The 57,671-nt window shown below is 41.9% G+C and carries 51 protein-coding genes (2 of these 51 cut by a window edge); 37 read left to right on the forward strand and 14 right to left on the reverse strand.

Annotation, left to right across the window (positions count from 1 at the left end):
• The 4 genes from porK to porN all read left to right on the forward strand — a co-directional run.
• Positions 1-601, forward strand: the 3' portion of a protein-coding gene (gene porK / locus OCK74_RS05315; protein ID WP_279295970.1) for a T9SS ring complex lipoprotein PorK/GldK. It extends 695 nt beyond the left edge of the window; 601 of the gene's 1,296 nt are visible here — the last part of the coding sequence; the start codon falls outside the window, past its left edge; its stop codon occupies positions 599-601.
• Positions 602-707: 106 nt separating this feature from the next.
• The gene (porL, locus tag OCK74_RS05320) at positions 708-1,484 is read left to right on the forward strand and encodes a type IX secretion system motor protein PorL/GldL (protein ID WP_279295971.1); all 777 of its coding nucleotides are present in this window, start codon (positions 708-710) and stop codon (positions 1,482-1,484) included.
• 37 nt (positions 1,485-1,521) lie between these two features.
• Entirely contained in the window at positions 1,522-3,054 is a 1,533-nt protein-coding gene (gene porM, locus OCK74_RS05325; protein ID WP_279295972.1) for a type IX secretion system motor protein PorM/GldM, read from the forward strand.
• A gap of 48 nt (positions 3,055-3,102) precedes the next feature.
• Positions 3,103-4,092, forward strand: coding sequence for a type IX secretion system ring subunit PorN/GldN (gene porN / locus OCK74_RS05330; protein ID WP_279295973.1), 990 nt, complete (start codon positions 3,103-3,105; stop codon positions 4,090-4,092).
• A 317-nt stretch (positions 4,093-4,409) separates the two neighbouring features.
• Here the strand turns inward: porN and uvrC are convergent, their stop codons facing one another.
• The 5 genes from uvrC to gpmI form a co-directional block, all read right to left on the reverse strand.
• Complete coding sequence (gene uvrC / locus OCK74_RS05335) at positions 4,410-6,275, reverse strand: excinuclease ABC subunit UvrC (RefSeq protein ID WP_279295974.1); 1,866 nt, start codon at positions 6,273-6,275, stop codon at positions 4,410-4,412.
• Positions 6,248-6,829 (reverse strand): hypothetical protein, encoded by a 582-nt coding sequence (locus tag OCK74_RS05340; protein WP_279295975.1) that lies wholly within the window; start codon positions 6,827-6,829, stop codon positions 6,248-6,250. The genes uvrC and OCK74_RS05340 overlap by 28 nt, the downstream gene beginning before the upstream one ends.
• Positions 6,830-6,951: 122 nt before the next feature.
• Positions 6,952-8,301, reverse strand: a complete 1,350-nt coding sequence (locus OCK74_RS05345) for a hypothetical protein (protein WP_279295976.1) — start codon at positions 8,299-8,301, stop codon at positions 6,952-6,954.
• Between the two features lie 25 nt (positions 8,302-8,326).
• Entirely contained in the window at positions 8,327-8,902 is a 576-nt protein-coding gene (locus OCK74_RS05350) for an RNA polymerase sigma factor (protein WP_279295977.1), read from the reverse strand.
• A gap of 252 nt (positions 8,903-9,154) precedes the next feature.
• Positions 9,155-10,684, reverse strand: a complete 1,530-nt coding sequence (gpmI, locus tag OCK74_RS05355) for a 2,3-bisphosphoglycerate-independent phosphoglycerate mutase (RefSeq protein ID WP_279295978.1) — start codon at positions 10,682-10,684, stop codon at positions 9,155-9,157.
• A 147-nt stretch (positions 10,685-10,831) separates the two neighbouring features.
• On the opposite strand from gpmI, the gene OCK74_RS05360 reads away from it, so the two are divergent.
• From OCK74_RS05360 to OCK74_RS05370, 3 genes are all read left to right on the forward strand, one after another.
• Entirely contained in the window at positions 10,832-11,212 is a 381-nt protein-coding gene (locus tag OCK74_RS05360) for a DUF4783 domain-containing protein (RefSeq protein WP_279295979.1), read from the forward strand.
• 697 nt (positions 11,213-11,909) lie between these two features.
• Complete coding sequence (gene nadC / locus OCK74_RS05365) at positions 11,910-12,770, forward strand: carboxylating nicotinate-nucleotide diphosphorylase (protein WP_279295980.1); 861 nt, start codon at positions 11,910-11,912, stop codon at positions 12,768-12,770.
• A 62-nt stretch (positions 12,771-12,832) separates the two neighbouring features.
• On the forward strand, positions 12,833-13,177 hold the full coding sequence (locus OCK74_RS05370; protein WP_279295981.1) for a translation initiation factor: 345 nt from the start codon (positions 12,833-12,835) through the stop codon (positions 13,175-13,177).
• A gap of 333 nt (positions 13,178-13,510) precedes the next feature.
• Here OCK74_RS05370 and OCK74_RS05375 read toward each other — a convergent pair whose 3' ends face one another.
• Positions 13,511-14,962 carry an isocitrate/isopropylmalate family dehydrogenase gene (locus tag OCK74_RS05375; RefSeq protein ID WP_279295982.1) on the reverse strand — a complete coding sequence of 484 codons (1,452 nt, stop codon included), beginning with the start codon at positions 14,960-14,962 and terminating at the stop codon, positions 13,511-13,513.
• A gap of 99 nt (positions 14,963-15,061) precedes the next feature.
• Between OCK74_RS05375 and apaG the strand changes: the two genes are divergently transcribed.
• Positions 15,062-15,448 carry a Co2+/Mg2+ efflux protein ApaG gene (gene apaG / locus OCK74_RS05380; protein ID WP_279295983.1) on the forward strand — a complete coding sequence of 129 codons (387 nt, stop codon included), beginning with the start codon at positions 15,062-15,064 and terminating at the stop codon, positions 15,446-15,448.
• A 490-nt stretch (positions 15,449-15,938) separates the two neighbouring features.
• A complete protein-coding gene (gene pfkA, locus OCK74_RS05385; RefSeq protein ID WP_279295984.1) occupies positions 15,939-17,030 on the forward strand; it encodes a 6-phosphofructokinase in 1,092 nt (363 codons plus the stop codon).
• A gap of 145 nt (positions 17,031-17,175) precedes the next feature.
• On the opposite strand, the gene gldB is transcribed toward pfkA, so the two are convergent.
• On the reverse strand, positions 17,176-18,180 hold the full coding sequence (gene gldB / locus OCK74_RS05390; protein ID WP_279295985.1) for a gliding motility lipoprotein GldB: 1,005 nt from the start codon (positions 18,178-18,180) through the stop codon (positions 17,176-17,178).
• An 81-nt stretch (positions 18,181-18,261) separates the two neighbouring features.
• Between gldB and OCK74_RS05395 the strand changes: the two genes are divergently transcribed.
• The 6 genes from OCK74_RS05395 (at position 18,262) to rsgA (ending at position 25,235) form a co-directional block, all read left to right on the forward strand.
• On the forward strand, positions 18,262-20,151 hold the full coding sequence (locus OCK74_RS05395) for an NAD+ synthase (protein WP_279295986.1): 1,890 nt from the start codon (positions 18,262-18,264) through the stop codon (positions 20,149-20,151).
• A gap of 255 nt (positions 20,152-20,406) precedes the next feature.
• Positions 20,407-21,414: an AAA family ATPase gene (locus OCK74_RS05400; protein WP_279295987.1), complete on the forward strand. Its 1,008-nt coding sequence runs from the start codon at positions 20,407-20,409 to the stop codon at positions 21,412-21,414.
• A gap of 61 nt (positions 21,415-21,475) precedes the next feature.
• Positions 21,476-22,366 (forward strand): DUF58 domain-containing protein, encoded by an 891-nt coding sequence (locus tag OCK74_RS05405; protein WP_279295988.1) that lies wholly within the window; start codon positions 21,476-21,478, stop codon positions 22,364-22,366.
• Positions 22,367-22,373: 7 nt separating this feature from the next.
• Entirely contained in the window at positions 22,374-23,261 is an 888-nt protein-coding gene (locus tag OCK74_RS05410) for a BatD family protein (protein ID WP_279295989.1), read from the forward strand.
• 4 nt (positions 23,262-23,265) lie between these two features.
• Positions 23,266-24,267, forward strand: coding sequence for a vWA domain-containing protein (locus OCK74_RS05415; protein ID WP_279295990.1), 1,002 nt, complete (start codon positions 23,266-23,268; stop codon positions 24,265-24,267).
• 41 nt (positions 24,268-24,308) lie between these two features.
• Positions 24,309-25,235 carry a ribosome small subunit-dependent GTPase A gene (rsgA, locus tag OCK74_RS05420; RefSeq protein ID WP_279295991.1) on the forward strand — a complete coding sequence of 309 codons (927 nt, stop codon included), beginning with the start codon at positions 24,309-24,311 and terminating at the stop codon, positions 25,233-25,235.
• A gap of 95 nt (positions 25,236-25,330) precedes the next feature.
• Here rsgA and OCK74_RS05425 read toward each other — a convergent pair whose 3' ends face one another.
• The 3 genes from OCK74_RS05425 to OCK74_RS05435 form a co-directional block, all read right to left on the reverse strand.
• The gene (locus tag OCK74_RS05425; RefSeq protein ID WP_279295992.1) at positions 25,331-25,672 is read right to left on the reverse strand and encodes a hypothetical protein; all 342 of its coding nucleotides are present in this window, start codon (positions 25,670-25,672) and stop codon (positions 25,331-25,333) included.
• A 59-nt stretch (positions 25,673-25,731) separates the two neighbouring features.
• Positions 25,732-25,899: a hypothetical protein gene (locus tag OCK74_RS05430; protein WP_279295993.1), complete on the reverse strand. Its 168-nt coding sequence runs from the start codon at positions 25,897-25,899 to the stop codon at positions 25,732-25,734.
• A gap of 74 nt (positions 25,900-25,973) precedes the next feature.
• Positions 25,974-26,504, reverse strand: a complete 531-nt coding sequence (locus OCK74_RS05435) for a gamma carbonic anhydrase family protein (protein ID WP_279295994.1) — start codon at positions 26,502-26,504, stop codon at positions 25,974-25,976.
• A 215-nt stretch (positions 26,505-26,719) separates the two neighbouring features.
• Between OCK74_RS05435 and OCK74_RS05440 the strand changes: the two genes are divergently transcribed.
• Positions 26,720-27,901: an aspartate aminotransferase family protein gene (locus OCK74_RS05440; RefSeq protein ID WP_279295995.1), complete on the forward strand. Its 1,182-nt coding sequence runs from the start codon at positions 26,720-26,722 to the stop codon at positions 27,899-27,901.
• 274 nt (positions 27,902-28,175) lie between these two features.
• Positions 28,176-29,327 carry a histidine decarboxylase gene (locus OCK74_RS05445; RefSeq protein WP_279295996.1) on the forward strand — a complete coding sequence of 384 codons (1,152 nt, stop codon included), beginning with the start codon at positions 28,176-28,178 and terminating at the stop codon, positions 29,325-29,327.
• A gap of 26 nt (positions 29,328-29,353) precedes the next feature.
• Here OCK74_RS05445 and OCK74_RS05450 read toward each other — a convergent pair whose 3' ends face one another.
• Positions 29,354-29,851 (reverse strand): cupin domain-containing protein, encoded by a 498-nt coding sequence (locus OCK74_RS05450; RefSeq protein WP_279295997.1) that lies wholly within the window; start codon positions 29,849-29,851, stop codon positions 29,354-29,356.
• Positions 29,852-29,980: 129 nt separating this feature from the next.
• Here OCK74_RS05450 and parS point away from each other — a divergent pair, with 129 nt between their 5' ends.
• The 3 genes from parS to OCK74_RS05465 all read left to right on the forward strand — a co-directional run bounded on the left by parS (position 29,981) and on the right by OCK74_RS05465 (position 33,189).
• The gene (gene parS, locus OCK74_RS05455; RefSeq protein ID WP_279295998.1) at positions 29,981-30,496 is read left to right on the forward strand and encodes a type II RES/Xre toxin-antitoxin system antitoxin; all 516 of its coding nucleotides are present in this window, start codon (positions 29,981-29,983) and stop codon (positions 30,494-30,496) included.
• Between the two features lie 6 nt (positions 30,497-30,502).
• On the forward strand, positions 30,503-30,961 hold the full coding sequence (locus OCK74_RS05460; RefSeq protein ID WP_279295999.1) for an RES family NAD+ phosphorylase: 459 nt from the start codon (positions 30,503-30,505) through the stop codon (positions 30,959-30,961).
• Between the two features lie 122 nt (positions 30,962-31,083).
• Entirely contained in the window at positions 31,084-33,189 is a 2,106-nt protein-coding gene (locus OCK74_RS05465) for a PQQ-dependent dehydrogenase, methanol/ethanol family (protein ID WP_279296000.1), read from the forward strand.
• 4 nt (positions 33,190-33,193) lie between these two features.
• Here the strand turns inward: OCK74_RS05465 and xth are convergent, their stop codons facing one another.
• Positions 33,194-33,970 (reverse strand): exodeoxyribonuclease III, encoded by a 777-nt coding sequence (gene xth, locus OCK74_RS05470; RefSeq protein ID WP_279296001.1) that lies wholly within the window; start codon positions 33,968-33,970, stop codon positions 33,194-33,196.
• A 77-nt stretch (positions 33,971-34,047) separates the two neighbouring features.
• Between xth and OCK74_RS05475 the strand changes: the two genes are divergently transcribed.
• From OCK74_RS05475 to OCK74_RS05535, 13 genes are all read left to right on the forward strand, one after another.
• On the forward strand, positions 34,048-37,218 hold the full coding sequence (locus OCK74_RS05475; RefSeq protein WP_279296002.1) for a VIT domain-containing protein: 3,171 nt from the start codon (positions 34,048-34,050) through the stop codon (positions 37,216-37,218).
• A gap of 110 nt (positions 37,219-37,328) precedes the next feature.
• On the forward strand, positions 37,329-37,883 hold the full coding sequence (locus tag OCK74_RS05480) for an RNA polymerase sigma factor (protein WP_279296003.1): 555 nt from the start codon (positions 37,329-37,331) through the stop codon (positions 37,881-37,883).
• A complete protein-coding gene (locus tag OCK74_RS05485) occupies positions 37,861-38,568 on the forward strand; it encodes a hypothetical protein (RefSeq protein ID WP_279296004.1) in 708 nt (235 codons plus the stop codon). Before OCK74_RS05480 ends, OCK74_RS05485 begins: the two co-directional genes overlap by 23 nt.
• A 6-nt stretch (positions 38,569-38,574) precedes the next feature.
• Positions 38,575-39,687: a hypothetical protein gene (locus OCK74_RS05490; protein ID WP_279296005.1), complete on the forward strand. Its 1,113-nt coding sequence runs from the start codon at positions 38,575-38,577 to the stop codon at positions 39,685-39,687.
• Positions 39,688-40,004: 317 nt separating this feature from the next.
• Positions 40,005-42,668 (forward strand): MGH1-like glycoside hydrolase domain-containing protein, encoded by a 2,664-nt coding sequence (locus OCK74_RS05495; protein ID WP_279296006.1) that lies wholly within the window; start codon positions 40,005-40,007, stop codon positions 42,666-42,668.
• A 1-nt stretch (position 42,669) separates the two neighbouring features.
• Positions 42,670-42,912, forward strand: a complete 243-nt coding sequence (locus OCK74_RS05500) for a S1 family serine peptidase (protein WP_279296007.1) — start codon at positions 42,670-42,672, stop codon at positions 42,910-42,912.
• A gap of 131 nt (positions 42,913-43,043) precedes the next feature.
• Entirely contained in the window at positions 43,044-43,688 is a 645-nt protein-coding gene (locus OCK74_RS05505; RefSeq protein WP_279296008.1) for a hypothetical protein, read from the forward strand.
• Between the two features lie 35 nt (positions 43,689-43,723).
• Positions 43,724-44,032, forward strand: coding sequence for a winged helix-turn-helix domain-containing protein (locus OCK74_RS05510; protein WP_279296009.1), 309 nt, complete (start codon positions 43,724-43,726; stop codon positions 44,030-44,032).
• A gap of 61 nt (positions 44,033-44,093) precedes the next feature.
• A complete protein-coding gene (gene creD, locus OCK74_RS05515) occupies positions 44,094-45,461 on the forward strand; it encodes a cell envelope integrity protein CreD (protein WP_279296010.1) in 1,368 nt (455 codons plus the stop codon).
• Between the two features lie 10 nt (positions 45,462-45,471).
• Entirely contained in the window at positions 45,472-46,872 is a 1,401-nt protein-coding gene (locus OCK74_RS05520; protein ID WP_279296011.1) for a B12-binding domain-containing radical SAM protein, read from the forward strand.
• 19 nt (positions 46,873-46,891) lie between these two features.
• Positions 46,892-47,110, forward strand: coding sequence for a hypothetical protein (locus OCK74_RS05525; RefSeq protein ID WP_279296012.1), 219 nt, complete (start codon positions 46,892-46,894; stop codon positions 47,108-47,110).
• Between the two features lie 69 nt (positions 47,111-47,179).
• Positions 47,180-47,548 carry a diacylglycerol kinase family protein gene (locus tag OCK74_RS05530; RefSeq protein WP_279296013.1) on the forward strand — a complete coding sequence of 123 codons (369 nt, stop codon included), beginning with the start codon at positions 47,180-47,182 and terminating at the stop codon, positions 47,546-47,548.
• A 3-nt stretch (positions 47,549-47,551) separates the two neighbouring features.
• The gene (locus OCK74_RS05535) at positions 47,552-48,238 is read left to right on the forward strand and encodes a DUF1361 domain-containing protein (protein WP_279296014.1); all 687 of its coding nucleotides are present in this window, start codon (positions 47,552-47,554) and stop codon (positions 48,236-48,238) included.
• A 57-nt stretch (positions 48,239-48,295) separates the two neighbouring features.
• On the opposite strand, the gene OCK74_RS05540 is transcribed toward OCK74_RS05535, so the two are convergent.
• Positions 48,296-49,642 carry a sensor histidine kinase gene (locus OCK74_RS05540; protein WP_279296015.1) on the reverse strand — a complete coding sequence of 449 codons (1,347 nt, stop codon included), beginning with the start codon at positions 49,640-49,642 and terminating at the stop codon, positions 48,296-48,298.
• Positions 49,632-50,987: a sigma-54-dependent transcriptional regulator gene (locus tag OCK74_RS05545; protein ID WP_279296016.1), complete on the reverse strand. Its 1,356-nt coding sequence runs from the start codon at positions 50,985-50,987 to the stop codon at positions 49,632-49,634. Before OCK74_RS05545 ends, OCK74_RS05540 begins: the two co-directional genes overlap by 11 nt.
• A 298-nt stretch (positions 50,988-51,285) precedes the next feature.
• On the opposite strand from OCK74_RS05545, the gene OCK74_RS05550 reads away from it, so the two are divergent.
• From OCK74_RS05550 to OCK74_RS05565, 4 genes are all read left to right on the forward strand, one after another.
• Complete coding sequence (locus OCK74_RS05550) at positions 51,286-52,539, forward strand: efflux RND transporter periplasmic adaptor subunit (RefSeq protein ID WP_279296017.1); 1,254 nt, start codon at positions 51,286-51,288, stop codon at positions 52,537-52,539.
• Positions 52,540-52,795: 256 nt separating this feature from the next.
• On the forward strand, positions 52,796-53,473 hold the full coding sequence (locus OCK74_RS05555) for an ABC transporter ATP-binding protein (protein ID WP_279296018.1): 678 nt from the start codon (positions 52,796-52,798) through the stop codon (positions 53,471-53,473).
• 80 nt (positions 53,474-53,553) lie between these two features.
• Positions 53,554-56,001 carry an ABC transporter permease gene (locus tag OCK74_RS05560; RefSeq protein ID WP_279296019.1) on the forward strand — a complete coding sequence of 816 codons (2,448 nt, stop codon included), beginning with the start codon at positions 53,554-53,556 and terminating at the stop codon, positions 55,999-56,001.
• A gap of 9 nt (positions 56,002-56,010) precedes the next feature.
• A protein-coding gene (locus OCK74_RS05565) for an ABC transporter permease (RefSeq protein WP_279296020.1) crosses the window boundary here: on the forward strand, positions 56,011-57,671 show its 5' portion. 766 nt of this gene lie beyond the right edge of the window; the window shows 1,661 of its 2,427 coding nt (coding positions 1-1,661); it begins with the start codon at positions 56,011-56,013; the stop codon falls past the right edge of the window.

The raw sequence follows: 57,671 nt of genomic DNA on the forward strand, positions 1-57,671 counted from the left end.
CGCTTTCGGAAACTACCCTGTTGTAGGTGTGAACTGGAAACAAGCTACAGCTTTCTGCGAGTGGAGAACACACTATTTAAACTCATGGCTTGAAAGCAAAGGCCGCGTTCAGGAGTCCGACTTTCGTCTGCCTACTGAAGCTCAATGGGAATACGCTGCACGTGGAGGCCGTTCACAATCTATGTTTCCTTGGGGTAATTATTACCTGAGAAATAAAAAAGGATGCTTGCTGGCTAACTTTAAACCTGGCCGTGGTAATTATCCTGAAGATGGTGGTTTCTACACTGTGCGTGCTGATGCTTATTGGCCAAACGACTTTGGTTTGTATTGCATGTCCGGTAATGTAGCAGAATGGACTTCATCCATTTATTATGAAGGATCTTATACTTTCCAGCATGATATGAACCCAGATGTTCGTTGGAATGCCAAGGATACTGATCCTCCAAAAATGAAGCGTAAGGTTCTGCGTGGCGGAAGTTGGAAAGATGTAGGTTATTATCTTCAAACTGGAACTCGTACTTATGAGTACCAGGATTCTACAAAATCCTATATAGGTTTCCGTTCAGTAATTGATTTACCAGCACAGGCTACAAGAAAATAAGTTTTTAATTCTTTCGTTATAACTGCAAGAGACAATCTGCATATGGTTGTCTCCTGCCTATACTTTAAAATTTTTAACCGACAATCCTTTTAAAATCTCGTTTTTTATGGCAGCAGCTATTCCTCCTAAAGTAAGTAAGTATGTTGATGTAGCCGTTTCGTTTGGTGCATCATTAGTAATTTGGGGCGCTTTAAGAAAAATTACCCACGCTCCTGATGCAGAGCTCTGGCTTTGGATCGGTTTATCAACAGAAGCAATAATATTTGCATTGTATGGTGTTCTGTATATTATTTATCCTGCCGTTAAAGATTCATCTCACAGTGAAGAGGTTCTTGTAGATGCTACACCCGGAGGCCGTGTATTGGGAAGTATGGAAAAAGCTATGCTGGAAGCTGATATCACTCCTGCCAACCTGAATAGGCTGGGTGAAGGTTTCAAAAAGCTGAACACTACAATTAGCAACATGACTGATATTTCAGATGTTGTTGCTGCTACTGGTGATTATACAAAAAGAACCAGGGAAGTGACCACGGCTTTGTCTCAGGTTAAAGATGCATACATCAATGCTGCAAACTCTGTTGGTGCTTTCAATGCAGCTTCCGATGGCGCTCGTCTTTTCCACGACCAGATCCAAGTATTAACTAAGAATCTTTCTTCCTTGAATACGATCTACGAACTGGAATTGCAGGAAAGCAATAACCACCTGAAAACCCTGAACCAGTTTTATGGCAAGCTGGCTGAAACATCTTCTGTTATGAATGGTACAGCTCAGGATGCTAAACGCGTACAGGAGCAGGTATCTTCTTTAGCAAACAACCTCAGCCGCCTGAACAATATTTATGGCAATATGCTGACTGCAATGCAGGGAAGTAATGGTAAGTAAAGTATAAAATCTAAAATCCTAAATCGTAAAATAGATTATGGCACTACCTAAAGAGCCACGACAGAAGATGATCAACCTGATGTATCTGGTGTTAACAGCCTTGTTAGCATTGAATGTATCAGCGGAGATCTTGAATGCCTTTAAAACTGTTGATAATAGCTTAACCTCGACTAACAAAACTATTAATGCTTCTACCGGCGCCATAATGAAATCATTACTGGCTAAAACATCGGAAGCCGAAACAGCAGAGAAAGCAAAAATTTGGTATAGCAAAGCTGACCAGGCTCAGAAGCTGACAACCCAAATGTTTAGTGATATTCAGGTTTTGAAAGACAGGATATTAAAGGAGGCAGATTTTGATCCAGCAAGAAAAGGTGATTCAACTTTCAAACAAGATAACCTGGATATTGCGACACGCATTATGGTTGAGCAAGGTGAGGGAAAGAAACTCTACCAAAAACTAGCAGAATATCGTAAAAACTTGTTGGCAATTGATCCGCTTATTGGTAAACAGCTCGCAAATGATTTGCAAATCAATCTTGGAATGCCTGCAGTTCAGGATAAAAGCAATAGAACCTGGGAAGGCGCTTACTTCCGTATGGTTCCAACTGTAGCAGCAATTACAATTTTGAGCAAATTCCAAAACGATGTAAAAACTTCAGAAAATAAAGTTGTTGCATTCTGTCATCAGCAAGTTGGACAGGTTGAAGTTCGCTTTGACCAGTTTGCTCCAATTGTTGGCCAAAGTTCAAATTATCTGATGCCTGGTCAGGAAATAGAAATAACTGCAGGTGTTGGTGCTTTCAACTCACAAGCTCAGCCCGCCATTTCAATTGGTGGTAGTGCTGCGCAAGTTCAAGGTGGTGTTGCAAAAATGAAACTTGCCGCAGGCGGTATAGGTAACCATTCCATTCCTGTAAGGATTTCTTACATTGATCAAGATGGCCAGAGAAAGACAATTGAAGAGTCTGTTGAATACACAGTAGGACAAGCAAATGCTTCGATTGCCTTGGATAAAATGAACGTACTGTATATTAATGTGGACAACCCTTTAACAATCGCAGCCAGTGGTGGTGGTGATGATAAAGTACAGGTATCTATTAGTGGCGGTGGTGGTTCTATAACAAAAATTGGCCCTGGTAAATACAATGCACGAGTAACTTCTGTAAGTGACGATTGCCGCATTACAGTTTCTGTTGACGGAAAAGTAGCTGGCGCATCCCAGTTCCGTGTTCGCACAATTCCAGATCCTGTTGCTACAGTTGGGGGGCTTCCCAGCGGTGATAACGTTTCCGCCGGTGCCTTTAAAGCGCAATCTGGTGTGGCTGCCTGGATCAAGGACTTTCCCTTCGATTTAAAATACACTGTTACTAGTTTTACACTTACTGCAGATACTGATGATGGTGATATCGTTGAGGCCCCATGTACTGGAAATACCTGGAGCCCAAGTGCCCAGAATGTCATTAAAGGTTTGAAAGCGGGTAGGTTGGTTACTATTGATAATATCCGCGCAGTAGGTCAGGATGGTAGAAGCAGAAAATTACCTTCATTAGTATATTATATTAAATAAGCAATGATGAGAAGTCGTGTTATAAAATGTAGCTTGTTGGTTTTAAGTATGAGTTTGCTTTTTGCAAATGCTGATGCACAACGTACAAGCCGTAAAAGGGCTGCAGCGGCAAATACTCAGCAGCAACCTGGCCAGCAGGTTCAACAACAAAACAACAATACAGGACAGCCTTCCGGATACAATCCTTATGGTAACATTCCTATCAGGGTTGATTCATCTTCTATGGGTTATAATGATTCTGTCATTAAGAAATCCATGCGTCCTGATGCGGCTTTCGATAAAAGCTTCATTAACGAAAGAACGCCTTTACCTTATGAGCACCTGCGTTGGGATGACGCCTTGTTTGCTGAAAAGGTATGGAGAGAAGTCGATCTTAGGGAAAAGATGAATATGCCGTTCCGTTACCAGGCTGAAGATGATAATGGTGACCAACGCTTCATTTCTATCCTGTTAAGAGCTGTTAGAAGTGGTGAAGTCACTACCTTCTCTGATGATCGCTTCACAACTCCTTTGGATTCAGCAGGCGTTAGTGGTATCACTGCAGGCGGACCAGCGGATACTGTTGCTGTAAGAGATGTTAATGATCCTAATAAGATTGTTGAATACCGGGTAACTCAATCCAGTTTTGATCCTAATTCTGTAATGAAATTCAGAATCAAGGAAGAATGGGTATTTGACCGTGAAGCGAGCCGTATGTTCGTTCGTATCCTGGGTATTGCGCCTTTGAAAACTTCTTATCTGCCTAATGGACAGGAGAGGGGAAGTTCGGTTATGTTTTGGGTTTACTACCCTGACTTGAGACCCATTCTGGCTAAGTATGAGGTATACAATCCGAAGAATATGGGTATGGGTCGTATGACATGGGAAGAATTATTTGAAAGCCGCATGTTCAGCAGCTATATCATTAAATCAACTCTGGATAATCCATTTAACAGGACTGTTCGCCAGGCAATTAAAGATCCTATCCTTGCATTGCTGGAAGGTGATAATATCAAGGAACGTATCTTCAATTATGAGCAAGACCTTTGGTCTTACTAATGTTGGTTACATAAAAAACTTAAATCCCGCTTCGGCGGGATTTTTTTATTTCATATGAAGAAATATTTCTAAAAAGGTTAAACACATCTGTAAAAGTTCAACAAATTTCCCCTATTTTTACCTTGGTTTTTCATAGGATATTGGATTTTAAAAACGGGGCTGGATTTTAATCCTGGCCCCTTATTTTTTTTAGAGCTTTCATTTATTCTACCTGTTACACAATTACCTTACTTATAACCGTTTGCCTCACTTACCATATTCGTATGATCATCTAATTTCTTTTGGCTCTTTTATTCATGTTCTTTATGGTAAATGCTTTATTGCTCTTTATCATTAGAAAAGTAATCCTTCACAACCTTGGCTTTTGCTTGCCCGATGATACTTGCAATTTCTTCCAAAGGCTTTTCCCTGATGTTCTTGACAGACCGGAAGGCCTTTAACAGCTGATTAGCTGTACTTTTTCCTATGCCTTTGATATCTTCCAATTCATTCCTGAAAGTTCCTTTGCTTCGCTTGTTTTGGTGGAATGTCAACCCATAGCGGTGTACTTCGTCGCGGATGCGCCTGATCATTTTATGACTTTCTGCATCATATGGAAGCTTGAGCGATTCTTTGTCACCCACGAAAAAAATCTCTTCTTCATTTTTAGCAAGACCAATTAATGTCATGGTGCCAGATAAGCCCAGTTCTTCAATGGCTTCCTGTGCAGCTCCTAATTGCCCTTTACCGCCATCGATGATCACCAGTTGAGGGAAAGGTGATTTTTCTTCATACAGGCGCTTATAACGTCTGTAAACGGCCTCCTTCATGGATGCAAAGTCATTGATGCCCTGTACGGTTTTGATATTAAAACATCGGTAATCCTTTTTACTGGGTTCGCCGTTCTTAAAACAAACCATAGCAGAAACAGGGTAACTCCCCTGGAAGTTAGAGTTGTCAAAGCACTCTATGTGCACAGGGAGCTCAGATAATTGCAGGTCGTCTTGTATTTGCTGTAATACGAACGTCTTATCAGTTCCTTTAGCGGTAAGTCTTAATCGTTCTTTATTCTTGATCTCATTGATGAAGTAATTGACATTTGTTTCTGAAAGTTCAAGTAGTTTTTTCTTGTCACCACCCTTTGGAACAGTCACTGTTACGTCGGGCTCATTATACTCAATTTCAAAGGGAACAACAATCTCTTTGGCCTCACTATCATAAGTGCTTCGGATCTGTGCTATCGCATGCGCTAATATTTCTTCGTCCGTCTCGTCTAGTTGCGCTTCAATCTTTACTGTTTTTGTTTGGATAATGGCTCCATTTACAACCATTAAAAAGTTGAGGTAGGCAGTATCATCATCTTTCTGGAAAGCAAAAACATCCAGGTTTCTCAGAGTCGTACTTACTACAACAGAACGTGCCTGGTAGTTCTCCAGATAATTGATCTTCTTTAGTACCTGTTCGGCTTTTTCAAACTCCAATCCCTCGGCATGATGTTTCATTTCTTGTTTAAAATGCTGAATAACAGGTCCGAGATTTCCTTTGAGGAAGTTTTTAACCTGGCTGATATTTTCATTGTAGTCATCCAGTGACTGGTGCGCTTCACAAGGGCCTTTACAATTGCCCAGATGGTATTCAAGGCAAACCTTGAACTTACCTTTTTCAATATTCTTTTCAGTCAGGTTCAGGGGGCAAGTACGAAGTGGGATGGTCTGTTTGATGAAATTCAGAAGGTCCCTTACCTTACCCACTGAGGTATATGGCCCAAAATACTGAGATCCATCTTCAATTTTTTGACGAGTCAAGAAAACACGGGGGAAGGGCTCATTTTTGATGACAATATATGGATAGGTCTTGTCGTCTTTTAAATTGATATTAAAAAGGGGCTGGAACTGCTTTATTAAAGAGTTTTCCAGAAGGAAAGCATCCTGTTCTGAATGCACTATGGTAAATTCAATCCTATGTATTCTCTTTACCAGCTCATGTGTTTTATAGCTGGAGAGGTTTTTCAGAAAATAAGAGCTAACTCTTTTGCGAATATTTTTTGCTTTACCAACATACAACAAATTATTACCGGTATCGAAATATTTATAAATGCCCGGCAGGTTTGGTAATGTAGGTGCAATAATTTGAAATTCAGATTGGGTCATGATTAGCAATAAGATGAATGGAGCAATTATTCTGCCGGAGCGAATTGGCGCCATGAAACCTGTAGTGTTTTCAGACGCTCTGGTTGTTCTGGTTTTGAGATGCTGGTAATTATCTGGAAACTCTTATCCATTTGCCAGAACATTTTTTTATGAACGACGCTGTCTCCTTTATCATCCACCCAGTCTATGTAAATGGTTTCTACCTTACTGCTATCGCCGCTAGGCGATATGGTAATGTCCTGGCGTTGTATTCCACCATCTACTTTTTTAGGAGAGTAGCTTAACACTACCCGGTTTATGGCATCATCATATAATTTAGTTTCTGTGTATTCATCCTTTAAATCATCTGATGATAAATCCGGTATTGAAAAAAAGTCTCTGGCATAGGTCTTAAATTCTTCTCTCTTGATATAGGCTGTATCAGAGTGGCCATTTTCATTTTGTACCTTAATGATCTGGTAGAAAGAAGTATCTATATGGGCAACCTGGCTTTTTAAAAAGGAAAGAACAGGGAAAAATTCGTTGGGCTCTTCTCCTTCTTTTTGTTTTGATTTACATGAATATAAAAGGGCACAGCATAGCAAAGAGGTAAAAATCAATTTATTCATGCGCTAAAATTAGCACAGACGAGAGAAATGATGAATAATTTGACTGATGAATGATTCAAATGGCGAAGAAGCATGAAAAAGCCCCGCAGCAAGCGGGGACTGTAAAGCAATTAGCCAGGATGTTAGTGGTTATTGAGTGTGACGCCAACTTTTAAACCGAAGTCAAAAAGATTTTCTTTAACCGGATACTTGCTGACAAAGCTGGAAAGTAGTTGGTAGCGCACCTGCGGCCCCACCTGCCAACTTGTTTTGCCAGATGAATAAGATACAAAAGTTTCCAGGTTAGTGTTTATATTCCAGCGGCGGATGAGCCAGGGCAGCTCTGCATAATTTTTATAGTCATTGGTGATTAAATATGCCCTGTCGCCAATGATGTAAGTAGGTTGCAGGCTTGAAGCAACCCCAACATGCATCTTGTTGGTACCTGTCAGCTTCACTTCAACTCCTAAAGGAACTGATGCCTGGAAGTAGTAGTTCTTTAGCCAGTTGGTTTTGCCACCGTTAAAGTTGCGGTAATTGGAAATGGTATTGATCAAATCAACCCGATAGCCATTATTGAGTGCGATCGTGGCAACTTCTGGTGTGTAATTAAATGCTTTGATGTCATAGCGGCTGACATTGAATTGAAAACCTGCCCTAAGTTTTGCGATTGGCGAAATTGTGTATTTAGACATAACGCCTAGTTCAAAGCCTATATTCGGCTTATGTGTAACTGCATTATTCACGTCATATAGCCCAAGGTAGTTGAAGGCTAAAGAAGGTGGCGTCGATGCCTGTACAAATGATTTATTCTCAGAAAGCTTGCGATAACTAATATTAGGGCTGAAAAAGATTTGCCACTGTAATTTTTCTTCTCTCGTGTTGATTTTTGCAATTGCTTCTTCTGCTTTTGCAGAATCTAATTGAACAGGAATATCCTTAATATTTTTACTATACTCATTCAATGGAAAATTATTGGTTAATCCTTTGCTGCTCTGCAAAGCAATCAATTCGTTCATGGCCCCGGTCATCCTGTTGAATGGTACCAGATCTTCCTGCATGAAGGTCAAAAGACTTTGCCTTTCTTCAATGGTTCTGTCGGAAAATATAGGTTGAACAGTTAATAAAGGAATTTCCTTGCTGCCTTTATTAGATTTGAATGATTGAATAGAAGTTTGTTGTTTGTATTTCTTCAGATAGGTTGGGGTTGTAGATGCAATTCTGTGGTGGGGTAATACAGAAGGAATCATTTTGGATGGGCTTGATACTTCGTGGTTTTCAGCAGTTGTGGTATTAAATTCATTCCATACAAAATAACCACCAGCAGAAATTGTCAGAATTAATGAGGCAACAAAAGCAATCAGTCTTCTGCGCCGTTTATTGACGTCTCTTGAAATGTTTTTCCAGACGGCAGAAGAAGGATACATCCGGACCTGGTCAGCATTTTGTTGTAAAAAACGCTCAAAATCATCATGTTTTATCTTTCTCTGCATAATCAGTCAACTATTTTAGGGTTCATTATTCGCCCCCTGATGCAAGCAAATAGATTTGTCTTGGTTTTTGCAGGATGTTCTTTTTGATCAGTATATCTTCCAACATTGCTTTTGCTCTTGTATATTGGCTTCTGCTGGTACTTTCTTCTATATCTAGCAAATCGCTGATCTCTTTGTGCGAAAATCCCTCAATAGCATATAAGTTTAATACAGTTCGGTAGCCGATGGGCAACAGTCTGATGCATTCAACTACCTGTTTAGCCTGAAGTATGGAAGGAATGGTATCCTCTCTTATTTGCAGGCTGTTTGCATGGATCAGGTCAACACTTTCCTTAAACTTTTTGTTTTTTTTCAGGTTATTAATGCAGGTATGTATGATAATCCTTCTAATCCATCCCTCGAATGCTCCCTGGCTTTTGAAAGTGTGAATTTGTGAAAACACTTTGATGAAGCCTTCTTGAAGCATATCTTCTGCATCCTCCCGATTATGAGCATACCGGTAGCAAACTGCCAGCATTTTACCACTGTATTTTTCGTACAATGATTTCTGGGCTTTAGCGCTGTTCTTCAAACAACCTTGTAAAATGGCTTCCTCGGTCATATGGTTTCCGAATGGTTGCCTGTAAGTTAAGACATTTTTTAAAGTAAAAAGCTGCGTAAGTAAGAAAAAAAGTGTATAGGAGGAGGTTAGTTTGGGACATCCAAAAGGGAAAAGAAAATTAAAAGGTGCTGTATCAAAAGTAAATTGAAGGCGTTATGCATTGCATCAATGGAAATTGATTCCATCACCAACCTGAATAATAAGAGGCTGTATCATACATTTGATACAGCCTCTGCTTAAAGTTGAAAACCATTAATCAAAATCAACCAACACATCACCAGTCATTTCTGCAGGGATAGGCAGATTCATCATGGTTAAAATAGTTGGAGCTATATCACCGAGTTTTCCTTGTTTTATTTTTCCTTCCCAATTGCCATCAATGATAAAGAAGGGTACCAGGTTCAGAGTGTGAGCTGTATTAGGTGTGCCGTCTGGATTTATCATATAATCTGCGTTACCATGGTCTGCAGTCAGGAAAACAGTGTAGTTGTTTTTCAAAGCAGCGTTGACTACTCTTTCCACGCATTTATCAACAGTTTCAACTGCTTTTATAGCTGCTTCAAATACACCGGTATGACCAACCATGTCGGCATTAGCATAGTTCAGGCAAATAAAGTCAGCAGAGCCGGCTTCAATTTCCGGAATAATAGCGTCTGTCAATTCAATAGCGCTCATTTCAGGTTTTAAGTCGTAGGTGGCCACTTTAGGTGAAGGAACCAGGATACGTTTTTCACCTTCGAAGGTCTTTTCACGGCCGCCACTGAAGAAGAAAGTAACGTGCGGGTACTTTTCTGTTTCTGCAATGCGGATCTGTTTTTTGCCATTCATTTCCAGAACTTCACCCAAGGTTTTATTCAGGTTATCGTTTTCAAAAATGACGTGTACATTTTCAAAAGTAGAATCGTATTCAGTCATCGTAGTATAATACAATGGCAACTTGCTCATTCCGTAATCCGGATAGTCTGTCTGAGACAGGACCTTAGTGATTTCGCGGCAACGGTCGGTGCGGAAATTGAAGCAAAGAACTGCATCATCGGCCTGAATAGTTGCAACTGGCTTGCCACCTTCTTCTATCACGGTCGGTTTAATAAACTCATCTGTTACACCTTGGGCATAAGCTTGTTGTACAGCTTCAACGCCAGAGGAAGCTTTTTCCCCGATGCCTTTTACCATGGCATTATAGGCCAGTTGGACACGCTCCCAGCGGTTATCGCGATCCATAGCATAATAGCGTCCATCTACAGTAGCTATTTTACCAGTGCTTTGAGCCATATGTGCTTGCAGTTCTTCCATGAAGGCCAGCCCGCTTTTCGGATCGCAGTCGCGGCCATCTGTAAAGGCATGTACAAACACTTCAGTCAAACCTTTTGCCTTGCAAACGTCCAGAAGAGCTTTGAGGTGATTGATGTGGGAGTGAACTCCTCCATTACTTACCAAGCCAATCAGGTGTAAAGCTTTTTTATTTTCCAGAGCGTAGTTGATGGTATCCTGCAGGGTTTTATTCTGAGCCAATTCGCCTTCACGGACCGCTACATTAATGCGTTGCAGTTCCTGGTAAACTATTCGGCCGGCGCCAAGGTTCAGGTGACCTACTTCTGAGTTACCCATTTGTCCTTCTGGGAGGCCAACGGCTTCGCCGCAGGTGGTCAAAGTGGTGTTTGGAAAGCGGGAATATAAGGATTGTACAAAGGGAACATTGGCATTTTGGATGGCATCAGAAGTTTTTACACTACCTAAACCCCAACCATCCATGATCACGAGGATGACTTTACGGTCTTGCATTTTATTAGAATTGAAGAAATTACAAATTTTGTTTAGAGGCTGCAAATCTATGAAAACGTAAAGGTTTTGTTTAAATTACGCCCAATTCGTACCAAACTCATCTGCATGGCACACTTTTCGATCCCTGCAGGCCGACAAACATAATGTATGCAAAAATTATTTGCCCTGACCACGATCAGCTTTTTATTTCTTTTAACCGCATTTACACCTATAAGGGGAATAGATGAAGTGGTAAATGCATTGCGGAAGGGGGATGCCACTGAAATTTCCAAGTACATTGATGATAATGTAGAAATTTCGTTGCCTGGCAAAAGTGATACCTACAGCAAGGCCCAGGCTGTGATGATCCTCAAGGATTTCTTTTCCAATAACGGAGTCACTGGTTTTGAATTGAAACATAAAGGGGAGAATAATGGCAACCAGTATTGTATTGGTACGCTGCTTACGCAATCTGGTAATTACCGCACGACCGTTTATATGAAAACGATCAATGGGAGGCAGTTGGTACGGGAGCTTCGGTTCCAGTAGCCGCGGAATGCCTAGATTAAGTAGGATAAAAAGAAATTGAAGGCCGCTCAACCGAGTGGCCTTTTTCGTGAAGGGATTTTCGAATCTGAATCTGAGGATGGTGGGAATGACGATTGGGGTATTGAGGTTTGGAGTTGGAAGTTTGGAGTTTGAAGTTGAGAGTTGGGGGGCAAAACTTGGAGGATGGGGGTTGGTTTTGTACCTTTAGACTCAGCTCCACCTTACTCCGTTCAAAGCATTGAAGGCGTTCTGCCTGTAGGTTGTTTTCCCCTTATTTAGGAGCATTTGCTCAATTCAGGTCGAAGCATAGTCGAAGGATGGTCGAAGGATGATCGAAGGATGGTCGAAGTAGCCTAGGCTTAGGTACGGCTGATGTATACCTAAAGTACGCCTATGATACGGCTTAGCTATGGAGTAGGTAGGGAGTAATTATGGTTCAGATATGGGTTAAGAAAAGGGAGGGGGGCAAATTCTGTTTCGTGCACTAAGTATACTTGAAGTGTGCTTCAGCTATACACCATCCCTACTTAAGGTATGCTCTGCCGAAGGAAGATATATTGTAAAGCATGGACTTTAAAGGAACTACGTATTATTTTTCTGTTGTTTGTAAAGAGGGCAGCAGTTCAAAATACACAGTCTTATAAAAAAGACGATCTATACTAAATAATCCTGCACGTCCATGGTTAATTTTGGTGTTATGAAGAATTTTGAAGAACAATTGCGCAAATTAGTTGATGCTGCTTTGCTGGAAGATGTTGGTGATGGCGATCATTCGACGCTCTGCTGCATTCCGGCAGATGCAAAGGGAAAAGCTGTATTGAAAATTAAACAGGAAGGTATACTGGCGGGTGTAGATGTTGCAGAAAAGATATTTCGTTTTAGAACGCCTGCCGTTGAGTTTATACGGCATAAAGCTGATGGCGAAATCATGGAAGCTGGTGAGACAGCTTTTGAGGTAGATGCATTTGTGCACACTATACTGCAGTGCGAGCGCCTGGTGTTGAACTGTATGCAGCGCATGAGTGGTATTGCCACACTGACCAGGGAATATACAGATAAACTGAAGGGTTATAAAACCCGATTGCTGGATACACGGAAGACTACACCAAATTTTCGATTACTTGAAAAAGAGGCGGTAAGGATCGGAGGAGGTGTCAATCACCGTTTTGGTCTTTATGATATGATCATGCTGAAGGATAATCATATTGATTACTGTGGGGGCATAGAAGAGGCCATCAACCGGGCACATGATTATGTGCAACGCTACCGCCCGGATCTGAAAATAGAAGTGGAAACCCGCTCTCTTGAAGATGTCAACAAAGTTGCTACCATGGCAAGAGGAAAGGTGTTTCGTATTATGCTTGATAACTTTACTCCGGAACAAATCAAAGAAACGATACACATCATTGGTGAAGATTTTGAAACGGAAGCCAGTGGTGGGATCAACTTACAAAATATTGAAGCGTATGCTGCAACTGGTGTTGATTATGTGAGTGTGGGCGGCTTGATTCACCAGGCGAAGAGTGTGGATTTGAGTTTGAAGGCAGTGGTGGTTTGATAGAGAAGGGCAATGGAAAATATTAAGTTTGTAATTTCAAATTAGAATTTGAAAACTGATGTATGAGCAAGAAAAACAAAAGCGATAAATTCGGATTTGTATATAGTACTGATCCAAACTTTCAATTTGAAGGTGAAGAGCAGGAGCGTCAGGATACTTTGCCTCCACAACAGCAAAAGCTGAAGGTAAAGCTGGAAACAAAGCACAGAGGAGGCAAGACTGTTACTTTGATAGATGGATTTGTTGGACAGGAAGAAGACCTGGAAGATTTGGGTAAGAAATTAAAGAACTTTTGCGGTACTGGTGGTTCGGCTAAAGATGGTGAGGTTATTATCCAAGGTGACCAGCGAGAGAAGGTGATGCAGTGGTTGTTGAAAAATGGGTATAAGAATGCGAAAAAGGTTTAGGCACCAGAAAGTATCGCAGATTTTATATAAAAAGGCTGACCAGTAACACTGCGTCAGCCTTTTTATATAATGCTATTTGCTAATCAATTTTAGGCGTGTTTTGTTTCATCTTTTCGAGCACTTTTTCATATTAATTAGCGGAGAAATTTCTTTTTTTCGTCAAATCGATGGTTTTAATTTCCATTTCTATTGCATTTATTCGCGAAAGGAATTAACAAAAAAAAAGAGCGTATGTACATGTAAGTTAGTTTGGGTTTTAAAGATAGGATATTACCAAAAAAACAGGAGCAGTTGGAAACTGCTCCTGTTTATGTAAAATTTAGAATATGAAATTTATTGACCTTGTGCTAAGCTGTAAGCTTTCTTGTCGTTCCACATATTCAGGAGTTCGAAGGAAGCTATTTTGAATTCAGCACAAAGGGTCACATAAAGACCAATGATATCCAACTGGGTTAAGGCCTGTTCGCTCAAGCCTTCAAAACGAACGTTGTAAAGGTTTACCAGGTTGGTATAACGGGAACCAGTAGGCCAAACTTGTGTACCACGGTTGCTGATGTTGATCAATCTGAACTTAGTACCGCCATGGTGTACACATCTTTGAGCAATCACTTCAGGTTGTTCACTACTTTCGATGAACATATCAACACCTGCAATTTTTTCCTGCTGCATTTCGGTGGAAACCATCATTGGATTTTTTTCCAGTTTAAATACTGTAGGAGTTATTTTTTTGTTGGGCAGGACTTCTTTAGCTCCCATTTGTGGCGTTTTTCCGAAGTTGCTGATGATAGCGTCTGCAAACTCAGTTGTATTCAAAGCAGGTTTGCTACGGTCTCCAAAATCGCCGGTGCGAACGCCCTGCTCGAGGGTGTAAAGCAGTGCATTTTCAATTATAGCGGCGTTTTCCATCAAGCCGAGGTGGCGCAGCATGGCAATACCACTTAACAGTAATGCAGTTGGGTTGGCAATGTTTCTGCCTGCTATGTCGGGAGCTGTGCCATGCACTGCCTCGAAAATGGAAATATGGTCGCCAATATTTGCAGAAGGTGCAAAGCCCAGTCCGCCAACGAGACCAGCGCAGAGGTCGGAGATAATATCACCTTGTAAGTTGGTCAGTACTACTACATCAAACTCGTCAGGGCTAACGACCAGTTTCATTGCCAGATCATCTACGATTTTGTCATCAGCTTTCAGTTCGGGATATTCTTTAGCTACTTCATAGAAGCAATCCAGGAACAATCCATCTGTAAGCTTCATAATGTTGGCCTTGTGCCCGCAAGTAATGCGCCGGGCGTTCTTTTTCCTGGCCATTTCAAATGCGTACCTGATCACCTGCATACTTCCGGGGCGGGTAATAAAGCGGCGACTAAGAGCAACGTCATGGGTAAGCATGTGTTCAATGCCACCATAAGTGTCTTCAATGTTTTCTCGTACGATCGTAAGGTCAATGGGTATGGCTGCCTTGGAAAAAACTGTATCTACTCCGTGAAGGCTTTGAAACACACGTTTATTTGCATATGTATTCCATGTTTTGCGTGCAGTAACGTTGACGCTTTTTACACCTTTACCTTTTGGAGTTTCCATCGGGCCCTTAAATAAAATACCCAATTCTTCAATAGTACGTTGCGCCTCGGGTGTCATCCCGTTTGAGAAGCCTTTGTCGAATACCCATTTCCCCATTTCCACAAATTCATACTTCAGGTCTATCTTATTGGCATCGAATACTTTAAGTACTGCATCCATGATTTCTGGACCTATTCCATCACCTTTTGCAACAGCTATTTTCATATTTGGTATATTTTTTTCGTAACAAAAATAGAGCGTTTGAAGTACGAAAGACTTGTATCGGAACTCAAACAGATTATTTTTACCACAAAAGATTGTGTTATGATAAGCAAGATATCGGAAGGTGTACAAGTTAGTGTGGAAACTTTTTACCAGCAAGATTATTCCAATCCCATGTTATCAGAGTACATGTTTGCATACCGGATAACAATTGAAAACCACAACCATTTTCCAGTGAAACTGCACAGCAGGCACTGGTATATTTTTGACAGCAATGGTGAATTCAGAGAAGTAGAAGGAGAGGGTGTAGTAGGCGTGCAACCTGTGATCAATAGTGGCGAAAACTATCAATATGTAAGTGGTTGCAACCTGAAAAGTGAGATGGGACGTATGTATGGAACCTATGCGATGGAAAACCTGGAGACCAAGGAGGTATTTGAGGTTAATATCCCGGCGTTTGAGATGATAACGCCGTTCAAATACAACTAGAAAAAGGAAGTTTAAGGTGGAAATGGCAGGTGCTTAGTGAGGTGATGGATGATGATTGAATGAGTGATGAATAATGCCATGGCTGGAATTATTTGCTTTTCGTTTAATAGATAAAGACTATAGTATTATAGATAATATCTATTCTATTGTAAGTGTTTGATATTCAGTGTGTATTGTTGATAATTGTTCCTGTTTTTTTCAGTTTTGAATTCCTTAACAAATTATTCGTTTAATCGATTAAACATTTATATATCTTTGTACTGTAATCGAGATTACAATAACGAAGATCAATACTAACCAGGGCCTGATGGCAAGAGTTAGTTCAATATATTTTAAGAGTTTTCATATGGCAAGCAATCGTTAGACGCCCTTTGTTTCTACAAGGGGCTTTTTTGTATTTGATAACCTGTGAGATGATAGATCAATAAACAATTATTAATTACTATTGCGAGTGGGGTATTGTAGAACGTCATAGAGAAACCTGATGAGGATGTACTATAAGAATGATACAGGTGGTATTATGAAATTGTTTTTAAAAGGTATTTTTAATGATTGTTTCAAACATGAAGATTCTAATTTATTATACAATCAATTATCCGCAATGAAAAAGAAGATAAAGCGCATAGCAGTTCTGACTTCCGGAGGGGATTCCCCGGGCATGAATGCCGCCATCCGGGCGGTGGTGCGCACCGGCATCTACTACGGCCTGGAGGTCTATGGCATCATGCGCGGCTACCAGGGGCTGTTGGAAGAAGACCTCTTCAAAATGGAGTCCCGCTCGGTGGCCAACATCATCCAAAGGGGGGGCACCATTCTGAAAAGTGCCCGCTGCAAGGAATTCTACACCCCCGAAGGCCGGAAAAAGGGCTATGAGGTCCTCAAGAAAAATGAAATCGACGGCCTGGTGGTCATCGGGGGGGACGGCTCCTTCAAGGGGGCCTTGAACCTGAGTAAAGAATACGACATCCCCTGCATTGGTCTGGCAGGCACCATCGACAAAGACATCGCCGGCACCGACTTCACCATTGGCTTTGACACAGCGGTCAACACCGCCATTGATGCCATTGACAAGATTCGGGATACTGCCGATGCCCATGACCGCCTGTTCATTATTGAAGTGATGGGCCGGGATGCGGGCTACATTGCCCTGCATTCGGGTATAGCCACGGGGGCGGAGAACATTTTGATCCCCGAGCGGAAGACCGATGCGGAGGCCATCATCACCTCCCTGCAGGAGAAGGAAAGAAGGAAGAAGCTGGTCAACATCATTGTGGTGGCCGAGGGGGATGAGTATGGGGGCATTGAGCTGTACCGCCTGATCAAGGAACGGCTGCCCAACCTGGACACAAGGTTGTGTACTTTGGGGCACATCCAGCGGGGGGGCTCCCCTACGGGACTGGATCGGCTGATTGCCTCTCGGATGGGCTATCATGCGGTGGAGTGTTTGTTGGAGGGCCGCTACAATGTGTTTGTGGGCATATTGAACAACCGGATGAACTATGTGCCCCTGGAGCAGGTGGCCAAACGCAAGGGCCGCATAGCCGAAGAATGGATGAAGGTGGTGGAAACCCTGTCTGCGTAAAGATTGATAGAGGTTCCTAAACGTCTGGATAAATCATAATTGATTATTCATTATTGATTATTGGCTCAATGCAGGATTAGCTGTAATTTTTGAGGCTTCATCATCAATAATGAATAATCAATTTTGTTTTACACGCATTCATTGCCTATTTGGGTCTGTACTTCGCTCCTTCTAAAATTGTTTTGGGTTCTGCCTGCAATATTTGCTGCAGAGACAGGTCTTTATTCTTACCAGCATATTGCTGTACAATGCGCCAGCCAACCCACTGACCAATATTGCCAGGCGATGCCTCGGACATACCTTGTGTAAAAGGTGCTTCTCCCAGGTAGGTTTGGATTGTCGCTGGTTCTATTGTGTACAGGTTTTCATTTTTTACAATATAGCCCCAGATATTTCCTTCATTTTCTTCTACCCAATCCAGTTGCCGTTTTGTATAACCTGTTTTCACGCTATCAGGTGCATCGGGTAAGAATTTGTCCAGCAAATACCAGCTTTTTCCTTTTTCGATCATTTGCTCAATGAACGGTTTACCAGCAGACTTGTCCGGATATATATCATCGGCGATTGCTTTCATGCAATTGGCTGTAATATATTCTTTATCAAACCGGCGGGAAATGTAAGCCGGATATAATTGCTGAACAGCAGGATCCTGGTAGACAGAAAATGTTTTGCCTCCATACTGTTGCAGTCCAATGCCGAGGTATTCAGGAGCCAGTACCGCACCGGGCGCATCTAGCGTGCCTATGAAAGTAATGACTTTTGGAAGGTGGTATTGTGGATAATAATACTTTACATACCTGAAGTTGTTTTCAAGGTCTTCCCCCAGCCAGTCAAGGTCTTTATATTTCTTTTGGAGGGAATCGTAAATGCCTTTGTAGCTTGAGATCACCTGGCGAATAATGGGAAAGTTGGCTGTATCCATTGGGTTGATCAGTAAAACGTTTTGGAAAAAAACAGGATAAAAGCGAGGAAAAGCATTGCGCAAGCCAGCCATGCCCTTTGCCAGATTGTTTGTATCAAGTGTGAAAAAGCTTTTCTCAAAACGTTCTATTTCGACATCCGTTTTAATGTTAGAAACATCAGGCTTATTTTTTCCAGAGTTGCACGACGAAAACAGTATAATAATTGCAATAATCAAACATCTTGTCATAGACCGGTAAACGATAGAATTAGTGATTTATTACTGAACTTTGAGCCGCAAACGTACGATTAACAAATTAACCAGCAGTCCATGAAGATTTACATAGCGCAGCAGAATTATCATATTGGGAATTTTGAAGATAATACCCGGAAGATAATAGAAGGCATACAGAATGCAAAAGAAGCAGGTGCAGACCTTGTGATGTTTTCTGAACTCTGCATATGCGGTTATCCGCCCCGTGATTTTTTGGAGTTCAATGATTTTATTCAGAAGAGCTACGAAAGTATTGATACTATCAAGGAACATGCAGATGAAATCGGAGTATTAGTGGGCAGTCCTGCACGCAATCCAAGGAGAGAAGGAAAAGACCTGTTCAATGCTGTTTTCTTTCTGCACGAGAAAAAAATAAAAGGGGAGGTGCACAAGACACTGCTTCCTACCTACGATGTGTTTGATGAGAACAGGTATTTTGAACCTGCTTTCGATTGGAGTGTGATTGAGCTGAAAGGCAAAAGGCTGGCAGTTACTATCTGTGAAGATATCTGGAATATGGGTGATAACCCTTTGTACAGGATCACACCGATGGAAGAACTGATTGGTCAAAAGCCGGATGTAATGCTTAATCTATCTGCATCGCCTTACAACTATGCACAAGATGTGGTACGTAAAAGTATTGTAGGTGCACATGTGCATAAATACCATTTGCCAATGCTTTACTGCAACACTGTTGGATCACAAACTGAAATTGTTTTTGATGGTGGCAGTCTTGTGTATAATAACAAAGGGGAGTTGGTAAAAGAATTAAAATACTTTGAAGAAGATTATGCGCTTATTGATTTGAATGAGCTCACTGTTGCTGATAATGGTGATGATGGCCGTAGTGGAGGTAATAGTAATGTCAGTTCTCCAAAGGAACCCATCTACAATACAGCTACCAGTTTTTCAGCCAATGAAAAGCAGCAATTAGCAACAGTAGCTTCCCTACCCAATGGAGAAGACCAGGGATTATCTCAAACCAGTGAAGCTCCAGATACAAGGCAAACTTCTGCAGGCACAGCAAGTGTGAGTGAGCAAGTATTCTATTCCGCTACTGAGGTAGGTAAAGGCATGGATACTTTGGAGTACCTGATGAATGAAAAGAATATAGGAGAAATTCATAAAGCGCTTCTCTTGGGTATTCGTGATTACTTCAAAAAAATGGGATTCTCCAAGGCTATATTAGGAGCAAGCGGAGGTATCGATAGTGCAGTGGTTCAAGCATTAGCAGTGGAAGCATTAGGAAAAGAGAATGTACGGGTGTTGCTCATGCCATCAGAGTTTTCTTCCGATCATTCTGTTACCGATGCGGAGGAGTTAAGCCGCAACCTTAATAATGCGTACGATATCGTACCGATCAAAGGAGTTTATGATGGGTTTCTGTCTACATTGAAACCTATTTTCAAAGATCTGCCTTTCAGTGTGGCTGAAGAAAATCTACAAAGCCGAACGAGAGGTAACCTGCTGATGTCTGTAGCCAATAAGTTTGGCTATATTTTACTGAACACATCCAATAAAAGTGAACTGGCAACGGGTTATGGAACACTGTATGGCGATATGGCCGGTGGCCTGAGTGTACTGGGCGATCTCTATAAAATGCAGGTGTTTGCCCTGGCCAGATATATTAATAGAAATGTAGAGATCATACCGGAAAATATTATCACCAAAGCACCTTCAGCAGAACTGAGGCCTAATCAGAAGGACAGTGACAGTCTGCCTGATTATCCAATTCTTGACAGGGTGTTGTATCAATATATTGAATTACGCCAAGGGCCAAGAGAGATCATTGCACAAGGGTATGATGCTGCTTTGGTCGCAAGGATATTAAAACTGGTAAATATGAATGAGTACAAGCGCAACCAGTTTTGCCCAATCATCAGGGTTAGCTGCAAAGCATTTGGCGTAGGCAGAAGGTTGCCTATTGTGGCAAAGTATCTTTCATGATGATAAATGATAATGGGAGCATTTAGAAAATTTTAAGAAATTGTACTAATTCTTTCATTATATATAGCAAATAGCGTTTGAATTTTCGGATACGGCAGAGTATTTGCTAAGGGAAGGGCGATTTAAACAGGATTTCACCAGATAACCTTGCGAACGAATGAATGCATAAAAAAATAGCGGCTCAAGGGCACGCTTTTTATGTATTCATTCGTTTTGCTAGTATCCTAGTAAACTTTTATATAATTAACCTAAAAAATGGTTCAGACAAAAACGGCAGAAGACATCAGGCATTTAAATGAAAGAATTGGTCATGCAAGCAGGTTTATAGATGCACTTCGCGACGAAGTAGGTAAGGTTATCATTGGGCAGTCATACATGCTTGACCGCCTGCTCATCGGGATGCTTAGTAATGGCCACGTTCTACTGGAGGGGGTTCCCGGCCTGGCTAAAACACTGACCATCCGCTCTCTTTCCCTGGCGATACATGCTAAATTCAGCCGGGTTCAATTTACCCCCGACTTATTGCCCGCCGATGTTATTGGTACAATGATCTACAACCAGCAGCGCAATGAGTTTGTTGTGCGAAAGGGGCCCATTTTTGCCAACTTTGTTCTTGCTGATGAGATCAACCGTGCGCCCGCTAAAGTTCAAAGTGCGTTACTTGAGGCGATGCAGGAGCGCCAGATCACAATTGGTGATACCACTTACAAGCTGGATGAGCCTTTCCTTGTATTGGCTACACAAAACCCGCTGGAACAGGAGGGGACATATCCCCTGCCAGAAGCACAGGTAGACCGCTTTTTGATGAAGGTTGTGGTAGGTTATCCTTCACGGGCTGAAGAACAATTGATCATTCGCCAGAATGTGCAGGGATTAACCTTGCCTCCTATTCATCCTGTGGTTTCTATACAGGAGGTGCTGGCTGCCCGTCAAATGGTAAGAGAAGTTTATATGGACGAAAAGGTGGAGCAATATATTCTCGATATTGTTTTTGCTACCCGCAACCCTGAACAATATAAACTTGAAAAGTTGAAGCCTTTAATCTCTTATGGTTCATCTCCAAGGGGTAGTATTAACCTGGCGTTAGCATCCAAGGCTGTAGCGTTTATGAATAGGAGGGGCTATGTGATTCCTGAGGATGTGCGCAGCATCTGTGCTGATGTATTGCGGCATCGCTTAGGGCTTACTTACGAAGCAGAAGCGGAGAATATTACGGCTGATAATGTTGTGGAGCAGGTGTTGCAGAAGGTGAATATGCCGTGATGGAGTTACAATTGGCAAAAGGTTATAAGCAGTAGCAGAAGGCTACCTTCCGTAAATAAATATGAAAACTAATCCAGGGGTGTTAACTACAACGGAAATATTAAAGAAGGTTCGGGAGTTGGAAATCAAGAGCAAGCATTTGGCGAGTGATTTGTTTTCCGGCGAATATCATAGTGCGTTTAAGGGAAAGGGTATGTCGTTTCGCGAGGTGAGGGAATATTATCCTGGTGATGATATAAGGTTTATAGACTGGAATGTTTCGGCCCGTTTCAATCATCCTTTCAGCAAGGTGTTTGAAGAAGAACGTGAGCTGACAGTAATGTTGCTTATTGATGTTAGTGCAAGTTCCTTGGTGGGCACAGTTGGTTCTACTAAGAAAGTGATCAACACTGAAATTGCTGCGGTGTTGGCCTTTGCTGCCGTGAACAATGGTGATAAAGTAGGTGCTATTTTATACAGCAATAAGATCGAAAAGTACATTCCACCTAAAAAGGGAAAGCAGCATGCCTTATATCTTATGAGGGTGTTGCTGGGTATGTCCTCAGAAAAGAAGTCTACGGCGTTGAAACCTGCTTTGCAGTATTTTACCAACACCAACCGTCAAAAGAGTATAGCCTTTATATTGAGTGACCTGGTAGATACTGACTACAGTGATGCATTACGTGTAGCCGGCAGCAGGCATGACGTGATTGGGCTAAAGATCTATGATCGTATGGACATGCATTTGCCTGACATTGGTATGTTGAGGGTAGAAGATTCAGAAACTGGTGCGCAACAATGGGTGGATACCGGGAACAAACTGGTGCGGTATCAGTACGAGCAGGAGTTTTTCAGGTTGACAGCAAATGCCAATGATGTTTTTAAAAAGGCAGGAAGCGATTTGTTGCATATTCGCACCGATGAAGATTATATCAAAGTGCTCAGAAGATTTTTTATCAGCAGAAACAGGTGAGCGTAAGATGAACAGATATTTACTTTTTATACTACTTCTATCCACTACCCATTCTTTTTCACAACGGATCGCTGTTGCTGCAACTGCGAGTGATCAAAATATTCTTATAGGAGAGCCGTTTCAACTTACCCTGGGGATTTCGGCGCCTGGAAATCAAAAGATAGATTGGTTTGATATTAAAGAATTACCGCATTTTGAGATCCTGAGCCGGTCTAAGATCGACTCCCAGGTTAATGGCAATAAAAAGATGCTGGTTCAGACTTTGACACTTACCAGCTGGGATTCCGGTCGCTGGCAGTTACCTAGTTTTTCAGTTCCCAGTTCTAATAAAACAAAGCCGATTGCTGTTGAAGTGTCATTTTCCAACTTTGATCCCAAGCAGCCTTACCATGACGTAAAGGATATTTTGGAAGTGAATCGCCCAGGACAGATGAAATGGTATTGGTATTTAGTGGGATTGTTGCTGCTGGCCGGTTTGTTCTTCCTCCTGTTTCCAGGTAAAAAGAAGAAGAAAGAGGAAGTTTTGAGTGATAGGGCGTATAAAAAAGCGCTTACCCAGTTAGAAGCATTGAGAAAAAAGAATATTGCCGAACAGGATGCCAAGTTGTTTTATTCGGAATTGATCCAGATTTTCCGGGAATATCTGCATCGCCGTATGAACATTCAGTCTTTTTCCAAGACTACAGAGGATCTCGGCAGGCAGCTCGGGCAATTGCAAATGCCCCAAATTGAGTACCAGCAATTACTGGAAGTATTGCAGCTCAGTGACTTTGTAAAGTTTGCACGCTACAAGCCTTCTGAACAGGAGCATGTTACCTCCTATGAAGTCATCAAGAAAAGCATCGTTTCCATTGAAAATATAAAGACAGAAGAGAAACATAAAGAAGTGGTTTAAAGTAATGATTAATTGGTTTCAACATATAGAGTTTGCTAATGTTTGGGTATTGCCTTTCCTGCTGATGCTGCCTGTGATAGCCTGGATGCACTATAGGATGCTGCGTTCGCTGAAGTCAGCTTTTACGGTAACTACAACGACTGCTTTCAAGCAAAAGACTTACAAGAGCTATTTAGTTCACTTGCCTTTTGGGTTACGGCTGCTTGCTGCAGGTTGCATTATTGTTGCCATTGCCCGTCCGCAAATCAAGAATGTGCAAAGACAGACCAAAGGTGAAGGGATCGACATTGTTTTGAGCATTGATGTTAGTGGTAGTATGCTTTCGAAAGACTTTTATCCCAACCGACTGGAAGTTGCCAAGGAAATGGCAGCAGAATTTGTGCGACAACGCCCGGTGGACCAGATAGGGTTAGTTATTTTTTCTGGTGAAAGCTACACCCTTTTTCCTGTATCAACGGATCATACCTCGCTTGTGGAGCAAATAAGAAATTTACGAAGTGGAATGCTGGAAGACGGAACACTCATTGGTGAAGGCCTGGCAACTTCTGTTGACCGGCTCAGGCCAAGCCGTGCCAGGAGCAAAGTAATTGTGTTGCTCACCGATGGAAAAGAGCAACCGCCTGAAAATCGCCTGATCGACCCTATAACCGCTTTAGAAATTGCAAAAACAGAAGGTGTCAAGGTTTATACCATTGGTATGGCAGCAGAAGAGGGCGCCACCGTGGTAGAAAAGGGAGTGGCTGGCAGGCCGACAGTGGCAGGTGGTCTGGACGAAGCCTTGCTGCGACGCATTGCTATGCAAACGGGTGGTGCTTATTTCCGTGCAATAGATAAGCAGAGCCTTCAGGATATCTACCAGCGTATAGATAAATTGGAAAAGTCGGATGTGGAAGTGACTTCAAAGACCAGGTTTGAGGAACAATTCATTTATTTCATAGCTGCCGCCCTGGCATTGTTAGTATTGGAAATGTTGTTGCGGTTTATTTTGCTTCGGCCATTTCCCTAAGAAAGGCTGAACTTTGGAGTCCAAAATTCAAACAAGTTTTCATGCAGGGCATTGTTTATAAATCAACGGGTAGTTGGTATTCGGTCAAGGATGAATTCGGAAAGCCGTGGAATGCCCGCATCAAAGGGGTTTTTAAGCTGGATGACATCACTTCAACCAATCCCATTTCTGTTGGAGATATTGTGGACTTCGAAATAGAAAATGAAGGAGAGAACTCCGGAATCATTACGAATATTCACGACCGCCGCAATTATATCAACCGGCAGTCGCCCCGTGGAAAGCACCAGCACCATATTGTGGCGGCTAATCTTGATCAATCTGTGTTGATTGCTACGATCAAAGAACCCCGTACTTCACAGGGATTTATAGACCGTTTCCTGGTTGCGAGTGAGATGTATCATGTGCCGGCCATCCTGGTATTTAATAAGTTTGACTTGTACAAAGCAAAGGAGCTAGAGAAGTTTGAAGAGTGGAAAGGAATTTACGAAGGTATTGGTTATAAAGTGGTAGCTATGAGTTTAAAAGACAAGACAGGGCTGGAGGGTGTTTTAGATCTATTAAAAGATAAAATTTCACTCGTGAGTGGGCATAGTGGTGTAGGTAAATCATCTTTCATTAATGCTGTTATTCCTGAGAAAGCAATACGCACGCAGGATGTTAGTGGATGGAGCGGCAAGGGAATGCATACTACCACATTTGCCGAAATGTATGACCTTCCGTTTGGCGGTAAGATCATCGATACGCCTGGTATGCGTGAATTTGGACTGGTTGATGTGGAGCGCCAAGAACTTTCGGGATATTTCCCTGAAATGCGCAGTCGACTGAATGATTGCCAGTTTAACAACTGCTTACATGTCAATGAGCCTGGATGTGCCATCAAGGAGGCCGTTATCAATGGCGAGATACATGAAGACCGGTATGTGAGCTATTATAATATTTTGGAGAGTATACAGGAGAAGAGTTGGTAATGGAACTGACAATAAAAAACCCTCAATCTGAAAATTGAGGGTTTTTTATTTATAAAGGTTAAATATAAGATATTGTAGCGGAGCCATTATTCCTATCAGGAGGTAGGCTGGGCAAAGCTGGAAGACTGTTTATTTTTTGTTAGTCTATCTTCCAGTTTTTTGGCAACTTCTTCAACAGCACTATTGTCTTTTCTGCCAGCTTCTGTTGTTTTGGCAGGAAAAACAGAAATGCCATCGTAGATATTGTAATGCAGATTTAGTTGATGCTTACCATAATCAAAGCTCCAGTTAATCTCATAAACATCATCCTGTTTATGTGTGATCGTGACGCGAGGATCTTCACTTAAAATACCTGCTATTTGGTAAAAGCATTTCAAGCTTCCACCGTCAATTACTGCTTCTGTAAAACCGAGTGATGTGTGTAAGGTAAGACTCATAGACTGCTACTTTTTATATAAGACAAAAACTACTTTACTTCCGTTGCATTAAACAAACGTTATGCCTTAAATTTTTTTGCTTTTTTGACACTGCTGCCATCAAGCATTTTTTCTGCACCCACATTTTTTCCATCGCTAGGGCAGCCATATTTAGGCTTGAAAACACTGCATGAAGACAAGAACAAGGCCAAAGCCAGTCCTAAGAATAAAAAACGGGTACTTTTCATGTTAATATGTTTATAATTATAACGTTCATATAGGGAATAAATTGCAATCAAATGAATTACGAATGATTCGTCATTCACCTGGCTTCATTCACTTCTTCAAACCATTGCGCATAACCGACGTAATTATTTGCAATACGGTTGATTTCGCTATGAACTTTCTCGTGTGATACTTCTTTGACCTTTTTAGCTGGTACACCGGCATAAATAGAGCCACCCTCGCAAACTGTTCCTTCCAATACTACAGCACCAGCAGCGATAATTGTATTGCTATGCACAACTGCATTGTCCATTATAATTGCACCCATTCCAATCAAAACATTGTCATGTACCATGCAACCATGCACAATGGCGTTGTGTCCGATAGAAACGTTATTACCTACTATTGTTTTTGTACGCCTGTATGTGCAGTGGATGACAGCGCCATCCTGAACATTCACCTTATTTCCTAAGCGTATGCTGTTAACATCTCCACGGAGAACGGCATTGAACCAAATACTGCATTCATTTCCCATAACCACATCACCGACTATAGTAGCGTTGGGAGCAATAAAGCAATTATCACCCCATTTTGGAGAAATATCTTCTACAGGTAATATTAGAGCCATAATAGTTCTTGATTTATGATATACAATTTACGATATATGATTTTAGTAAATAGGAATGGATGATAATTATCAGTTATTCCAGAGGTTTTTCATCGAAATGCATATATACAACTTTTTTTTCCTGTTTCATAGTGTTCATGGCAAATGGGGGCCGATAATTCGATTGTATGACATCCGAAAGTGTTTCCGATTTTTGCAATCTTTAATACAGGTTCATGAATTTAAGGCAATTGTTTTTACAGCATGTGGCTCAGACCTCGATGGCTCCCCTGGCTTTGGAAATTGTAAGAGCAGAAGGGTGTGAATTGTTCGATGCCTCCGGGAAACGGTATATTGATTTGATAGGAGGCATCAGTGTGGCAAATACTGGCCACCGGCATCCGAAGGTGGTGGAAGCTATCCGCAAACAATTGGATGCTTACATGCATGTGATGGTGTATGGAGAATTTGTTCAGAGTCCCCAGGTGCAGTATGCTCACTTGCTGACGCAGCACCTGCCGTCTTCCTTAAATTCTGTTTACTTCACCAATTCAGGAGCAGAGGCTATAGAAGGGGCCATGAAGTTGGCCAAAAGGGTTACCGGCCGTACGGAGATCATTGCCTTCAAGGATTCTTACCATGGTTCTACACAAGGCGCCTTAAGTATTATCGGCAGCGAGTATTGGCGCAACGCTTTCAGGCCTCTTTTACCGGGCATACAGCACCTGACTTATCACTCTTTTGAGGACCTGGCTTTTATTACGGAGCATACAGCATGCGTCATTGCTGAAACCGTACAGGCGGAAGGGGGGGTCAAACCGCCAACGAAAGAATGGATGCAGGCTTTAAGAAAGCGCTGTACTGAAACCGGCACCTTGCTGGTGCTGGATGAGATCCAGGCCGGTTTTGGCAGAACCGGTAAATTATGGGGTTTTGAACATTTTGAAGTGATCCCGGACATTATGACGCTAGGTAAAGCTTTAGGAGGCGGTATGCCTTTGGGAGCTTTTATTTCCCATGTTGGACTTATGAATCAGTTGGCGGATAATCCAGTGCTGGGACATATAACCACTTTTGGTGGCCACCCGGTTTGCTGCGCTGCCGGTATGGCGGCTTTCCAAGTGCTGCTGGAAGAAAACCTTGTTGCTGGTATTCCTGCAAAAGAAGCTTTACTGAAAAGGCGATTGGAACATCCTGACATAAAAGCTGTCCATAAATTTGGTTTATGGGCTGCAGTAGAATTTGATTCTTTTGAGCAATGCAAGAAAGTCATTGACCGCTGTATTGAAAAAGGTTTGATCTCCGATTGGTTCCTATTTGCCTCCAACTGTTTACGGATTTCACCGCCGTTGACCATTTCTGAAGAGCAATTGGACCGGGCTTGCAGCATTATCATCGAAAGTATTGATGAGATGTAAGCTTTCTTATATAGATTTGTCCTACAGTTTCTCAATTATGCGTCCGGATTATGCACATAAGGTTTTTTCTGATCAACGTAATCGCTATATCTGCCTGTTGGAAGCATTAGCGGCCGACTCTTCTTTTCTCTAGAAACTCACCCTGTTTACGTCCTTACGTAATCAATAGCATATTTTTCCCAGGCAGCTTTTATAAGCCTGTAACTGCTGCTGTTTTATTGATATTTATGATCCCAGGCAAGCCTTTTAAATAAATATTTGCAACATATTGTATATGAATTATACTGACAAAGAGTTGTTAGAACGTTTTATGGACAAAGTTTCTTCACGAGCCAAAACGTTCATTGGTTATCCCGCAAGTTCAGAATTTGATTATAGTGAATTATATCCCTTATTAAAATATTGTTTGAATAATGTTGGAGATCCTTTGGTGGATTCACATTCTGACATGCATTCCAAATATTTTGAAAGGGATGTGATCTCGTTTTTCGCAGAACTTTTCAAGGCGCCTGTTGCCAACTGGTGGGGGTATGTCACAAATGGAGGTTCAGAAGGAAATCTGTATGCATTGTACTTAGCCAGGGAACTTTATCCGGAAGGTATGGTGTACTATTCTGAAGCTACCCACTATAGTGTTCAGAAGAATGTTCATTTGCTGAATATGCCCAGCATTGTCATCAGGGCTACGGAAAACGGAGAAATGGATTACGAGGACCTGAGAGAAACCATTCAGTTGCACCGGCATCGTCCTGTGATCATTCTTGCCAACATCGGTACCACCATGACGGAAGCAAAAGATGATATAGTGCGCATCAGGGAAATCCTAAAGACGTATGCTATAAAAAATTCTTATATCCATTGTGATGCAGCCCTAGCTGGAACATACCTTTCCCTGCTGGATCGATGCCGTTTTGATTTTACCCATGGGGCAGACAGTATCACCATCAGCGGTCATAAATTTATTGGTTCACCAATACCCTGCGGTGTTGTTCTGGTGAAGAAAAATTACAAGGACAGGATTGGCCGTTCGGTTTCCTACATAGGAACGCTCGACACTACTATTACTGGTTCCCGCAATGCCATTACGCCTGTGTTTTTGTGGTATGCTATTAAGAAGATAGGGAAACAAGGCTTGAAAGAAAGAGCAGTGCGTTGTTTAGAACTTGCTGCTTATGCTGAGCAAAGACTACAGGAGATTGGCATTGCAGCCTGGCGGAACCCGGATGCCATTACCGTTGTATTTCCCCAACCTGCTGAAAAAATCTGCAGGAAGTGGCAATTGGCAAGCGAGAATGGTTTTTCTCATATCATTTGCATGCCTGGTGTAACGAAACAACAGATCGATTCCTTTGTCGATGACCTGATGGATAAGGCCAACCAGCAATTTTTATGTGTGCCTGAATATTTAAGTTACAGTATCAATTAGATGAATAGGGGGCATGTTGTTGCCAATTACCTGCATAGGCGGGTGATCAGCTCCTGGTAATGGGGGTACTGTTGTACAAGGTTTTTTTGATCTGCCAATTCAAAGTCGGCAAAATCAAAACCTGGTGCAACAGTACAACCTGCTAACGTAAATTCATTGCCGGGGGCAGGCTCCGCCGCAAACCAGGAACCTGCAGGGACGACCAATTGAAAGGCGGCGCCGCTTCCAATAGTATTGCCCAGGATCATGCATTCATAACTGCCGTCAGGGTGCAGCACATGAATCAATAGGTTACCCCCTAAGTAGAAATGCCAGATTTCATCACTTTTAATCCGGTGGAAAGCTGAAAAGTCTTCCTTCTGCAGTAAATAATAAATTGAGGTTGAAAAGTTGCGCTTGCCTCCAAAGTTGCCCGGCAGGCAAGCCTTCTCAACAAAACCTTCCGACCTGTATACTTCTTTGTAATATCCTCCTTCAGGATGCGGTTGTAAATCCAGTAGTTGTACCATTTGACGGACGGTCATTGGCTATTTGAGTTGAGTGATGTCTTGAGGTCAAGATACAGCTTATTACATGCGATATAAAGACTGGTAAATTTTTATCTTATTTCTGTTTGGTATATCTTTATACTGTTTCAAGTAAATTATTATACTATGGGCCGGGAAAGATCTATTGTACGGAAAGGCAGGACAACCTCCAAAAAATCACCACTTCGCAAAGTCGAGCGGGAGCAAGATGGAGTACATGGTGGCGGGAAAGTGATCTTGTTGGGTGTAGCTAAAAAACCGGAAAGCAAAATGACAACGTTTGAAAAAATTGACCTGGTAGATCATGGCATTCCAAAGAAAGACCTTGAGCGCCTCAAAGAAGTGGCTGACCTGGACTATGATCAACTGGCCAAAGTGCTTTCGGTTACCCGTGCCACCCTCATCAATAAAAAAGGCGAAGACCGGTTTAATACTACCTTAAGCGAGAAGATACTTAGTCTTGCTGATATATATTCCTATGGTTACGAGGTTTTCGAAGATGATCAGCGTTTTAATGAATGGATCTTTCACCCTAACAAAGCCTTAGGTGGTCAAGCTCCTTACGATCTGCTTGACACCCAGTTTGGAAGGGAGGAAATCAAAAACCTGATTGGCAGAATTGATTACGGAGTTTATTCTTAAGTCGCCATGCTTGTTTACCGCCTCGGACGAACCAAATTTGCCCAAGACACATCCGGAGAAGGCGCTCGCCTGTTTGGCGGCCGCTGGAATCATAAACTTACGCCCTGCCTTTACACAGCGGAAAGCCGTGCATTGGCAGTGCTGGAATACACGGTGAATGTCCATATAGACGATGTGCCCCGGGCCTTAAGCATGACGGTGTTGGAAATGCCAGATCAACACCTGCTTACGCTGACTCCTAAAGATTTACCTGGTGACTGGTTGCAATCGCCTGTACCAGCATCTACAAAGGACTTTGGTACCGAACTGCTGAAAAAAGCAGAATACCTGGTCATTAAAATACCATCAGTCGTAATTCCTGAGGAATATAATTACCTGGTGAACCCGTTGCACAAAGACAGTGGCCTGGTAAAGGTTCTTAGTGTTCACGACTTTGTGTATGATGTAAGGATCAAGATGAAGTGAAAAGGCAGGGTGGGAGCTTATATCTGCTTCGCGAAAGCTATGGTATAGAATTGGTGAGAATGATGTAGAACTGAAGTTTTGTTCAACTGACGACATCATCTTCAAAAACAATTCCAAGCATTATGCGAAAACTACTTGCCATAGCTTTTATTTGTCTGTTGGTTTCATGCGGTCGCAAAAAAACTGTAGATGCTGATGATGACATGCTGGCTGCAGCATCAGAACATCCTGGAGAATGGCTCACTCATGGATTAGACTATCATGAAGACAGGTACAGTCTACTTACACAAATTAATAAAGAGAACGTCAATACTTTAGGCCTTGCATGGGTGGCCAGTCTGGAATCAAAAAGAGGCCTGGAGGCAACACCCCTGATTGCAGATGGAATCATGTACCTGACAGGGGTGTGGAGTATTGTATATGCCATAGATGCATCCAATGGGAAGATAATCTGGAAGTACGACCCCAAAGTACCTCCCAAGCATGCTGAAAAGCTTTGCTGCGATATTGTGAACAGGGGTGTGGCTTTGTATAAAGGGAAAATATATTCGGGCACACTGGATGGGAGACTGATCGCTTTAGATGCCGCTACAGGAAGCTTGCAATGGGAAGTGATGACAGTGGATACTACCAAACCATACTCCATTACGGGGGCGCCAAGAGTGGTGGATGGAAAAGTGATCATTGGAAATGGCGGGGCTGAGTTTGGCGTAAGGGGTTATGTATCGGCTTATGACCCTGAAACAGGCAAACTGGTATGGAGGTTTTATACCGTGCCGGGGAATCCTGCGGAACCATTTGAAAACAAGGCTATGGAAACAGCTGCCAAAACCTGGGCTGGTGAGTGGTGGAAATATGGTGGTGGTGGAACTGTATGGGATGCCATGGCCTATGACCCTGAATTGAAAATGTTGTATGTAGGTACAGGTAATGGAAGTCCATGGAACAGAAAATACCGTAGCGATGGTAAGGGAGATAATCTTTACATTTCTTCTATTATTGCGCTCAACCCATCCAATGGCGAACTGATTTGGTATTATCAAACCACGCCGGGCGATAGCTGGGACTTTACCGCCGCGCAGCACATTATACTGGCAGATATAGAAATCAAAGGGCAAAAAAGAAAAGTGCTGATGCAGGCACCCAAGAATGGCTTCTTTTATGTTCTTGACAGAACGAATGGAAAATTAATCAGTGGTGATCCATTTGTTTATACCAACTGGGCGAAAAAAATTGACGAAGGCACGGGCAGACCTATTGAAGAAGAAGGTGTTCACTATGAAACTGTTAATACGGATATTTCTCCCAATTTCAATGGCGGTCATAACTGGCATCCGATGGCCTATAATCCCAAATTGAATTTGGTGTATATACCTGCAAGAGAAAATGCCTCTAATTATGGCCAGGACCTGGAATGGAAATACAATGAAAAAGGTTTCGGAACTGGAAACGGATGGAATCTTGCTATGGGTTCAAATCCTGCAGTGCCTACAAAGACAGATACTGCTACGAAAAAATTTCCAAGAGGAATGTTGATTGCCTGGAATCCTGTCTTGCGGAAAGAAGTGTGGCGCGTGCCGCAAACTGCTGATTGGAACGGTGGTGTTTTAGCAACCGCATCTGATTTGGTTTTCCAGGGAACGGCTGAAGGGAACTTTATTGCGTATGACGGGAGTAATGGTAAGGAATTATGGAAAATAAATTTAGGTGGTGGCATTATTGCCCCGCCGGTCAGCTATATGCTCAATGGTAAACAATATTTATCTGTTGCAGCAGGCTGGGGCGGAGGTTATGGTATGAAGAAAAAATATGTCCCTATACAGACAGGAAGGGTTTTCTCTTTTGTGTTGAATGGAAATGGGAAGATGCCTGCGTTCAATAAAGCGACTTCATCTGCCATTCCGCCTGCAACTTTTACAGCAACTGCAACAGAAGTAAAACATGGTGATGAGTTGTTCAACCGTTATTGTGGTACATGCCATGTGTTGAATGAAGGTGGTGGGGGATTGGCGCCTGATCTGGCTTATTCGGTGCGTCCTACTAATGCCGAGGGGTTTAAAGCAATTGTGCATGATGGTGGATTCCTTCCATTGGGTATGCCAAAATTTGGTGACAGGCTGAGTGAAAAGGATGTGGAGGATATCCGTAAATTTATTTTGACGAAGGCAAGGGAGCAAAAACAGGTACCTAAAGAAGACACTAAATACAGAAAAGAGGATGAGCAATAATGCATTATCCATCGGAAAGTTCAATCCAAACCGGTGCATGATCACTTGTCTTTTGCCAACCACGAACATCACGGTCAACTCCCGCCGCAACCAATCGCCTGTCGAGTTCCGGGCTTAATAAGAAGTGGTCGATACGCAAGCCTGCATTGCGACCATAAGCGTTACGGAAATAATCCCAGAATGTATAAATGGTTTCAATGGGATAGATTTTCCGTAGTGCATCTGTCCATCCCTGTGCTACAAGTGTTTGGAAAGCTTCGCGCGTTTCTGGGCGGAATAATGCATCATCCAGCCAACGTTCCGGTTTATAAACATCCTGTTCTGTCGGTATGACGTTATAATCTCCTGCCAGTACCACTGGTGTCCGGGAAGCCAACAGTTCAGCTGCGTGGGAAGTTAACCGTTCAAGCCAACGCAGTTTATAATCGAATTTAGGTCCGGGGGCAGGGTTGCCATTGGGTAAATAAAGGCAGCCTATGTGTATGCCGTTCACCATTGCTTCTATATAGCGGCTATGTGTATCATCCGGGTCGCCGGGGAGTCCTCGTCTTACTTCTTCAGGTTTGTCATGGTGCGACAGTATGGCGACACCATTCCAACTCTTTTGTCCATGCCAGATCGCATGATAACCGGCGTCCAGTAAAGCTTGCTCCGGAAATTTTTCCTGCGGAGTCTTTAATTCCTGCAAACAAACTACATCTGGGGTTGTTTCAATTAACCAGCGGAGCAATACCGGCAGACGGCTATTGATGCTATTTACATTATAGGTGGCTACTTTCATGTAGAAGAAAATTAAAAAAAGCTTGCCATCTTTTATGTAAAATATTCTGCGATTTCATCTTACCAGAAAAGTCTGCCATGCGAATTGCTCCCCCATTCATTGCTTTCGCTCTTATGAGCCTAGGTTCAGTTCATGCACAATTGCCTGAATTAACCTCATCTGATAAGACTGCGCCGATTGAACTGCAAAAGCTTGATATCTGTGTAAAGATCATTGGTACGAGCTCATCTACTAACTTTTCCATGACTTTTTATAATGCATCTGACAGGGTACTGGAAGGCACTTTCGTGCTTCCTCTACCTGAAGGTGCCAACGTAACACGGTATGCGCTGGATATTAACGGGAGAATGCGGGAAGGTGTTCCTGTTGAAAAGGCAAAAGCTACAGAAGTATTCGAATCCGTGGAAAAGAGAAAGATCGATCCTGGTTTGCTGGAAAAAACTGAAGGCAACGTATTCCGCACCCGCGTATATCCCATACCAGCCCGTGGAGTGCGCAGTATTATTATTGCTTATGAGCAGGAGCTTACTTTCAACAGAAGTAAAAAGCTTCTATATCATTTGCCTCTTTATTCGAAAGATACGGTTGAAAAGTTCTCTTTGTGTATTGATGTGCAACAAAAGGGGGCTGCTCCTGAGTTGCAAAGCAGTCCCATCAGCGGGCTTGATTTTATGCTTCAGAAAGGTCACTATTGCGCCCATGAGCAACGGGAGCATTTGGTCATGGACAAACCCCTGGATATCAGTATTGCCAAGCTCAGCACAGAAGTAGAAAGCTTTGTTCAAAATGAAAATGGAGCATACTATTTCTATCTCCAAACATTCCTTCCCACTTCAACAAAGGTTAAAAAGCTACCTCAAAGGCTGGCAGTTGTTTGGGACAACTCCTTAAGTGGCCTTTACCGCAATACAGAAAAGGAGATCAAGCTTTTGGAAGCCTACCTGAAGCGATTGGGTACAGCAACTATCCAGTTATATACTTTAAATAATACTTTCAGGCTAGCAGGTACTTATGAAGTCAGGGATGGCCTTTCTACATCATTGAGCGGTCTGTTACAAAAGATAACTTATGATGGTGGAACTGATTACTCTGCAATCAGGTTCCCAGATGCAGATGAAATCATACTGTTTACAGATGGTCTCAGTACCTTGTCGGACGAAGGAAGCCTTTCTGCATCTCATGTTGTATATACAGTCACAACTTCTACAAAAGCAAATTATAGTGTGCTTAGAAGTATAGCGGAGCAGAACGGCGGTTCTTTTATTAACTTATCAAGCAGTTCAATAGAAGAAGCGATAGGCGGGCTTACCAATCAATCGCTGCGTTTTTTGGGTATCCGCAAGAATAAGAATGTTGTGGAACATTATCCTTCTACTCCTACAACTATTTATAACGGTTTTTCTATGGCTGGTAAACTGGATGAAGCGCCCACTTTGATTACTCTCCAGTTCGGCTATGGCAAAGCAGTGGCATTTGAAAAAGAGGTGCAACTAGACTTTGATGAATACGAAATAGAAGAATGGGACTTCAGCAAATTAGTTGCTCAAAAGAAAATACAGGAACTGGAAAAGGATTATGATCATCATAAAGATGAAATACTGCACTTAGGAAAACAGCACTCTATTGTAACACAAAACACATCCTTGTTGGTATTGGAAGATGTGATGGATTATGTACGGCATCAAATTGAACCACCTTTGGAATTACGCAGCGAGTACAAGCGATTGCTCAGAGAAAGTCGAGATGAATTATCCAGGAATCAGCAGAACACGCTGGACAATGCCATAGAATACAGCAATTCACTTTGGGAGTGGTATAATACTTCTTTTCCTGTAAAGAAAAAGCTTATTTCTAAATTCACGGGTGCTGAAACTATGGATCATGCCACATCCACTGTGGATACAGCCATTGCCATTAAGGCTGACGAAGAGAGAAGGGTAGAATATGTGCCTCCACCACCTTCGGCCCAGGAAGAAGCTAATAAAGAACGGGAAGCATTATCACAACGTATCGATATTTCCAAGCATGAGGAAGCCGCTACTCAAAGGGCTTTGCAAGGGAGAGTTGCTGGTTTGAGTGCCGCAAGAGTTCAAATGAATGAAGTTGTCGTAGAAGGTCATGGGACCAGAATAAGAGGTGTTTCCTCCAATACGTCAAGTAATAGAAATCAGCTGGTTATTGTTGACGGGAAAGTGGCTACATCTCTACCTCCACAACAGCAGATAGAGCGCATAGAAACAATGGAGCCGAAAGCTGGGATTGCTGTTTATGGATCAAGAGCCATGAACGGAGTACTCCTGGTTACTTCAAAAGGCGCAAAGGAACGTGAAGAACCCCAAATCAAACTGCAAGAAAAAGCTTCTTCGGTTGAATACCTGAAAATGTTATCCAAAACACCCCGCAACCAGCAGTATCAAGTGTACCTTGAATTGCGTGATAAAAACCTTTTGAATCCGACTTTTTACTATGACATAGCCAACTTTTTCCTGAAGCAGGACAAAGCATTGGGGTTGCAGGTATTAACCAATCTTGGTGAGCTGGATTATCAGAATCATGAATTGCTGAAGCTATTAGGCTTTAAGCTAAAAGAACAAGGAGAACCGGATATTCAACAATTTGTGTTTAAGAAAATTTTGCTCTGGAGGCCACAGGAACCACAAAGTTACCGGGACTATGCACTTGCTTTGGCAGAAAAGGGAAACTACCAGGCTGCGTTGGATACATTATACCTGGCACTGACAAAGGAATACAATAGTGATGTCATGAATAATTATGAGGGTATTGAAGAAACTATTGTGACAGAGATCAATCATCTTATCAGTAGATATAAGTCCCACCTCAATACATCAGCTATCAATAAAAAGCTGATTTACTCAATGCCTGTGGATATACGGGTTGTGCTTAACTGGAATATGAATGATACAGACATTGACTTATGGGTTACAGATCCCTCAGGTGAAAAGTGTTTTTATAGTCAAAAAGAAACCCGAATAGGCGGGCGCATATCCGATGACTTTACCGATGGCTATGGTCCGGAGCAGTTCCTTCTGAAAAAAGCTCCTAAAGGAAAGTATAAGATACAGGTGGACTATTATGGTGAAAGTGGGGTAAAGGTTGCAGGTAAGACAACCCTGCTTGTTGAGGTGTTCACCAACTATGGGAGAAGCACAGAGCAGCGGAAGGTAATTACACTTCAACTGGAAGGGGGAGAAAGGGATGGTGTTTATGTGGGTGAGTTTTTGTTTTAGGTGCTTTAATCGATTTTTCCTGTTTCCGAAAAATAATTTTTTGTCAGGCAACTCCTTGTGTGTAAACTGCATTTATCATTGTATAAAATCATTAAAACTTTTCTTTCACAATGAATGTGCTGGAGTTGGTCAAAGAAGCAAAGCAGGGAAGCGTCGCTGCACAGAAGTGCTTGTTTGACCTGTTTTCAGACAAGATGATGATGGTTTGCCGTCGCTATGTAAAAACTATAGAGGATGCCGAAGAATTGATGTTGGATGGATTTTATAAGTTTTTTAAAAATATACATGCTTTTCAGTACCAAGGGGATGCGTCACTTTATGCATGGCTTAAAAAAATTATGATCAATGAATGCCTGATGTTTTTGCGTAAAAAAACGGGATTTACCATGGTAGCAGAAACTGTTGCTGAAGAAGTGGCATTGCAGGAAGATGTATTGAATCAATTATCAGCTGCTGAAATTTTTAACCTGATTGTTCAATTGCCGGTTGGGTACCGTACAGTTTTTAACCTGTATGCAGTTGAGGGCATGTCGCACAGGGAAATTGCAGAACAGTTAGGTATTGCCGAAGGGACCTCCAAATCGCAGTTAAGTAAAGCAAAAACCTTATTACAAAAAATGTTGTTGCAAAAAGGAGTAGATTATGTCGTACGAAAAACCCCATGATTCCTTTCACTGGAAACATAAATTGGATGAGTTAGACCATCTGCCCAGTGAACCCCTGGCCGATAAAACGGCAGCCTGGGAAAGGCTACAGGAGCGTATGCATCAGAAGCCCCGGAAAAGAATAGCTATTTCCTATTGGATGGTTGCCGCCTGTTTGTTTTTGGCTATAGGAGTTTCCTGGTTCATGATGGATCAAAATGACCCAGGCTTCTCAGAAGAGGGTGAACAACAAACAGGTAAAAAGCCGGTTACTGTATCTATAGAGGTAATTAATAAAAATGATTCGGTTGCAAATAATACGAAAGTGATGAATAATAGGAAGTCATTAATTATTGCCGAAGTAAAAAACAAAAAGCCAGGTCATACACTCATGGAAACTGCTTCAAAAGGTGAAGAGGTTAAATTAAACCAGGATACAGTGATTGAATCATTACCAGAGATAACAAACAATACCACAAACTACATAGATACCGCTGCAGCAATAGCAGTTTTGCCAGTGAAGAAAAAAATGAGGGTAGTACACATCAATGAATTAAATCAGCGTGAGGAGGAAAATCAGTTGGCCAGGAAAAATGCAGCTCCAGCATTTCAAACAAGGCCGTTTACACAGGATGATGGTCTGATCAGCATTTCACGGAACGCATCTGATAACCTTATCAAAATAAAACTCTCTCCTTCAAACTAACACAATATGAAAAAGATGATTTGTTTTTTGATGCTGTTGGCCAGCATCACAGGGATCGCTTTTGCTCAAAACAACACAACAAAAACCGATAAAACCTTTGAATTGCCACCCAATCATGCTCATAGAAGATTCTTCATTGATTTGGATAAAGGGAATAAAATGCAGATCGAAGTAAGTGCTATGGAGGATTTGAAGCCATTCCTCAAAATGGATTCTGTGATCCGGGTTTTTCTCAAGGACCTGGAACCATTAAAGGATTCATTAGGCGATGAACTATTGTCCAGGCTCATTGATTATATTGCTGACTCTTCAGGAAGAAAAAAGATCCGCATCCAGCAGTTCAAACCAAAGGGCTCCAGCTTTCTTGTACAAGATGGGGAAGTGGCCTCCTTAAAGCTTGAACAGGATACAATCAATTTCATAGGCACAGTTTCCATTATAGCCAAGTACACGTTGCGAAAAGCTTTTACTACATCCAGGACTTACCGGATCAGCTTTTATGTTAATAATCTATCGGATCTGGTTTCGTATACTGATGGCCGCTTGAATCAAAAGATGCAAGTATTGCAAGATCATGTGAACAACACCTGGGTCACAACTGCTAAAAAGAGTGAGGCCTATCTGAAAGAGGACCCTTCTATAAAAGCCAGGTTGCCCAAGGGATATGTTGCCGGGGGCAACTATCTAAACATCCGCTTTTCAGTAGATGTACAGAATTATAAAAATTATTTTGTGCCCTCCTTTAGTTTAGGTGCGGGACTCATTATCTCTAAGAGCTTTTTTAAGCGGGATATCGTTCTTTCGTGGGATCCTAATTTTTTCTTTTCCAAGGATAGCGCAGGTAGTTTGAAAACTTACCGCAATGATTTTTTGACACTTACCTGGGGTCAGGGGTTAATAAGAGATAATGAACCAAGAAAAGAATCCCATTTATTATTCATCATGTCCTTAGGATACCTAGTGCATAGATCCGGAAACTATTTTGATAAAAATACATTCCGCATGGGAGCAGGCCGGCTTTCCTTATTTGAAGGAAAAACAAAAATAGAACCTGCTATGTATTTTAATCATTTCTTTAAAGGAGTTACTCCTGGGTTAAGATTAATTCAGAGTTTCTAAGCGTTTATCCATATTGTTTTGCCAAAAGATTATTGACAATCAAACTATTTTCTCGTTCGGTTAGAATTTATTAATTACACATGAACTGAGCATTTCCTCTGTATACAACTCAACTTCCACAGGAAATGCCAAAAGCGTCGGTTGGCGGCAGTTTCCGGCAGGTAAATCTGCCCCGTGGTTATTCTCTTCAAATAAACAGGAGTAGTGTGGACCTAGTGAAGCAATAGTAGTGAAAATGATAAGTTGGACATTTAATAAATATCTGAATCCTCCCTGTTGGTTATTTTATGCGTATATTAATAGTATAAAGAATACGCATGCTTACCGAACAGGAACGCCTGCAAAACGATGCATGGCGAAAATGGGGGCCCTATCTTACCGACAGGCAATGGGGAACTGTAAGGGAAGATTATAGTATTCATGGCGATGCATGGGAGTATACAACGCATGACATGGCACGGAGCAAGTGTTATCGATGGGGAGAAGAAGGTATTGCCGGAATTAGTGATGATCAGCAGTTATTATGTTTTGCTGTTGCGTTATGGAATAAAAAAGATCCTATTCTCAAGGAGCGGTTATTCGGACTTACTAACAGAGAGGGAAACCATGGTGAAGATGTCAAGGAATTGTATTACTACCTCGATGCTACGCCTTCTCATTCCTACCTGAAAATGTTGTATAAATATCCTCAGAAGGAATATCCTTATGCACAATTAATTGAAGAAAACATTCGACGCACCAGACTCGATCCTGAATATGAACTCCTGGATACAGGTATTTTTGATGATAACGAGTATTTTGATGTATTTATAGAATATGCAAAGGCGGATGTCAATGATATACTGATCAAGATTACAATTTATAACCGTAGTCAGCAGGAGGCTTCCTTGCATGTATTGCCTACTGTATGGTTCCGTAATACATGGGCTTGGGGCTATGATTCTTATAAGCCTCTATTATTGGCAGACAACAAAAAGAATATCTTTATTGACCATAAAAAGCTAGGAAATTATACATTATACCAAGAGGCAGATGCACCCCTTCTTTTCTGTGATAATGAAACGAACCTGCAACGCCTCTATAATGTAACCAATACTTCTCAATATGTAAAGGATGGTATCAACAATTATATTATTCATGATAATGTTAATGCTATCAACCATACCTTCGGAACCAAAGCATCCGTCAACCATGAAATCACTGTAAAAGGGGGCGAGCAACAAGTGATCCGCTTGCGTTTGACTAATGTTGATGTAATAGATCCTTTTAATGGTTTTGATGCCATAATGCAAAACAAGATCCATGAGGCAGATGAGTTTTATCAAAAAATCCAGGAAGGCATCGTTTCTGAAGATGCTAAGATGGTTCAGCGGCAGGCTCTTGCTGGCATGGTGTGGAACAAACAGTTTTACTACTATGACGTTTACCAATGGCTAAAAGGCGACCCTGCACAGCCTAAGCCTCCTGCTCAGCGCAAGCATGGCCGTAACCACGAATGGAAACACCTGAATAATGCCGATATTATTTCTATGCCGGACAAATGGGAATATCCCTGGTATGCTGCCTGGGATTTATGTTTTCATTGTGTGCCCCTGGCCATGATTGATAGTGCATTTGCCAAGCAGCAGTTGTTGTTATTGACAAAAGAATGGTACATGCATCCAAATGGACAGCTGCCCGCTTATGAATGGTCCTTTTGTGATGCAAATCCGCCAGTACATGCTTTGGCCGCATGGCATGTGTACCGGATAGACCAGCAAAACAATAATGGTAAGGGTGACTTACAGTTTTTAGAATCCATTTTCCATAAACTTTTATTAAGTTTTACCTGGTGGGTCAACCGTAAAGACCACCAGGGTAATAATATTTTTGAAGGAGGTTTTTTGGGGCTTGATAATATTGGTGCTTTTGACCGGAGTGCCGCATTGCCTACAGGAGGGTTCATTGAGCAGGCGGATGCCACCAGTTGGATGGCCATGTATTCACTCAACCTGATGAGAATAGCATTGGAACTTGCGCTTTCCAATCCGGTGTACCAGGATATGGCTACCAAGTTTTTTGAACACTTTTTATACATCGCCGGAGCCATGGACAACATTGGAGGGACAAGGGACGGCTTATGGGATGAAGATGACCAGTTCTTTTATGATGTATTGATGCTGCCTAACGAAAACAGTTGTCGAATAAAGCTGAGGAGCTTGGTAGGGTTGATGCCTTTATTCGCGGTAGAGATCCTGGATCATGAAATTCTTGAAAAAGTGCCCCAATTTGCCCGCCGTGCCAGATGGTTTTTAAATTACCGTCCCGACCTTTCCAACCTTGTTTCACGCTGGGAGGTAGAAAATAAGGTTCGCAAACATTTGCTTAGCTTATTGCGTAGCCACCGTATGAAAGCCATACTGAGGCGGATGTTGGATGAAACAGAATTTCTAAGTGCATATGGCATACGGTCATTATCCAAGCACCATGAAAAGACTCCATACCAATTTCATGTGAATGGCGATACCCTTTCTGTGGCATATACTCCTGCAGAAGCATCTTCTAGCATATTCGGTGGCAACAGCAACTGGCGTGGTCCCATCTGGATGCCGGTAAATTATTTGATTATTGAAAGTCTGCGACGTTTTCATTATTTCTATGGAAATGATTATAGAGTGGAATATCCTACAGGTAGCCAGCAGTATTTGACGCTGGGTGAGATTGCAGATGAATTATCTCAAAGACTTTCTAGCCTTTTTTTGTTGGATGGTGAAGGGAGGCGGCCTGTGTTTGGGCAATATGAGAAGCTGCAGAACGATCCGCATTTCAGGAATTACATCTTATTTTATGAATACTTTGATGGCGATAATGGGAGAGGAGCCGGGGCAAGTCATCAGACGGGGTGGACGGGTTTGGTAGCTAAGTTGCTGCAGCCCAAGGTGGATCTAGTGAGGGCGTTGGATGAACGGAAAGAGGTGAGTAATTTCGTAGGTAAGCAATAAAATGAAAACAGCTGGAGTGAAAGCCCCGTTAACTGAAGGCAAGAGCAGTCAAAACACAGATGATTATAAGTTGATGTATACAATTCCAACACTTCCCGGATCCAGCGGCTCACCTGTGCTCGATGAAAAAGGTAGGCTGGTGTCTGTAAACTTTGCCGGGATCAGCTATACACAAAACTTTAATTACGGCATTCAGCCAGGTAAGATCAGAGCGTTTTTAAAGAAATGTGATATAAGTATCTAGGCTATCTATTAAAAATATTTCACTTCTTCTTACTTATTAAAAGGCCTTTTGCAATCACATAGAAAAATTTTCCCTTCAAATTTGGTAGTTACCCATTTTTCTTATTTACTTTGTATTACAAAGTGCTTTTTATGAGTTTGGAAAGTCAGCCATTGGAGACCTTACAGGACATTCGTCGCATTATGCAGCGCTCCTCCAGATTTATTTCACTGAGTGGACTAAGTGGCATCGCTGCCGGCGCCTGGGCTTTAATTGGGGCCTTCATAGCTTATGACTGGATTGATGAGTACTATCAACAATATAACAAGTCTGGATATTCCGGCGCTGCTTTTCAACATTTGAAATGGAGCCTGGTGTTTCTGGCAGGCGCAGTTCTTGCTGCGGCTTTGGCTTCAGCCTTTTTCTTTACCTGGCGCAGGGCATCGCAAAACAACCTGCCTGTTTGGGACCATACAGCAAAAAAGCTGACCATCAACATGCTGATCCCTTTGGTCACCGGGGGACTGCTGATCCTGGCAATTTTGCGGTATAATGATTGGAGTTATGTGGTTTCTCTCTGTCTTATATTTTATGGATTGGCCCTGGTGAATGGTAGTAAATATACTTTGAGTGACATCCGCTACCTTGGTCTGCTGCAAATCGCTTTAGGACTGATTTCTACCCAGTTTATCGGGTATGGTTTGTACTTCTGGGCTTTTGGCTTTGGCGTGTTGCACATGATCTATGGCTTTGTGATGTGGTGGAAGAATGAACGTCATCCTGGTGTACATGTTTGATTGTTGGCAAGAGTTTGAATGATAATAAAAAAGTAATGGCAGTATCAAAAAACCCGATATCTGGTCTGAATAAAATATTTGACAACCGCATTCGCCTGGGCGTTATGAGTGTGCTGATGGTGAATGAGGAAGTGAGTTTTAATGACCTTAAGCAGATGCTGGAAGTTACAGATGGCAACCTGGCTACTCACATGGTAACATTGGAAGAGAATGGATTTATTAAAGTGCACAAGGGTTTTATCGGGCGTAAGACCAATACTACCTATTCTATTACCAAAGTGGGGCAAAAATCATTTGCAGATCATCTTAATGCATTGGAAAACATGATCAAAGGAGTAAGGTAATTTTTTTTGCACTTACACTTTGAAATACAAAGTACTTTTTAATATATAAAAACTGACACACATGGAAAGCTTCGCACAAAACATTTGGTCCAAAAGTAAATTGCTGGTTAAAGGCCTGATCATTGGCCTGTTGGTACTACTGTTAATGATTCCAACTTTTTATGTCCAGAACCTCATCAAGGAAAGAGAAGAACGTCAAAAGGAAGCCATAGCGGAGGTTAGCTCTAAATGGGCAAGCAGGCAAAACATTTCAGGTCCGGTAGTTGTAGTACCTTACTGGAAGGCGGCAGGTGATACCTCCAAAAGAGTGCAAACAAAACACTTTGCAACATTCCTGCCTGATGACCTGAACATCAATTCTGTAGTATCACCGCTGGAAAAGCATAGAGGGATTTACAAGGTGATGCTCTATACTTCCAAAAACGATATATCTGCCACCTTTAAAGAAATCAATCCACAAAAGCTAAACATATCACAGGAAAACATTTTATGGAATGAGGCATTTGTAAAAATGTATGTTACCGACACTAAGGGGCTGAATGAAGAGTTGGTGGTAAAGTGGAATAACCGTCCTTGTCTGATGGCACCTCAAACAGAGGCTGAAGAAGTTGCCAGTGGCGGATTGAGTGCACCATTGAATCTTACAAAAGCTGAAGATTTCAAAAATGTAAAAGTATCAGCTACGGTTGATCTGAGTGGGTCTGAGCAATTATTGTTTACGCCTTTTGGAAAAATAACCACTGTTAATCTGCAGTCTTCCTGGCCACATCCTTCTTTTACAGGTAATATCCTACCACAGAGTTCAAACTTAAAAGAGAATGGTTTTAGTGCGACCTGGAAAAGCCTGGCCCATAAGCGCAACTTTCCGCAGCAATGGAAGGATGGGGCTTACGTTGTTGGTGACCAGGATGGACGTTCGGTTGATCATGCTACCACTACAACGCCTGTTGGCAATGGTATCAATACCAGTTCTGCAGCTTTTGGGGTCGACTTGTTTGTGCCGGTTAGTGGTTACCAGAAGACCATGCGTTCGATCAAGTATGCTGTTTTATGCATCCTACTCACTTTTGCAGCTTTCTTCCTGATCGAGACCACACAGAAGAAGTCGGTACATCCTTTTCAATACGGATTGATTGGTTTGGCACTGATCCTGTTTTATACATTATTACTTTCTTTTTCAGAATATATAGGTTTTAATGCTTCTTACATCATCGCATCCCTGGCTACAATTGGCCTGATCGCCTGGTTTGTCAATGGTATCCTGACATCTTCGAGGCTTACTACTTTACTGGCAATGGTACTCCTGCTCATGTACACTTATATCTTCACCCTTTTGCAACTACAAGATTATGCGCTTTTATTGGGTAGTATAGGTTTGTTTATTACACTGGGTGTGATCATGTCGTTTACAAGGAAGATGCAATGGTAAGGAGGTATGTATGAAGATTAAAATGATTTTGCCTGCGCTTACTGAAGCCAAGAGCCCATACTGGCGTCCGATCAAGTACTCTTTATTTCCACCCTTAGGCCTGGCTACACTCGCTGCTTATTGCAATGCTGAAGATGAAATAGAATTGCAAGATGAACATGTAGAAGTGCTCAACCTGGATGATGAACCGCAATTGGTTGTCATCCAGGTATATATCACCAATGCTTTTAGGGCTTATGCCCTGGCGGATCATTACCGTAATAAAGGTGCTTACGTTTGCCTGGGAGGATTGCATGTATCTTCCCTGCCAGACGAAGCTCTACCTTATGCCGATAGTATTTTCATTGGGCCGGCGGAGGATACGTTTCCTCAATTTTTAAAGGATTTCCGAAAGGGTGATGCCAAGCGCGTGTATGTTAATTCTAAAAGGGACATTGAAGGTATACCGCCAGTCAGGCGTGACTTGATCAAACGACATTTATACCTTGTTCCGAATTCAATTGTTGTGTCGCGCGGTTGTCCCCACCATTGTTCTTTTTGTTATAAAGATGCTTTTTTTGAAGGCGGTAAGTCGTTTTATACCCAGCGGGTTGATGCTGCACTGGCCGAAATAGATCGTTTGCCAGGCAAGCATCTGTACTTCCTTGATGATCACCTGTTAGGCAATTATAAATTCGCTTCAGCTCTTTTCGAAGGGATGAAAGGAATGAATCGTGTTTTCCAGGGAGCTTCCACTATTGATGCCATTTTACGTGGTGACCTTATTGAAAAAGCTGCAATGGCTGGGTTGCGCTCGGTTTTTGTCGGCTTTGAGACTTTAAATGAAGCTAATCTTCATCAAAGCAATAAGAAGCAAAACTTGGGAAAAGACTACCAGTCAGCTATTGAACGGTTGCATTCCCTGGGGATTATGATCAACGGCAGTTTTGTATTCGGACTGGATGACGATGATAAGGATGTATTCTCGCGTACTGTTGATTGGGCAGTGCAAAATGCGCTCACTACGGCTACTTTTCACATTCTTACACCTTATCCTGGTACTGCTTTATTTAAAACAATGGAACAGCAGGGCCGATTGCTGCACCGAAACTGGGATCAATATGATACCCGCCAGGTAGTGTACAAAACTGTAGGGTTATCTGCTGAAGAACTAAAGAAAGGTTATGATTGGTCATACAAATCATTTTATAGCTGGAGTAATATTATGAAAGCCAGCCTGCAGCACGAAAATATAAAACACAAGATCAAACATTTCACATATGCAGGTGGCTGGAAAAAGTTTGAACCCCTTTGGAACTTTATTATCAAGACAAAAGGGCTGAATGGAATGCTGCCATTGCTGGAAGCAATCTTATCTAAAGTAAATAATCGCGGGAAGGAAGTAGCTACTCCTTTCCCTGCAATTGCATAAAACCTCTAAACAAACCATCATGAAAACAATCTGGTTTCGTCAATATGGGTGGATCTATATTCCTGTTCATTATGCAGGATTCCTGATCACACTGCTGGCTATTATTTTCCTGGTGCCTGTATGCCTGGCTATTATCCGCAATGGACATTCAGGAAGCGACGACCTGTATCAAATGTTTGTCTATATCACCTGCACCGCATTCTGGTGGAAATGGATTGCCGATAAAACAAGTGTATAGAGATGATTAGATCGGCAATGAATAACTGGCAATAGTGAATTATTGAAATTTGTACTTATAATTATTAAAATGGAACGAAGAAGGTTTTCGACAAAGGAAAGGCTCAGCAGCTTCGTTTATGCCTGGGCAGGTATCAAAGTTGCTTTACGGACTGACCACAACACCTGGATACATTTAACACTTACAATACTAGCTTTTGGCCTGGCAATTGCTCTGAAGATCGGCAGGATAGAATGGATGGCCCTGGTTATTGTGATAGCCATGGTGTGGACGGCTGAATTGTTCAATACCGTTATAGAAAAGATTATGGATTTCCTGTCAACAGAAAAGCATCCCCAAATAAAGATTATCAAAGACATGGCGGCGGCGGCAGTGCTGGTTACGGCCTTGGCAGCTGTTGTTGTTGGTTTACTCATTTTTATTCCTAAACTATTGTGATTCATGAATTACCTGATTTCCAAAGTGCCGTTTCTGCGCCGCTTTTATTTCGAACAATCTGAATTAAACCGTACCCTTTTGCTTTCCTGCCTGTTTAGTATTGTGCTGGTTTGCATCAGAGGGGTATATGCCGATAACTGGCGGTACATTTCACTGATATGGAATCTCTTCCTGGCATTTGTTCCCTATTGGATTTCCAATGCCGTTAGTAAGCGTGATGTTTGGAAGCAATCAAATATAAAGTTCTTTGCTTTTTTAACCTGCTGGTTGCTTTTCCTGCCCAATTCTTTCTATATTATTACAGATCTTTTTCACTTACGGCAAAACGTTTCGATACCTCTTTGGTTCGATCTGGCGCTGATCTTTTCTTTTGCATGGAATGGATTACTAATGGGCGTTATATCTGTTCGGCAAATTGAAAAAGTCATAGAGAAAAAATGGGACATTGAAACAGGCATCTGGTTTTTATATCCCATTATGCTGCTCAATGCTTTGGGCATTTACCTGGGGCGTTACCTGAGGTTCAATAGTTGGGATGTTGTAACCAATCCCTCTAACCTCATCGATGAAATCAGGTACCTGCTGGTGCACCCTATCCGAAACAGGTTTGATTGGGGGATGATCTTTTGCTATGCAGTTTTAATGACTCTGATTTATGTTACGGTGAAGAGAATCAGTAAAGCGATTTGAACGACGAATTGAAAGAATGGCGAATCGTTTGAAACAAAAGTAAAATTGGGTGGAAGCTTATCCGAACTGCATGGAGAAAGCTGAGCCTTTACCTCGCACGGATTGTACCTGCAATGTGCCCCGGTGAAGCATGACAATTTGTTTACACAAGCTCAAGCCGATGCCACTACCATTTTTTTTGGTACTGAAGAAGGGGATGAATATTTTATCCAATAATTCTTCATGTATTCCGGAACCATTGTCAACCACCTTGATTGTGATCTTTCTATTGAGTGATTGGCTGGCAGTAAGAATAATCTCCGGGTTGGGTTTTTCTTTTACTGCTTCAATAGCATTTACTACGAGGTTGATCAATACCTGTTCTAGCAGGTTTGGATCAGCTTCCAGGGCCAGGTCGGGATTCTTTAAAATGATCTCAAGCTCGATATTCTTTTGCTCAAAAGTAGGTTCCATTAGTTTGTGGATGTTGGCAAAAAGATCGCGGATGTATACCTTTTGCAGGTTCAGGGTTGTGATCTTATTTAAGTTGCGATAGGTTTCTGCAAACTTGAACAATCCTTCACTGCGGCGCTTGATCGTATCTATACCTATTTCAAGGTCTTCCAGTGAGCCATCGTTTGCACTAATCTGGCTGGTTGAAAGATGCAGTCTTTTCTTGAGGGTTTCAGCCAGGGAAGAGATGGGCGCCACAGAATTCATAATCTCATGGGTCATGACGCTCAATAGCTTCTGCCATGCTTTGGATTCAGTTTCATCCAGTGCTTCGTTAACGTTTTGGAAGGCAATCAGTTTGTATTTTTTGTTATCCGTTTGAAAAGCTGTAGCTGATAATAATATCTTGAAAGTCTCTTTCTCCAGGTGGGCTTTTGCGATCTTGCTTTCGCCAGGTTGCAGGTTTTTAATGTCAGTGTACAAGTCATGGTCTCTCCTTGCTAGCGAATGAAATGTTTTGAGATAGGGCAACTGCAGCATTTTTTTTAGCGACTCGTTCATCCACCCGATCTCACCGGTTTCCAGGTCATAAGACAGAATCCCGGTCTCTACCAGTTCTAAGATCTTCTGCAGGTATTGGTATTGCATTTCTTTTTCTTTACTGATGATCTTGAATGTGGTATTGATTTCATTAAAGCCTTGGTGCAATGTTTGTAATTCTGAGGGCGCATGCTTCACTTCAAAGTAACGCGAGAAGTCGCGGTAGTGAACAGCTTCAACAAACTGAGAAAGTTCTTTCTGTGCTTTTCTTTGGAAGTTGATGAATTCGATTACCTGGTAAATGATCAGGGGGATGATGAAAACTAAATATATATACCACTTATTAACCAGCAGATAAGCTGCGGCGGACAATAAAATGAAGAGCAATAAAACACGTAGCACAATGCGCCACTCAAATTTTTTATATATCATACTTATTTAGTCTTCTGTATAAAGCGGTTCGGGTGATCCCTAGTTCTTTAGCAGCTTTGGAAATATTACCACTGTGCTTTTCGATAACGCGCAGAATGGTATTCTTTTCTACAGCACTAAGGTTGGTTTGCAGAGGTTCTTCCTTTACTAATGTTGCCGATTCGATTGGGGAGAAGATAACGTCATTTGCCTGCAGTGTATTACCATCTGTCATGATCACTGCTCTTTCAATAGCATATTGCAATTCGCGCACATTACCCGGATAATGGTACTGCATTAATTTTTGGATCGCTCCTTCATCAAATTCCATAGCTGGCTTCAGGTATTTGTTGGTGTATATTTTACTGAAATGCTTTGCCAGCAGGATGATATCATTGCCCCTTTTTCTGAGTGGTGGGACAACGATTTCCACAGTGTTGATCCTGTAAATAAGGTCTTTGCGGAATCGACTTTCATTAGCCAGGTCAGACATGGGTACATTGGTAGCACAAATCAGGCGGATATCAATAGGAATGGGTATGTTGGTTCCTAAGCGGGTTACCTGGCGGTTCTGCAATATGGTCAACAGTTTTGCCTGCTGATATAAGGAAATATTGCCAATTTCATCAAGGAAAAGTGTACCGCCATTGGCTGCCTCAAACCTGCCTTGCCGGTCTTCACGGGCGTCGGTAAATGCACCCTTCTTATGTCCGAAGAGTTCGCTTTCAAACAGAGATTCAGTAAGTGCACCTACATCTACTTTGATAAAGGGTTGCTTTGACCGTAAAGAATGCTGGTGTACTGCTTTGGCGATCAGGTCTTTCCCGGTTCCGTTCTCACCAAGTACCAGGATGTTGGCATCAGTTGGCGCGATCTTCCGGATCTTGAAGAATATGTCCTGCATGGCCTCTGATTCACCGATCAGCTCGTTGCCAATGACCGTGTTGCTCTCTACAAGTAATTTACTTGCCGTGTTTTTATTGTTTTTATATGCTTCTGTTATGGTCGCAAGGAGCTTTTCATTGTGCCAGGGTTTAACTACAAAGTCAAAAGCACCTTCCTTGAGCGACCGGATGGCTAAGTCAATATCGCCATATGCAGTGATCATGATCACTGCCGCATCAGACTTGAATTCCCTGATCTTTTTTAACCAGAAGATGCCTTCGTTTCCTGTATTGATCGAACTATTGAAGTTCATATCCAGAAGGATGACATCAAAACTTTGGCGAGCCAGCAAGTTGCGTATGTTCTCCGGGTTCTTTTCGGTTACAACTTCTTTTACTTCTGGCCTCAGTAATAAACGAACTGCTGTCAGAACATCAACATCATCATCAATGATTAATATACAGGCATTTTTTAGCGACATGGTAGAAAAGTGGTTGCTTCAACGAATCTACAACTATACCATTATTGTAAGGACTTGTAAATGAGCGGCAATACATTTAATGGATAAACGGTAGTGTATCAAAAGCGGACAGTATATGTGCAGAAATGAACGTCTTTGTACACAATGGAATTGTTAAGTGGTTGAAAATGAATCGCGTTCAACATTGGTATTATTGTGAATGTTAGAATGACGAATGATTCGAATGACGAATCTGGAGAGAAAATGATATTGGAAAAGTATTGAGCGTTAGACTACTTTCTATTTTAAAATTAAAACCGTGGATAGAGTTATTACAAAAAAAAGGTGGAATCAAAAGAGGATATTGACCATGGCAGGCATTATAGCTATTTTAATGCTCCTTTTGGGAAGCTGGTACTTTACGTCAGGGAAAAGCCGTTTAAATGTTGATCCTGAACGGATAACCATAAGTGAAGTAAAGAAGGGGACCTTCCAGGAATTTATTCCTGTAAACGGTATTGTACAGCCTGTGGCAACTATTTACCTTGATGCATTGGAAGGAGGACGAGTAGAAGAAAGATTTGTTGAAGATGGGGCTGTGGTGAAAAAGAACCAACCTATTCTTCGTTTGTCAAATACAGACCTGGAGTTAAGCCTTGCCAACCAGGAGACGGCTGTCTTTGAAGTGTTGACCCAAATGCAGAATACAAAGAATAATGCTGTTCAAAATACCATCCAGCAATTAAATCAAAAGGCAGAGGTTGAAAATGCTTTGACCGAGGCTGAAAGAATATACAAGTTGAATAAGTACTTGTATGAACAAAGGGCGCTTGGTTCACAGGAATTCAAATCTTCTGAAAACAACTATTATTACCAGGTAAACAGAAAGAAGCTAAATGACAAAACGCTACAGCAGGATGAGATCTCCAACAAACAACAGATCAACCAAATGGCCGCTTCTTATGCACGTATGCAGAATGCATTGTCGTTGATGAGAAGAAAAGTACAGGATCTTGTAGTGAAAGCTCCAATTGATGGGCAGTTAACGTCGCTGGATGCAGAAATCGGCCAGTCGAAAAATAAAGGAGAGCGTTTGGGACAGATTGATATTTTGAGTGGCTACAAAGTGCGTGTTGATATAGATGAGCACTATATTTCCCGCATCTTCATCGGGCAAATGGGAGAAGTATCTGTTGCCGGTAAAGACTATACGTTGAAAATTAAAAAAGTATATACACAGGTCAACAATGGCCGCTTCCAGGTGGATATGGATTTTATTGGTGCCACACCTCCGGGCATACGCAGGGGACAGTCGTTACAAATAAGATTAGCCCTGAGTGATGAGACAGAGGCATTGCTGGTAGCTAAAGGAGGGTTCTTTCAACAAACTGGTGGCAACTGGATCTTCAAATTGAGTGATGATGGGAAGAAAGCATATAAGGTTGATGTACAACTTGGACGTCAAAACCCTGATTATTATGAAGTGTTGAGTGGTTTGCAGCCGGGAGATAAGGTAGTGACTTCCAGTTATGAAAATTACGGAGATATGCAGGAATTAGTGATCAGAAAATAGATGATAGATGGGAATGACGAATGGGTATTTCAGAATGAGAAAGTTTAAAACTACAAACAGAATTATAAAACCAACGTTATGTTCAAGTTTGTTTTGCTCCTATGTTTATGTGTGACCAGTATTTGTACAGATGCGCATAAAAAAGCAAGCTCTCAAATTCTTATCGAATCTGATTCGGGAGTATTGCTAGATGAAGTAAACTTCATTTATCCTTTTATTGTTTTTAAAAATTAACACACTGCAATAAATAACAACAATGATAAAGATCACAAACCTGGAAAAAATATACCGGACGGAAGAAGTCGAAACAGTTGCTCTCAATAAACTTTCCATGCAGGTAGCTGAAGGGGAATTTGTTGCTGTAATGGGCCCATCGGGTTGCGGCAAATCTACACTACTGAACATACTTGGTTTGTTGGACGACCCGGATGGAGGCAGCTTTTTATTCAATGGCATTGAAGTCTCCCGCTTTAATGAGCGGAAAAGAGCCGATTTGCGCAAAAGGAATATCGGCTTCGTATTTCAAAGCTTTAACCTGATTGATGAACTGACAGTTTTTGAAAATGTGGAACTCCCCCTGATCTACCTGGGTGTTAGCACTTCGGAACGCAAGAGCAGGGTGGAAGCCGTATTGGATAAAATGCAGATCATGCATCGCCGCAATCATTATCCACAACAACTATCGGGAGGTCAGCAACAACGCGTGGCAGTCGCCCGTGCTGTGGTTAACAAACCCAAATTAATCCTGGCTGATGAACCTACAGGTAACCTCGATTCCAGCAATGGTAATGAAGTGATGCAACTGTTGACGGACCTGAATGAACAAGGAACTACAATAGTGATGGTTACACACTCTGAACATGATGCCCGTTATAGTCACCGCATTATCCGTATGCTGGATGGACAAACCGTATTGGAAAATTTAATGGTATGATGGGAATGACGAGTGATTCGAATATAGAATGACGAATATAGGGGGAGGTGAATAAGTTTTTTATTGGTAAAAGCAAATCCATGATAAGTAATTACATAAAAATTGCCTGGCGTAATGCAGTCAATAATAAAGTCTTTTCCTTTATCAATATTTTCGGACTGTCTATTGGATTGACCTGTTGCCTGCTCATTTCCATGTACCTGTTCAAAGAGTTCAGTTATGACAGGCAGCATGCTTTGGGCAACCGTCTTTACCAGGTGGGTACCCTGAGTATCATGGAAGGAAAAGAGGACCGCTTTGCCACTACACCTGCACCACTGGGACCTACCATGCAACAAGAGTTTGCAGAGGTAGAAAGCACCGTACGATTGTTAAAAGCCTTCCAGGATGATAAAACGCTTTTCCAATATAAAGCAGGCAAAGACATTCATTCGTTTTATGAAACTTCCGGATATTTTGCTGATCCAACTTTCTTCAGATTATTTTCTTACCAATTCAAAGAAGGCAACCCTGAAACAGCATTGAATGAACCCAACTCTGTAGTGATCTCCGAAGATATTGCCCATAAAATATTTGGTAATGAGCTTGCCTTGAATAAAACGGTTCATATCAACAGCAACACCAGTGGTGCTTATGATTTTAAGGTTACCGGCGTATTCATTCCTTCTAAAACTCCTTCTCATATTGATGCCAGGTTTGTCATGTCGATGCAGAGCGGGGAAGTGGGCCCATGGCTAAAGAAACTAGATGACCTGGCGAATAACAACCTGTTCTATACCTACCTGTTGTTAAAGCAGGGTGCTAAGCCAAAAGCTTTGGAAGTTAAATTTGATCCTTTCATTCAAAAGTATGCCGGGAAAGAACTGCAGGCGTCGGGACGTGGACGCAAACATTTCCTGATACCAGTAAAAGATATTCATTTGTATGCGAATACTGGAGGTAATGTTACACCTGGCGGCAGTGTCAGTTACTTATATCTTCTTTTTTCTATTGCCATTGTTACCCTGCTGATTGCCTGTGTCAATTTCATGAATCTTTCCACAGCCCGTTCCTCAAAGCGTGCCGTAGAGATTGGTGTCAGAAAGGTGTTGGGCGCAGAAAAAATAGCATTGGTACAACAGTTTTTGTGGGAAGCTATACTTCTCTCCTTGTTAGCCTTTGTGGTTTCACTGGTAATGACAACCCTTTTGATGCCCCTGTTTGAACAGGTGGCAGGAAAGGATTTTACTTTCTCGATACAGCAATATGTTTTGTTGATTAGTGGCTTTTTACTCATCACATTGATAGCTGGTATTATTGCTGGTATTTACCCTGCTTTTTACCTGTCCGCATTCAAGCCTGTCAAAGTGTTGAAAGGACGGTTTTCCAATTCCCTTTCGGCTATTTCCTTCAGGAAAGTATTGGTGGTTTTTCAGTTCGTGATCTCAGTTGCCCTTGTGGTTGCGTCCATCACGATCAGCAACCAGATGCGTTATCTTAGAAATAAGGATCTGGGTTTCCAGAAAGAGCAACAAATTGTTATTCCTTTACGCACATCAACAGCCAAACAGATCTATCCATCCTTAAAGAATTCATTGAATGCGAGCAGCTCTATTTCTTCTTCAGGGGCTTCTATCTTTTACCCGGGAATAGACAATGTAATGGATTGGCTCATGTATAGGCAGGGGGATGCTTCTGACAATACGAAACAAGTTTTCATGAACCGCGTTGATGACAGCTATTTACAAACGCTTGGCATTCAGTTGGTGGCAGGCCGGTTATTTTCTAAAGAATTCCCGGGTGACACAGCTAACCGGATCATATTAAATGAACAGGCTCTTCATTCTTTTGGATTCAAAGATCCTGAAGATGCTATAGGAAAGAACCTCATTATGGCCTGGGCTGGACGAGAAATGTTATATCCCATTGTTGGCGTCGTTAAAAACTTTCATTTTGAAGGATTGTATACGAAAATTGGAGCCTATGGCTTTTTGTTAGGTCATTCGCGGGACTATGGCTATATGATTGCTCATGCCAAAACCGGAAACATCAAAACTACACTGAGTAGTATAGGTACAGCATGGTCTACACTCAATCCAAACGAGCCTTTTGAATACAGTTTCCTGGACCAGGATTTTCAAAAGAACTATATAGCAGAAGAAAGGCTGGCAGCGCTTATTCGCTACTTTACTGTCATTGCCATTTTCATTTCCTGCCTGGGACTCTTTGGGCTAACTACATTCAGTATAGAACAACGTACCAAGGAAATTGGTATCCGCAAAGTGTTGGGCGCAAGTGTAGCGGGTATTGTATCGCTGTTGTCGAAAGATTTTTTAAAGCTGGTTGTTATTTCCTTTCTTGTGGCATCTCCACTTGCATGGTATTTTATCAACCAGTGGCTCCAGGGCTTTGCTTACAAAACACCATTTACGATCTGGATAGTGCTGGCCGGTTGCTTAGTAGCTTTCTCTATTGCGTTTCTCACTATCAGTATACAAGCTATCAAAGCAGCTATTGCCAATCCGGTGAAGAATTTACGAACCGAGTAAAATGTATTTATGCTGCAAAACTTTTTCAAGGTAGCCATTCGAAACCTCATAAGACACAAAGGTTTTTCCTTTATCAACATTGCAGGGTTAACATTCGGCCTTACTGCCTGCATGCTCATTACGTTGTTTGTATGGGATGAAAAGCAATATGATCGGTTTCTTCCAAATGGAGAACGGGTTTACCGTATTTACAACGAGAGCACCAATAATGAAGGTGTACGAATGCTGGCTCCTGTGCCTCCCATGTTTGCAACAACATTACAGCAGGATTTTCCCGCAGTAGAAAAGACAGCCAGAATCATGATGCAGCCCGAATACAGCCGCCTTTTTGAAGCCGGAAAAGTAAAACTCTATGAAGCAAGCGGTTTTTATGTGGATTCTACCTACTTCGATATCTTTCAACTTCCGTTCAAGTATGGTTCGCGAAAGGACGCTTTGGATGATCCTGCATCAATTGTGATCTCAGAGGAAATGTCTCGTCGGTTTTTCGGCAATGACAACCCTGTTGGAAAATCATTACTCATGGAAAAACAACCTTTCTTTGTAAAAGGTGTATTCTATAAGCATCCAAAATTTCATTTGCAGTTCAACTATTTGGTGCCTATGGCTGCTGCGGGTATACCTGCAGACCGTATACAAAGCTGGCGCTGGCAACAGTTTTATAGTTATGTGAAAGTGAAGAAAGGCGCCGATGTACAAAAATTAGAAGCCGAGTTCAAGAAAACCGTAGCACAAAAGACAGAAACTTTTAGAAAAGAAGACAGGATGACATTCAATCCTTTCTTTCAGCGTTTGGAAGATATTCATTTATACTCAGCAGACTTCAAGTATGATATGTCTGTACGAGGTAATATCACTTATGTGAAAGCATTGACCATTATAGCTGTCTTTATACTCCTCATTGCCTGTTTTAATTTCATCAACCTTGCAACCGCGAAGTCATTACAAAGAGCCAAGGAAGTAGGTGTTCGGAAATCCATAGGCGCTAACCGTAAACAGCTGATGATACAGTTCACTGGTGAAACGATTCTTCTTGCGTTCATCAGCATCCTATTTTCAGTTGTGCTGACTTTTCTATTTCTTCCACTTTTGAACCAGTTTACGGATAAACAGATATCGTTTCCATTATTTACCAACCCGATTGTATTGCTATTACTGTTTCTGCTTACTGTGCTTGTGGGCGTGCTGGCTGGCTTTTATCCAGCCCTGGTATTATCTGGCTTTCATCCTGTAAAGGTGCTCAAGGGCAATGTGGTCAGTGATGTTTTGCCAGGCAGGATTCCATGGTTGCGGCACGGATTGGTTGTGATTCAATTCACATTATCTGTATTACTGATCATCAGTGCGCTGGTTGTTTACAGACAGGTAAAGTACCTGCACAACAAAGACCTGGGCTTTTCTAAAGAACAGATCATGTTCTTTCCAATGAGGGGTGATCAGCTCTTCCGGAATCATGAGTCATTCAAAAATGAACTGCTTCAATCACCAGGTATTTCATCTGTTTCTATCGGCTATGGCTTTCCTGGCGATGCCGTGGCTGGAGATCAGATCATTGTGCCTCGTAATGGTGAACAAAAGATATATTCAGCTACACACCTGATCGTAGATCACGACTACATCAAAACATTAGGCCTGCAGTTAGTGGTTGGTAGGGACTTTTCAAAACAGAT

The organism is Paraflavisolibacter caeni (genome assembly GCF_025628885.1).
Lineage (GTDB): Bacteria > Bacteroidota > Bacteroidia > Chitinophagales > Chitinophagaceae > Flavisolibacter > Flavisolibacter caeni.

What these genes read in the sequence shown, in the direction of transcription:
- OCK74_RS05540 (WP_279296015.1), bottom strand. Translation starts at nt 49,642, where the DNA reads ATGATATATAAAAAATTTGAGTGGCGCATTGTGCTACGTGTTTTATTG.
- OCK74_RS05555 (WP_279296018.1), top strand. Translation starts at nt 52,796, where the DNA reads ATGATAAAGATCACAAACCTGGAAAAAATATACCGGACGGAAGAAGTC.
- OCK74_RS05490 (WP_279296005.1), top strand. Translation starts at nt 38,575, where the DNA reads ATGAAAAAGATGATTTGTTTTTTGATGCTGTTGGCCAGCATCACAGGG.
- OCK74_RS05430 (WP_279295993.1), bottom strand. Translation starts at nt 25,899, where the DNA reads ATGAAAAGTACCCGTTTTTTATTCTTAGGACTGGCTTTGGCCTTGTTC.
- OCK74_RS05460 (WP_279295999.1), top strand. Translation starts at nt 30,503, where the DNA reads ATGCTTGTTTACCGCCTCGGACGAACCAAATTTGCCCAAGACACATCC.
- OCK74_RS05415 (WP_279295990.1), top strand. Translation starts at nt 23,266, where the DNA reads ATGATTAATTGGTTTCAACATATAGAGTTTGCTAATGTTTGGGTATTG.
- OCK74_RS05410 (WP_279295989.1), top strand. Translation starts at nt 22,374, where the DNA reads ATGAACAGATATTTACTTTTTATACTACTTCTATCCACTACCCATTCT.
- OCK74_RS05425 (WP_279295992.1), bottom strand. Translation starts at nt 25,672, where the DNA reads ATGAGTCTTACCTTACACACATCACTCGGTTTTACAGAAGCAGTAATT.
- OCK74_RS05375 (WP_279295982.1), bottom strand. Translation starts at nt 14,962, where the DNA reads ATGAAAATAGCTGTTGCAAAAGGTGATGGAATAGGTCCAGAAATCATG.
- OCK74_RS05345 (WP_279295976.1), bottom strand. Translation starts at nt 8,301, where the DNA reads ATGCAGAGAAAGATAAAACATGATGATTTTGAGCGTTTTTTACAACAA.
- OCK74_RS05370 (WP_279295981.1), top strand. Translation starts at nt 12,833, where the DNA reads ATGAGCAAGAAAAACAAAAGCGATAAATTCGGATTTGTATATAGTACT.
- porL (WP_279295971.1), top strand. Translation starts at nt 708, where the DNA reads ATGGCAGCAGCTATTCCTCCTAAAGTAAGTAAGTATGTTGATGTAGCC.
- OCK74_RS05530 (WP_279296013.1), top strand. Translation starts at nt 47,180, where the DNA reads ATGGAACGAAGAAGGTTTTCGACAAAGGAAAGGCTCAGCAGCTTCGTT.
- OCK74_RS05500 (WP_279296007.1), top strand. Translation starts at nt 42,670, where the DNA reads ATGAAAACAGCTGGAGTGAAAGCCCCGTTAACTGAAGGCAAGAGCAGT.
- gpmI (WP_279295978.1), bottom strand. Translation starts at nt 10,684, where the DNA reads ATGCAAGACCGTAAAGTCATCCTCGTGATCATGGATGGTTGGGGTTTA.
- parS (WP_279295998.1), top strand. Translation starts at nt 29,981, where the DNA reads ATGGGCCGGGAAAGATCTATTGTACGGAAAGGCAGGACAACCTCCAAA.
- OCK74_RS05340 (WP_279295975.1), bottom strand. Translation starts at nt 6,829, where the DNA reads ATGAATAAATTGATTTTTACCTCTTTGCTATGCTGTGCCCTTTTATAT.
- OCK74_RS05435 (WP_279295994.1), bottom strand. Translation starts at nt 26,504, where the DNA reads ATGGCTCTAATATTACCTGTAGAAGATATTTCTCCAAAATGGGGTGAT.
- OCK74_RS05535 (WP_279296014.1), top strand. Translation starts at nt 47,552, where the DNA reads ATGAATTACCTGATTTCCAAAGTGCCGTTTCTGCGCCGCTTTTATTTC.
- OCK74_RS05480 (WP_279296003.1), top strand. Translation starts at nt 37,329, where the DNA reads ATGAATGTGCTGGAGTTGGTCAAAGAAGCAAAGCAGGGAAGCGTCGCT.
- rsgA (WP_279295991.1), top strand. Translation starts at nt 24,309, where the DNA reads ATGCAGGGCATTGTTTATAAATCAACGGGTAGTTGGTATTCGGTCAAG.
- pfkA (WP_279295984.1), top strand. Translation starts at nt 15,939, where the DNA reads ATGTACTATAAGAATGATACAGGTGGTATTATGAAATTGTTTTTAAAA.
- OCK74_RS05475 (WP_279296002.1), top strand. Translation starts at nt 34,048, where the DNA reads ATGCGAATTGCTCCCCCATTCATTGCTTTCGCTCTTATGAGCCTAGGT.
- OCK74_RS05525 (WP_279296012.1), top strand. Translation starts at nt 46,892, where the DNA reads ATGAAAACAATCTGGTTTCGTCAATATGGGTGGATCTATATTCCTGTT.
- creD (WP_279296010.1), top strand. Translation starts at nt 44,094, where the DNA reads ATGGAAAGCTTCGCACAAAACATTTGGTCCAAAAGTAAATTGCTGGTT.
- gldB (WP_279295985.1), bottom strand. Translation starts at nt 18,180, where the DNA reads ATGACAAGATGTTTGATTATTGCAATTATTATACTGTTTTCGTCGTGC.
- porM (WP_279295972.1), top strand. Translation starts at nt 1,522, where the DNA reads ATGGCACTACCTAAAGAGCCACGACAGAAGATGATCAACCTGATGTAT.
- OCK74_RS05395 (WP_279295986.1), top strand. Translation starts at nt 18,262, where the DNA reads ATGAAGATTTACATAGCGCAGCAGAATTATCATATTGGGAATTTTGAA.
- OCK74_RS05495 (WP_279296006.1), top strand. Translation starts at nt 40,005, where the DNA reads ATGCTTACCGAACAGGAACGCCTGCAAAACGATGCATGGCGAAAATGG.
- OCK74_RS05360 (WP_279295979.1), top strand. Translation starts at nt 10,832, where the DNA reads ATGCAAAAATTATTTGCCCTGACCACGATCAGCTTTTTATTTCTTTTA.
- OCK74_RS05405 (WP_279295988.1), top strand. Translation starts at nt 21,476, where the DNA reads ATGAAAACTAATCCAGGGGTGTTAACTACAACGGAAATATTAAAGAAG.
- OCK74_RS05520 (WP_279296011.1), top strand. Translation starts at nt 45,472, where the DNA reads ATGAAGATTAAAATGATTTTGCCTGCGCTTACTGAAGCCAAGAGCCCA.
- uvrC (WP_279295974.1), bottom strand. Translation starts at nt 6,275, where the DNA reads ATGGCGCCAATTCGCTCCGGCAGAATAATTGCTCCATTCATCTTATTG.
- OCK74_RS05465 (WP_279296000.1), top strand. Translation starts at nt 31,084, where the DNA reads ATGCGAAAACTACTTGCCATAGCTTTTATTTGTCTGTTGGTTTCATGC.
- porN (WP_279295973.1), top strand. Translation starts at nt 3,103, where the DNA reads ATGAGTTTGCTTTTTGCAAATGCTGATGCACAACGTACAAGCCGTAAA.
- xth (WP_279296001.1), bottom strand. Translation starts at nt 33,970, where the DNA reads ATGAAAGTAGCCACCTATAATGTAAATAGCATCAATAGCCGTCTGCCG.
- OCK74_RS05510 (WP_279296009.1), top strand. Translation starts at nt 43,724, where the DNA reads ATGGCAGTATCAAAAAACCCGATATCTGGTCTGAATAAAATATTTGAC.
- OCK74_RS05450 (WP_279295997.1), bottom strand. Translation starts at nt 29,851, where the DNA reads ATGACCGTCCGTCAAATGGTACAACTACTGGATTTACAACCGCATCCT.
- OCK74_RS05400 (WP_279295987.1), top strand. Translation starts at nt 20,407, where the DNA reads ATGGTTCAGACAAAAACGGCAGAAGACATCAGGCATTTAAATGAAAGA.
- OCK74_RS05505 (WP_279296008.1), top strand. Translation starts at nt 43,044, where the DNA reads ATGAGTTTGGAAAGTCAGCCATTGGAGACCTTACAGGACATTCGTCGC.
- nadC (WP_279295980.1), top strand. Translation starts at nt 11,910, where the DNA reads ATGAAGAATTTTGAAGAACAATTGCGCAAATTAGTTGATGCTGCTTTG.
- OCK74_RS05440 (WP_279295995.1), top strand. Translation starts at nt 26,720, where the DNA reads ATGAATTTAAGGCAATTGTTTTTACAGCATGTGGCTCAGACCTCGATG.
- OCK74_RS05560 (WP_279296019.1), top strand. Translation starts at nt 53,554, where the DNA reads ATGATAAGTAATTACATAAAAATTGCCTGGCGTAATGCAGTCAATAAT.
- OCK74_RS05350 (WP_279295977.1), bottom strand. Translation starts at nt 8,902, where the DNA reads ATGACCGAGGAAGCCATTTTACAAGGTTGTTTGAAGAACAGCGCTAAA.
- OCK74_RS05445 (WP_279295996.1), top strand. Translation starts at nt 28,176, where the DNA reads ATGAATTATACTGACAAAGAGTTGTTAGAACGTTTTATGGACAAAGTT.
- apaG (WP_279295983.1), top strand. Translation starts at nt 15,062, where the DNA reads ATGATAAGCAAGATATCGGAAGGTGTACAAGTTAGTGTGGAAACTTTT.
- OCK74_RS05545 (WP_279296016.1), bottom strand. Translation starts at nt 50,987, where the DNA reads ATGTCGCTAAAAAATGCCTGTATATTAATCATTGATGATGATGTTGAT.
- OCK74_RS05485 (WP_279296004.1), top strand. Translation starts at nt 37,861, where the DNA reads ATGTCGTACGAAAAACCCCATGATTCCTTTCACTGGAAACATAAATTG.